This is a genomic window from Paraburkholderia elongata, assembly GCF_013177735.1.
Lineage (GTDB): Bacteria > Pseudomonadota > Gammaproteobacteria > Burkholderiales > Burkholderiaceae > Paraburkholderia > Paraburkholderia elongata.
In genome coordinates, this window is the sequence record NZ_WOEZ01000228.1 from 1 (window position 1) to 56,568 (window position 56,568).

52 protein-coding genes, 1 other RNA gene, 1 pseudogene and 1 riboswitch (1 of these 55 only partly in view) are annotated in these 56,568 nt (G+C 62.0%); of the genes and pseudogenes, 25 read left to right on the plus strand and 29 right to left on the minus strand.

The features are described from left to right. Both GNZ13_RS39940 and GNZ13_RS39945 read right to left on the minus strand, forming a co-directional pair. Window positions 1–514, minus strand: a pseudogene (locus GNZ13_RS39940) (translocation/assembly module TamB domain-containing protein); the annotation flags it as partial. Between the two features lie 28 nt (window positions 515–542). Continuing rightward, window positions 543–2,381 (minus strand): autotransporter assembly complex protein TamA, encoded by a 1,839-nt coding sequence (locus GNZ13_RS39945; RefSeq protein WP_172175582.1) that lies wholly within the window; start codon window positions 2,379–2,381, stop codon window positions 543–545. Window positions 2,382–2,785: 404 nt separating this feature from the next. Here GNZ13_RS39945 and GNZ13_RS39950 point away from each other — a divergent pair, with 404 nt between their 5' ends. The 4 genes from GNZ13_RS39950 to panD all read left to right on the plus strand — a co-directional run bounded on the left by GNZ13_RS39950 (window position 2,786) and on the right by panD (window position 5,336). Further along, window positions 2,786–2,971, plus strand: a complete 186-nt coding sequence (locus GNZ13_RS39950) for a DUF3460 family protein (RefSeq protein ID WP_054035105.1) — start codon at window positions 2,786–2,788, stop codon at window positions 2,969–2,971. Window positions 2,972–2,975: 4 nt separating this feature from the next. Continuing rightward, window positions 2,976–3,848, plus strand: a complete 873-nt coding sequence (locus tag GNZ13_RS39955; protein WP_172175584.1) for a segregation and condensation protein A — start codon at window positions 2,976–2,978, stop codon at window positions 3,846–3,848. A gap of 218 nt (window positions 3,849–4,066) precedes the next feature. After that, entirely contained in the window at window positions 4,067–4,900 is an 834-nt protein-coding gene (gene panC / locus GNZ13_RS39960; protein ID WP_172175586.1) for a pantoate--beta-alanine ligase, read from the plus strand. Window positions 4,901–4,949: 49 nt separating this feature from the next. Beyond that, complete coding sequence (gene panD, locus GNZ13_RS39965) at window positions 4,950–5,336, plus strand: aspartate 1-decarboxylase (RefSeq protein ID WP_012432059.1); 387 nt, start codon at window positions 4,950–4,952, stop codon at window positions 5,334–5,336. A gap of 81 nt (window positions 5,337–5,417) precedes the next feature. Here panD and GNZ13_RS39970 read toward each other — a convergent pair whose 3' ends face one another. Then, complete coding sequence (locus GNZ13_RS39970; protein ID WP_172175588.1) at window positions 5,418–6,056, minus strand: ParA family protein; 639 nt, start codon at window positions 6,054–6,056, stop codon at window positions 5,418–5,420. A 210-nt stretch (window positions 6,057–6,266) separates the two neighbouring features. Between GNZ13_RS39970 and GNZ13_RS39975 the strand changes: the two genes are divergently transcribed. Beyond that, entirely contained in the window at window positions 6,267–6,686 is a 420-nt protein-coding gene (locus GNZ13_RS39975) for a PaaI family thioesterase (protein ID WP_172175590.1), read from the plus strand. Between the two features lie 51 nt (window positions 6,687–6,737). On the opposite strand, the gene GNZ13_RS39980 is transcribed toward GNZ13_RS39975, so the two are convergent. From GNZ13_RS39980 to GNZ13_RS39990, 3 genes are all read right to left on the minus strand, one after another. Next, entirely contained in the window at window positions 6,738–8,342 is a 1,605-nt protein-coding gene (locus GNZ13_RS39980) for a Fic family protein (protein WP_172175592.1), read from the minus strand. Window positions 8,343–8,931: 589 nt separating this feature from the next. Further along, the gene (locus tag GNZ13_RS39985) at window positions 8,932–9,348 is read right to left on the minus strand and encodes a DoxX family protein (RefSeq protein WP_172175594.1); all 417 of its coding nucleotides are present in this window, start codon (window positions 9,346–9,348) and stop codon (window positions 8,932–8,934) included. Window positions 9,349–9,489: 141 nt separating this feature from the next. Continuing rightward, a complete protein-coding gene (locus tag GNZ13_RS39990; protein ID WP_216675217.1) occupies window positions 9,490–10,959 on the minus strand; it encodes a cobyric acid synthase in 1,470 nt (489 codons plus the stop codon). Between the two features lie 167 nt (window positions 10,960–11,126). Between GNZ13_RS39990 and cobU the strand changes: the two genes are divergently transcribed. Genes cobU through GNZ13_RS40010 form a run of 4 tightly spaced genes read left to right on the plus strand, consistent with a single transcriptional unit; the run spans window position 11,127 to window position 14,566 of the window. Further along, window positions 11,127–11,681, plus strand: a complete 555-nt coding sequence (gene cobU / locus GNZ13_RS39995) for a bifunctional adenosylcobinamide kinase/adenosylcobinamide-phosphate guanylyltransferase (RefSeq protein ID WP_172175596.1) — start codon at window positions 11,127–11,129, stop codon at window positions 11,679–11,681. Beyond that, a complete protein-coding gene (gene cbiB / locus GNZ13_RS40000) occupies window positions 11,681–12,616 on the plus strand; it encodes an adenosylcobinamide-phosphate synthase CbiB (protein WP_172175598.1) in 936 nt (311 codons plus the stop codon). The genes cobU and cbiB overlap by 1 nt, the downstream gene beginning before the upstream one ends. Window positions 12,617–12,620: 4 nt before the next feature. After that, the gene (cobD, locus tag GNZ13_RS40005; protein ID WP_172175600.1) at window positions 12,621–13,646 is read left to right on the plus strand and encodes a threonine-phosphate decarboxylase CobD; all 1,026 of its coding nucleotides are present in this window, start codon (window positions 12,621–12,623) and stop codon (window positions 13,644–13,646) included. Then, window positions 13,643–14,566 carry a cobalamin-binding protein gene (locus GNZ13_RS40010; RefSeq protein WP_172175602.1) on the plus strand — a complete coding sequence of 308 codons (924 nt, stop codon included), beginning with the start codon at window positions 13,643–13,645 and terminating at the stop codon, window positions 14,564–14,566. Before cobD ends, GNZ13_RS40010 begins: the two co-directional genes overlap by 4 nt. Window positions 14,567–14,602: 36 nt before the next feature. Here GNZ13_RS40010 and GNZ13_RS40015 read toward each other — a convergent pair whose 3' ends face one another. The 7 genes from GNZ13_RS40015 to GNZ13_RS40045 form a co-directional block, all read right to left on the minus strand. Continuing rightward, window positions 14,603–16,018 (minus strand): Fic family protein, encoded by a 1,416-nt coding sequence (locus GNZ13_RS40015; RefSeq protein ID WP_172175604.1) that lies wholly within the window; start codon window positions 16,016–16,018, stop codon window positions 14,603–14,605. Window positions 16,019–16,227: 209 nt separating this feature from the next. Beyond that, on the minus strand, window positions 16,228–16,818 hold the full coding sequence (gene cobC, locus GNZ13_RS40020) for an alpha-ribazole phosphatase (protein ID WP_172175606.1): 591 nt from the start codon (window positions 16,816–16,818) through the stop codon (window positions 16,228–16,230). Then, window positions 16,803–17,579 (minus strand): adenosylcobinamide-GDP ribazoletransferase, encoded by a 777-nt coding sequence (locus GNZ13_RS40025; RefSeq protein ID WP_172175608.1) that lies wholly within the window; start codon window positions 17,577–17,579, stop codon window positions 16,803–16,805. The genes cobC and GNZ13_RS40025 overlap by 16 nt, the downstream gene beginning before the upstream one ends. A gap of 63 nt (window positions 17,580–17,642) precedes the next feature. Continuing rightward, window positions 17,643–18,704: a nicotinate-nucleotide--dimethylbenzimidazole phosphoribosyltransferase gene (gene cobT / locus GNZ13_RS40030; protein WP_172175610.1), complete on the minus strand. Its 1,062-nt coding sequence runs from the start codon at window positions 18,702–18,704 to the stop codon at window positions 17,643–17,645. 37 nt (window positions 18,705–18,741) lie between these two features. After that, a complete protein-coding gene (locus GNZ13_RS40035) occupies window positions 18,742–19,581 on the minus strand; it encodes an ABC transporter ATP-binding protein (protein ID WP_172175612.1) in 840 nt (279 codons plus the stop codon). Beyond that, a complete protein-coding gene (locus GNZ13_RS40040) occupies window positions 19,578–20,639 on the minus strand; it encodes a FecCD family ABC transporter permease (RefSeq protein WP_236002396.1) in 1,062 nt (353 codons plus the stop codon). The genes GNZ13_RS40035 and GNZ13_RS40040 overlap by 4 nt, the downstream gene beginning before the upstream one ends. A 27-nt stretch (window positions 20,640–20,666) precedes the next feature. After that, window positions 20,667–22,595 (minus strand): TonB-dependent receptor domain-containing protein, encoded by a 1,929-nt coding sequence (locus GNZ13_RS40045; protein ID WP_172175614.1) that lies wholly within the window; start codon window positions 22,593–22,595, stop codon window positions 20,667–20,669. Between the two features lie 91 nt (window positions 22,596–22,686). Continuing rightward, window positions 22,687–22,943, minus strand: a riboswitch (cobalamin riboswitch). Window positions 22,944–23,150: 207 nt separating this feature from the next. Between GNZ13_RS40045 and GNZ13_RS40050 the strand changes: the two genes are divergently transcribed. The 5 genes from GNZ13_RS40050 to GNZ13_RS40070 all read left to right on the plus strand — a co-directional run bounded on the left by GNZ13_RS40050 (window position 23,151) and on the right by GNZ13_RS40070 (window position 25,601). Beyond that, complete coding sequence (locus tag GNZ13_RS40050; protein WP_172175616.1) at window positions 23,151–23,507, plus strand: ATPase; 357 nt, start codon at window positions 23,151–23,153, stop codon at window positions 23,505–23,507. Then, complete coding sequence (locus tag GNZ13_RS40055) at window positions 23,504–23,818, plus strand: cell division protein ZapA (RefSeq protein ID WP_064269037.1); 315 nt, start codon at window positions 23,504–23,506, stop codon at window positions 23,816–23,818. The genes GNZ13_RS40050 and GNZ13_RS40055 overlap by 4 nt, the downstream gene beginning before the upstream one ends. A 110-nt stretch (window positions 23,819–23,928) precedes the next feature. Then, a non-coding RNA gene (gene ssrS / locus GNZ13_RS40060) (6S RNA) lies at window positions 23,929–24,110 on the plus strand. Window positions 24,111–24,205: 95 nt separating this feature from the next. Then, window positions 24,206–24,664 (plus strand): EVE domain-containing protein, encoded by a 459-nt coding sequence (locus GNZ13_RS40065; RefSeq protein WP_172175618.1) that lies wholly within the window; start codon window positions 24,206–24,208, stop codon window positions 24,662–24,664. A 205-nt stretch (window positions 24,665–24,869) separates the two neighbouring features. Beyond that, entirely contained in the window at window positions 24,870–25,601 is a 732-nt protein-coding gene (locus GNZ13_RS40070) for an SIMPL domain-containing protein (protein WP_172175620.1), read from the plus strand. A gap of 100 nt (window positions 25,602–25,701) precedes the next feature. Here GNZ13_RS40070 and lgt read toward each other — a convergent pair whose 3' ends face one another. Together lgt and GNZ13_RS40080 are read right to left on the minus strand one after the other, a co-directional pair. Continuing rightward, on the minus strand, window positions 25,702–26,607 hold the full coding sequence (gene lgt, locus GNZ13_RS40075) for a prolipoprotein diacylglyceryl transferase (RefSeq protein ID WP_172175622.1): 906 nt from the start codon (window positions 26,605–26,607) through the stop codon (window positions 25,702–25,704). Between the two features lie 133 nt (window positions 26,608–26,740). Then, the gene (locus tag GNZ13_RS40080; RefSeq protein ID WP_172175624.1) at window positions 26,741–27,736 is read right to left on the minus strand and encodes a LysR family transcriptional regulator; all 996 of its coding nucleotides are present in this window, start codon (window positions 27,734–27,736) and stop codon (window positions 26,741–26,743) included. Between the two features lie 215 nt (window positions 27,737–27,951). Here GNZ13_RS40080 and ilvD point away from each other — a divergent pair, with 215 nt between their 5' ends. Together ilvD and GNZ13_RS40090 are read left to right on the plus strand one after the other, a co-directional pair. Beyond that, complete coding sequence (gene ilvD / locus GNZ13_RS40085) at window positions 27,952–29,625, plus strand: dihydroxy-acid dehydratase (RefSeq protein WP_172175626.1); 1,674 nt, start codon at window positions 27,952–27,954, stop codon at window positions 29,623–29,625. Between the two features lie 173 nt (window positions 29,626–29,798). Then, window positions 29,799–30,140 (plus strand): c-type cytochrome, encoded by a 342-nt coding sequence (locus tag GNZ13_RS40090; RefSeq protein WP_172175628.1) that lies wholly within the window; start codon window positions 29,799–29,801, stop codon window positions 30,138–30,140. An 84-nt stretch (window positions 30,141–30,224) separates the two neighbouring features. On the opposite strand, the gene GNZ13_RS40095 is transcribed toward GNZ13_RS40090, so the two are convergent. The 3 genes from GNZ13_RS40095 to GNZ13_RS40105 form a co-directional block, all read right to left on the minus strand. Beyond that, complete coding sequence (locus GNZ13_RS40095) at window positions 30,225–30,935, minus strand: DUF2486 family protein (protein WP_172175630.1); 711 nt, start codon at window positions 30,933–30,935, stop codon at window positions 30,225–30,227. A gap of 93 nt (window positions 30,936–31,028) precedes the next feature. Continuing rightward, window positions 31,029–31,445, minus strand: a complete 417-nt coding sequence (locus GNZ13_RS40100) for a DNA polymerase III subunit chi (protein ID WP_172175632.1) — start codon at window positions 31,443–31,445, stop codon at window positions 31,029–31,031. A 52-nt stretch (window positions 31,446–31,497) separates the two neighbouring features. Further along, a complete protein-coding gene (locus tag GNZ13_RS40105) occupies window positions 31,498–33,054 on the minus strand; it encodes a leucyl aminopeptidase (RefSeq protein ID WP_172175634.1) in 1,557 nt (518 codons plus the stop codon). 137 nt (window positions 33,055–33,191) lie between these two features. Between GNZ13_RS40105 and lptF the strand changes: the two genes are divergently transcribed. From lptF to GNZ13_RS40120, 3 genes are read left to right on the plus strand one after another with little or no spacing between them, the layout of a single operon-like run. Then, window positions 33,192–34,289 (plus strand): LPS export ABC transporter permease LptF, encoded by a 1,098-nt coding sequence (gene lptF, locus GNZ13_RS40110; RefSeq protein ID WP_172175636.1) that lies wholly within the window; start codon window positions 33,192–33,194, stop codon window positions 34,287–34,289. Window positions 34,290–34,292: 3 nt separating this feature from the next. Beyond that, a complete protein-coding gene (gene lptG / locus GNZ13_RS40115; protein WP_172175638.1) occupies window positions 34,293–35,441 on the plus strand; it encodes an LPS export ABC transporter permease LptG in 1,149 nt (382 codons plus the stop codon). 11 nt (window positions 35,442–35,452) lie between these two features. After that, on the plus strand, window positions 35,453–35,833 hold the full coding sequence (locus GNZ13_RS40120) for a sirohydrochlorin chelatase (RefSeq protein WP_172175640.1): 381 nt from the start codon (window positions 35,453–35,455) through the stop codon (window positions 35,831–35,833). A gap of 925 nt (window positions 35,834–36,758) precedes the next feature. Here the strand turns inward: GNZ13_RS40120 and cobA are convergent. The 6 genes from cobA to GNZ13_RS40150 form a co-directional block, all read right to left on the minus strand. Further along, complete coding sequence (cobA, locus tag GNZ13_RS40125) at window positions 36,759–37,511, minus strand: uroporphyrinogen-III C-methyltransferase (protein WP_172175731.1); 753 nt, start codon at window positions 37,509–37,511, stop codon at window positions 36,759–36,761. 73 nt (window positions 37,512–37,584) lie between these two features. Next, entirely contained in the window at window positions 37,585–38,901 is a 1,317-nt protein-coding gene (locus tag GNZ13_RS40130; RefSeq protein WP_172175642.1) for a sulfate adenylyltransferase subunit 1, read from the minus strand. 21 nt (window positions 38,902–38,922) lie between these two features. Continuing rightward, window positions 38,923–39,885 (minus strand): sulfate adenylyltransferase subunit CysD, encoded by a 963-nt coding sequence (gene cysD, locus GNZ13_RS40135; protein ID WP_063495035.1) that lies wholly within the window; start codon window positions 39,883–39,885, stop codon window positions 38,923–38,925. A gap of 115 nt (window positions 39,886–40,000) precedes the next feature. Beyond that, on the minus strand, window positions 40,001–40,744 hold the full coding sequence (locus tag GNZ13_RS40140) for a phosphoadenylyl-sulfate reductase (protein ID WP_172175644.1): 744 nt from the start codon (window positions 40,742–40,744) through the stop codon (window positions 40,001–40,003). Further along, a complete protein-coding gene (locus GNZ13_RS40145) occupies window positions 40,741–41,280 on the minus strand; it encodes a DUF934 domain-containing protein (protein WP_172175646.1) in 540 nt (179 codons plus the stop codon). The genes GNZ13_RS40140 and GNZ13_RS40145 overlap by 4 nt, the downstream gene beginning before the upstream one ends. A gap of 22 nt (window positions 41,281–41,302) precedes the next feature. After that, window positions 41,303–42,982, minus strand: a complete 1,680-nt coding sequence (locus GNZ13_RS40150; RefSeq protein WP_172175648.1) for a nitrite/sulfite reductase — start codon at window positions 42,980–42,982, stop codon at window positions 41,303–41,305. 219 nt (window positions 42,983–43,201) lie between these two features. Here GNZ13_RS40150 and GNZ13_RS40155 point away from each other — a divergent pair, with 219 nt between their 5' ends. The 6 genes from GNZ13_RS40155 (at window position 43,202) to GNZ13_RS40180 (ending at window position 50,976) form a co-directional block, all read left to right on the plus strand. Beyond that, a complete protein-coding gene (locus GNZ13_RS40155; protein WP_172175650.1) occupies window positions 43,202–44,143 on the plus strand; it encodes a CysB family HTH-type transcriptional regulator in 942 nt (313 codons plus the stop codon). 32 nt (window positions 44,144–44,175) lie between these two features. Continuing rightward, on the plus strand, window positions 44,176–45,336 hold the full coding sequence (locus GNZ13_RS40160; protein WP_172175652.1) for an ABC transporter substrate-binding protein: 1,161 nt from the start codon (window positions 44,176–44,178) through the stop codon (window positions 45,334–45,336). 160 nt (window positions 45,337–45,496) lie between these two features. Further along, complete coding sequence (locus GNZ13_RS40165) at window positions 45,497–46,048, plus strand: efflux RND transporter periplasmic adaptor subunit (protein ID WP_172175654.1); 552 nt, start codon at window positions 45,497–45,499, stop codon at window positions 46,046–46,048. A 233-nt stretch (window positions 46,049–46,281) separates the two neighbouring features. Beyond that, window positions 46,282–49,494 (plus strand): efflux RND transporter permease subunit, encoded by a 3,213-nt coding sequence (locus tag GNZ13_RS40170; RefSeq protein WP_172175656.1) that lies wholly within the window; start codon window positions 46,282–46,284, stop codon window positions 49,492–49,494. A gap of 89 nt (window positions 49,495–49,583) precedes the next feature. After that, window positions 49,584–49,844: a hypothetical protein gene (locus tag GNZ13_RS40175; protein ID WP_063495029.1), complete on the plus strand. Its 261-nt coding sequence runs from the start codon at window positions 49,584–49,586 to the stop codon at window positions 49,842–49,844. A gap of 43 nt (window positions 49,845–49,887) precedes the next feature. Then, complete coding sequence (locus GNZ13_RS40180) at window positions 49,888–50,976, plus strand: J domain-containing protein (protein ID WP_172175658.1); 1,089 nt, start codon at window positions 49,888–49,890, stop codon at window positions 50,974–50,976. Window positions 50,977–51,025: 49 nt separating this feature from the next. Here GNZ13_RS40180 and GNZ13_RS40185 read toward each other — a convergent pair whose 3' ends face one another. From GNZ13_RS40185 to GNZ13_RS40205, 5 genes are all read right to left on the minus strand, one after another. Then, window positions 51,026–52,177 (minus strand): Gfo/Idh/MocA family protein, encoded by a 1,152-nt coding sequence (locus GNZ13_RS40185; protein WP_172175660.1) that lies wholly within the window; start codon window positions 52,175–52,177, stop codon window positions 51,026–51,028. A gap of 84 nt (window positions 52,178–52,261) precedes the next feature. After that, complete coding sequence (locus tag GNZ13_RS40190; RefSeq protein WP_172175662.1) at window positions 52,262–53,311, minus strand: sugar phosphate isomerase/epimerase family protein; 1,050 nt, start codon at window positions 53,309–53,311, stop codon at window positions 52,262–52,264. A gap of 92 nt (window positions 53,312–53,403) precedes the next feature. Continuing rightward, a complete protein-coding gene (locus GNZ13_RS40195) occupies window positions 53,404–54,366 on the minus strand; it encodes a substrate-binding domain-containing protein (protein WP_172175664.1) in 963 nt (320 codons plus the stop codon). A gap of 109 nt (window positions 54,367–54,475) precedes the next feature. Then, a complete protein-coding gene (locus GNZ13_RS40200) occupies window positions 54,476–55,489 on the minus strand; it encodes an ABC transporter permease (protein ID WP_172175666.1) in 1,014 nt (337 codons plus the stop codon). Further along, window positions 55,470–56,568 carry the 3' portion of a sugar ABC transporter ATP-binding protein gene (locus GNZ13_RS40205; protein WP_172175668.1) on the minus strand. It continues 389 nt past the right edge of the window, so 1,099 of the gene's 1,488 nt are visible here — the last part of the coding sequence; its start codon lies beyond the right edge, outside the window; it ends in the stop codon at window positions 55,470–55,472. The genes GNZ13_RS40200 and GNZ13_RS40205 overlap by 20 nt, the downstream gene beginning before the upstream one ends.

Genomic DNA, 56,568 nt, shown 5'->3' on the forward strand with positions numbered 1-56,568 from the left:
GCATCGGCAAGCGCAGGTCTTGCGGCAGTTTCACCGGTCCGCTACTGCTCGACGACGAGCCGACACGGGCGTCGATCGTCCCGATATGCAGATAATCGATCGTGAAGCGCCACGGCTTGTGCGTGAGCCCCCAGCGGCCGGCCACGCGGTCGATCTGGATATCGGTGCCGCTGCCGTCGAGACTGCGCCAGCGCACCTGGCGGAGTTGGACGCCGTGGGCGATAGCGCCGCTCTCGAGCGTGCCGGTCAGCTTGCCACCCAGCAGTTTGACGGCCGCCTGCCACGCGTAGGCCGTTCCGCGCTCGGTCGTCAGCGCGCCATACAGCAGCCCGATTGCCACGGCGACCAGCAGCAGCGGCACGGCGACCGTCCACGCAAGCGTTTTCAGCAGCAGCCGGCCGCGACGACGTTTGGGCGGCGGCGCGTCGGGCGGGGGCTGCTGTCCGGGCGGCTCTCCAGGCGGAGGAGCGCCGGGCGGCTGCGCAGGTGGTTGGGCGGAAACGTCCGTGGTCATGCGTGGATCATGTCGAAGCAGGTTTCCATCAGAAGGCAATGCCGAGGGTCAGGTACGGCCGCACGCTCCGGTTGCGGATCCCGTAGGCGACATCGACATTGACCGGGCCGACCGGGCTGCGCCAGCGCGCCCCGACGCCGATGCCGGGATAAAAGACTTTCTCGCCCCAGGTATCGGTGGCGGTGCCGACGTCGAAGAACGCGGCTGCGCCCCAGTCGTGGGTGAACCAGTGCTGATACTCCGCCGCCGCCGTCACGAGATATTTGGTGGGCAACACCGAACCGTCGACGTTATTACCGATGCTCTGATAGCTGTAGCCACGGATCGAATTCGAGCCGCCCGCGCGGAACAGCAGCGAAGCCGGAATCCCGCTCGAACTGCCGCTCGTGAACACGCCGCCGAGTTCGGCACGGAACAGCACAAGATCTTCCTTGCCGATCGGCAGGTACTGCTGGCCACGGGCGTAGCCGCGTGCGAACGTCTGGTCGGTCAGCACGCCTTTGACCGCGAAGCCTGCTTCGACGTGAATCAGGTTGCCCGAACGCGGGAACAACGGATCGTCGGTATCGCGGCGGGTCCACGACCATGACGGCACCAGCGCGTGACTGGTAGTCGGCGCGGCCGCATTCTGGTCGAGCCGGTCCTGGTAATAAAGGATCGCGTAGTTGTAGTCGATGAATTGCGACGTACGGGCCCGCTGCACGCCGCCGCGGATGCTGAAGATGCGTGTGTCGGACACGTCGGTCGTGGTGTAGGCAGCCAGCACGCTATTGGTCCACGCACGCGGCCCGGGCGGCATCGCGAGCTGAATCTGTCCATATTGCTGGATCTGGTCCAGACGGCCCACGACTGTGAACGGCCAGGCTTTGCCGAAGGTGTCGAGATACGAATACGAACCCTGGATCAGCGGGCCGTTGTCGGTCGAATAACCCACCCCGCCGCGGATACTGTTGTACGGATATTCCGACACCTTTACGTGCACCGGCGTATCGACCGGCTTGGCCGGATCGCTATCCATGTCGATCGCGACGCTCGCGTAGTACGGCGTGTTCTGCAACTGCCGTTGCAATTCGGTGACGCGGTGCACGTCGTAAATATCGCCGACTGAAATCGGATTCACGTTGTCGACGATCTGTTCCGGATAGCGCCGCGTGCCGGAAACGTCGAGCTTGCCCATTGTGAAGGTCGGGCCGCTCTCATACGTAACCGACAATTTCGCTTCGTGCGTGCGCGGGTCGATCCGCGCCTCGGAGTGGTAGATCTTCGCGCCCAGGTAACGGCGCGACTGCAACGCCTTGAGCGATGCGTTTTTCGCGTCGTCCCAGTCGCCTTGCGAAAACGGATCGCCTTCAAGCAGTGAAAACGCGAAACGCGCGGCGTTTTCCTGCGCCGGGTCTTCGGTCAGCACCGGCCCGCGAAACGACAGCGAAATCGACGTGACGAGGGTTTGTGGGCCGGGATCGACGCTCACCGTCACGCGCTTCTGGTCGTCGACGGTTCGTACGTCGGTACGCACGACCGGCGTGAAATAGCCTTGCGTGGCGGCCAGATCGCGTACCTGCTGCGGGGTGGCGGTAATCAGAAATTCGAACTGGTCGTCGCTGATGTCCGGACGTTTGGCGAAACGCGCCACGTCGAGGTGCGCTTCGAGCAGCTTGCGCAATGAGCGCGGCGTGGCTTCGATGTCGACCTTGTAGCTGGCAGCCGCGCGCCGAGCTGCGTGCGCGTCGACCGCGGCAAGCATGAGCATGACGATGCCGAACGCCAGCCACGCGCGCAGCCAGCGCCGAATGGGCATCAGATGCCTGGATTCGCCACCGGTTTTGCCGCGCCGCACTCTCGGCTCTTCGATCGCACACCCCGCCAAACAGGACCTCCGACCGTGGTTGATGAATTCTGTCGCTCGGGCTCGCCGCGGCGGCCGAAGCTCGCTATTTGACCACATCGGCGAAGCCGCGCCATCTCTTAAAGGAGCGTTTGCAGCGTGAGGCGTGGCGGGCGCTTTGGCCGGTATGCCACACCCCATGCCGCATGCGTAATGATGTCCAACTGGACGCACAGTCCGGATTCGCACACCGCCTCGCCGGCCACGCGCCCGCCTTTGACGCATCGCACCAGCACGGGTTCCGGGCGTTTTTGCGGACCAGCCGCTCACGCCGGCCACCGTTTTTCGACCGCGCGCGGCGCATGCGGTAAAATTATCGAATAGCAGCGATGCCGCGCGGATTCGCGCCGGGCAGCCGCCATTCCCCAAACCACGGACGTCTAGCCATGTATCAATCGGACATCACCCAGTTCCTGAACCAGCTCAAGCAACAAAAACCGAATCTGGAAGCTGAGCAGCGCCGTGGCCGGTCGCTGCTGTGGGACAAACAGCCGATCGACCTCGAAGAACGCGCCGAGCAGAAAGCCTCGCGCGTAGAGCAGACGCCTTACTCGTACTATCAAAACTTCTAAGCGCGTGAGTCACGCCGACGAGGCAAACGGCGCCACGCCGGGGCCCGACGCCGCGCTTGCCGCGCCCGCCACTGATTCGACGCCGGACACCGTCGACGGCATCGCTTTCGCACGCCTGTACGGCGAGCCGCTCTTCAAGCTGCCGACGGATCTGTACATTCCGCCGGATGCGCTCGAGGTGTTCCTCGAAACGTTCGAAGGCCCGCTGGATCTGTTGCTGTACCTGATCCGCAAGCAGAACTTCAACGTGCTCGACATCCCGATGGCGGACGTCACGGTCCAATACCTCGGCTACGTCGATCAGCTGCGTCAGACCAATCTCGAACTCGCGTCCGAGTATCTGCTGATGGCCGCGATGCTGATCGAGATCAAGTCGCGCATGCTGTTGCCGGTGAAGAAAGCCGATAGCGGCGACGAAGCCGAAGATCCGCGTGCGGAACTGGTACGCCGCCTGCTCGAATACGAGCAGATGAAGCTCGCCGCACAGCGCATCGACCATCTGCCGCAGCTTGGCCGCGATTTCCTGCGCGCCGAGGTGTATATCGAGCAAAGCATCACCCCGCGCTTTCCGGATGTGGATAGCGAAGACCTGCGCGCCGCGTGGGCCGACGTGATCAAGCGCGCCAAACTGGTTCAGCATCACAAGATTTCGCGCGAGGAATTGTCGGTGCGCGAGCATATGAGCACGATCCTGCGGCGACTGCAGAACGCGCGCTTCATGGAATTCTCGGATCTGTTCGACACGAGCAAAGGCGTGCCGGTGGTCGTGGTGAATTTCATCGCCATGCTCGAGTTGTGCCGTGAGTCGCTCATCGAGATTACTCAGGCCGAGCCGTTCGCACCGATCTATGTGCGCCTCGCCTATCTACCGGCCTGAAGCCGCGAAACGAGGCTTGCGTGCGCCATTGCTACCGCAGACGCCTCGCTTCGGTGCGCCCGCGGAACAAATCCACTACTTCGGTGCGGCCCCGGAACAAATCCACTACAATCCGGCGCTCCGAACCTGTCATTACCAGTGAGGCCGCGGGCTACGCGAAAACCCGAGTTTTTGCGCCAACCGAGTCTCGCGCCGCGCGAGGAAATCCCTGTCCGATCATGAAAGTCATTAGCTCGATCCATGAATTGCGCGACCAGTTGCGCGGCCAGAATCGCACCGCCTTTGTGCCGACCATGGGCAATCTGCACGAGGGCCATCTGTCGCTGATGCGCCTCGCGCGCCAGCACGGCGATCCGGTGGTGGCGAGCATCTTCGTCAACCGCTTGCAGTTCGGGCCGAACGAAGATTTCGACAAATACCCGCGCACGCTCGAAGCCGACATCGACAAGCTGCAGAAAGAAGGCGTCTACGTTCTGTTCGCGCCGACGGAACGCGATCTGTACCCGGAGCCGCAGGAGTACCGCGTGCATCCGCCGCACGATCTGGGCGACATCCTCGAAGGCGAATTCCGGCCTGGGTTCTTCCAGGGCGTATGCACGGTGGTGATGAAGCTGATGTCGTGCGTGCAGCCGCGCGTCGCGGTGTTCGGCAAGAAGGATTACCAGCAACTGATGATCGTGCGCAGCATGTGTCACCAGTTCGCGCTGCCGACCGACATCATCGCCGCGGAAACCGTGCGTGACACCGACGGCCTTGCGCTCAGTTCGCGCAACCGCTTTTTGCAGGCCGCCGAGCGCGCCGAAGCGCCGACACTGGCCGCCGAGCTCAATCGCGTGCGCGATGCGGTGCTCGCCGGCGATCGCGACTTCGCAAAACTCGAACAGGCAGCGATGGCCGCACTGGCCGCACGCGGCTGGCAGCCTGATTACATCGCCGTGCGCAAGCGCTCGAATCTGCTGCCGCCGGGCCCGCAAGACGCGAACGCAGAGTTGGTCGTGCTGGCGGCCGCCAAGCTCGGCACCACCCGTCTCATCGACAACCTCGAAATCTGAAGCCGTCTTAGGCTGCGCAAACACGCATTAGAAGCAAAAGGGATTGATCATGCAACGCAACATGCTGAAGTCGAAAATCCATCGCGTCGCGGTCACGCACTGCGAACTGCATTACGAAGGTTCGTGCGCGATCGACGAGGATTTGCTGGAAGCGGCGAACATCGTCGAAAACGAGCGGATCGACATCTGGAACATCAACAACGGCGAGCGTTTCTCGACGTACGCGATCAAGGGCGAACGCGGCAGCGGCATGATTTCGCTGAACGGCTCGGCCGCGCGGCGCGCGCAGCTGGGTGATCTGGTGATCATCGCGGCGTTCGCGGTGGTCGACGAAGCGGAACTGAAGGCAGGTTGGAAGCCGGATCTGGTGTTCGTCGACGACAACAACAAGATCAAGGGCAGCCGCGATCACGTGCCGACTCAGAACTGGACCTGAGCTGGACCCGCGCTAGACCTGAACCGGCCTTTCGCCGCACGGTTCCATGCAGCGGGCGGTCACGCCGCCTGCTGATTCACGTCAAGCCTTCTTGCCGGCGCCGTTGGTCCATTGGATGATCGGCTGCCACTGCTCCAGATCCTTCTCCACGCGGCTTTTCGCGACGTCCCACAAGGTCAGGCCGTGCGCCGCCAGTTGCACGTAATTCTGCGTGTCGCGCAGGAAACCCAGCACCGGCAGCTTCAACCCCTCGACAAAGCGATGCAACTGCTCCGCCGAGCGCGTGCGCGCGTCGACGCGCATCCCCACCACACCGATCTCAATCGCGCCTTTCCTGACCGCCTTCTCCTTCGCCAGCCGCTCGAGAAAATCCTGGGTGGCGAGAATATCGAACATTGATGGCTGCAGCGGCACGATCACCTTGTCGGCCAGATCCAGCGCGATATTCAGGCGGTTGCCATGCAACCCGGCCGGCGTGTCGATGACCGCGTGTTCCAGCCCCCTGGGCGGTTTAGCGGGGTTTTCAAGGTCGACCTCCCAAGTCTCGATAGGCGGCAACGCAGGCGGCCGCAGCGACAGCCACGCGTGCGAGGACTGCTGTCTGTCCATGTCCGCCAGCGCGATCCATTCCCCTTGCGACGCGAAATAGCCGGCCAGATTGGTGGACAGCGTACTTTTACCCACGCCGCCCTTCGGATTCGCCACCACGATCACCGTCATGAATTCTCCCGGAAAGAAGGCTGGGCGCCGCCAGCCGGTTTACCGCGCAGTTTGCTCTGACTTGCGCCGATGTGTCCTGATCCGTACCGGTTTCAGGTTCACCCGCCGATCCAGCCGTTGATAATATCGACAAATGCGCAGGCGCCGAAGCCCCCAAACGGCTATTGACCGCCCTACACCCCTGATTTTTCCATCGAGGACCCCAATCTCATGAGCAAACTCCGTCCGGAATACACTATCGAGCGCCTGCATGAACGTCAGAAGGGCAAGCTTCCCGGCCTACTGGGCGTGCATGTTCTGGCGCTGGAGGAAGGCACCCTGACCGCGGAATTGACCGTGCGCGACGAATTGCTGGCACCGAATGGCTTTTTGCACGCCGCCACTGTGATCGGCCTCGCCGATACCGCCTGCGGCTATGCGTGCCTCGCGCACCTGCCTGAGACGGCGCGCAATTTCACGACCATCGAGCTGAAAAGCAATTTTCTCGGTACGGCGACGGAAGGCACGATCCGCGCGGTCGCCAAGGCCGTGCATCTGGGCCGTAGCACGCAGGTTTGGGACGCCACCGTCACCGATCCGAACGGCAAGACGATGGCGCTGTTTCGCTGCACGCAGATGGTGTTGTATTGACTGACTGACGCGAGGACCGGGAGAGCGTCAAAAGGTTCTGTCCGATTGCCGTCAGACCGGAGGCGCTGACCAATTGCCCGCTTCTGGGCGCTGGGTAATACGCTCGACGGGTGTCGCTGCCTGTTCTGATATCAGACTGCAAAGCAGGTCGGCGAACGGTTCGATATTGCCATAGCTGCTGGCTTGTTCGAGCGCGTCCAGGTAAGCCTTGCGGGACTGGACGGTCACAATTGTCCACGGGTAGCCGCCCGTGGTCAGCATGAAGTTCATGACGAATCGTGACAACCGTCCGTTACCGTCCGTGTACGGATGAATGAAAACGAAAATGAAGTGGCCCTGCACGGCTCTGACGCCGGGGTGGTCTTCGCTTTCCAACAGGTCCATCAAAGCTGGCATGCATTCTCGTACGGCCTCCGGAGATGGGGGTACGTGGAGGGCGTTGCGGATGAAAACCTGATTGTTGCGAAAGCCGGCTAGGTCTCCAGCCTTGAGAATACCGGCCTGCACACTCGGCGAAAAAAGCGTCACGTACCATTGAAAGAAATCGGCGCTGAAGGCTTCAGCCGGTTTCAGCCCTTCTTTCACCACGCGGCCGATGAGGGCCTTGACGTGACTGTGCGTTTCCGCGTAACCCTTTGCTGCCATGGCGTCTCGGGTTTGCCGGTCTTCTGGGTGCGTGAGCGGGCTCCACTGGCCATTGCGGACCTTTTCTATGAGCTCCGCACTGACCCGGTAACCTTCAATGGACAGCGAATGGTACGCGTCCGCGACGTACCGGGCGGCGATGTCCGTGAGGAGGCTGTTTGCATCCGATAATTCCCGCCTCGGAACGTTCTCTAACCGCTTGAGGACAGTCTCGCGCATCGTTGACCACATCGCCTTGATGCGTAGGACGTAGGGGGATTCGTTGTGTCGTCCGTTGATTTGGGCAAGAGGCCGCTCGAACGGATTGTTCTCCGTTGTCGTGTACATCGCGGCCTTCATGGTGGTTAGCAACTGGTTTGCATCGGCCGCGCGTCCTACGGCCCTGAGCGCGCCGGCCAGCCGGCCAGCAACCATGCTGTGCCCTCCCTCGAGCAGGCGTGCGATGAGCAGCGAAATGTCGACTTGCCGCATCGCAATCTCGGCGGCCATCTCATGCTGAGCGAAGAACGTCGGGCTGACGCGAATCAGCGCATCAGGCAACGGCATAAGCAGTAGACCACTGGCGTCCGGGGCTCGCGAGGCGACAAGTTGGGATTCTGAAATGCGGTAGAGAAAAAGGGAGCAGCCGTGCGGTAGCTCCTGCGTCTGGTTGTTGGCTTTTGGTGACTGCAATTGCAACTGTTTCGCAATGCTGGTGTGACCGCTGTGCTTCAGAACCGACAGTTCGGCGCTGAGTTGCCAGTCGTCATCGAAGCGAGAGTTGGCGTACGCCGTGACAAAGACCTCCATGTTGGCGTACCAGTGTGTCGAATCGCCGTCTGCATCCTCTGGATTGTTCGCGAGATACCATCCTTGGATGACCTGCTTCAGGAACCCGGCCTTAACCAGTCGTTCCCGATGAGTGCGAGTGAGCGAGGGCATGGCCGAAGGTTGAAATACCCGGAAGCCTTGGTCCTGCAACGCCTTGAGTACCTTCAGAGAGTCCGCCAGCTTTTCGTTGGGTGCCGCCATTTGTTTGGCCCAGGTAAGTTCACTACTTTTGCGTTGCACTATATCACTAAAATTACGCCTAGAGATGACACTAAAATTATGTCATTCGATATCACTAATATTTTGCTGCGCAATGCCACTAGGATTTTGCCAGAATAGCCAGAGCCCCGTTAATACGAGGGGTTCGGCCCGTCAGGTAGCTTCGGTGGGGATGATTGAACTGCCGCTTCTGCGGCCAGCAGACAGATAAAGGTGAGCGAGTACAACGGTGTAAAACGACCAAAGTGCCGGGGTTCGCAAATGGGGTTTGATGATATTTCAGTTAGCTTGTCCATCCTTCGCCGGCCACGAAGCGGCTTCGCCAGCGGAAAAATCTTCGGACAGAGCGATGCCCCGGAAGTCCATGACTCACGGGGCATCTCAGGGAATCAAACCGTGCCCATCAACCCGTTAAGTGAAGGGCTGGGCCTCGCGACACGTGCTTTTTTGTCGTCCGGCGGGGGCATGCCGGAGCGGTTTGGTGATTAGGTACTTGGGCCCTTTGCCGGCTTATGGCCCTGCCGGCGTGCCAGCTTCGGTAACCAACCGCCCGCACCGCCTCCCAAAGGCATCAGGCGGCCACTGCGCGCGGCGCCTTCGCACCGCTCAGCGCCAGCGCGCCGCCGCCGAGCAGCGACTGCACCGCCAAGGTCACCGCCCAGAAGGCCGGATATTCCCAGCCGCCGTTCGGCGACGCGAAGCCCCAGCCATTGTGCAGATGCGCCGACATGGCGCCGAGCATGAACGGCAGCAGCACCAGCGCGACCCAGCGGACCTGCACGCCGAGCAGCAGCGCGATACCACCGATCAGTTCGACGAACGCCGTCACATAACCGAGCCACCCCGGCAAGCCGAGCGAAACGAAAAACTGCGCCGTTCCCGGCAGCGTAAAAACAAAAATCTTCTGCAAGCTGTGTGCGAGATATAGAACGCCCAGGGCCAGACGAAGGATCAAGGCGGCCAGATCGGCGGAGCGGTTCGAGTTCATGACGAGTCCTTTACGAGAGAAACGGCCCGCGTCGGCCGTCGATGTCAAGACTGTATTCGAACCATATGAGACGAAAAACCGCTTATTAGGCTTTGATTATTTCCCAAAAGGATTTAATCCCTACCATCCGATTGATCTTCATCACCCGATCACAGCAAAAAGCTTGGACAGATCGAGGTGTTCGGCAAGCGTGTCGGCCAGACGATCCAGCGAAGCCTCACGCAACGCCGGGTAGTCGATTTTCTCGGCGTCGCTTAAGCCCGCCCACGCGAGCAGTGCGGCGCATGCGGCCGGCGTGTCGAACAGGCCGTGCACGTAAGTGGCGAGGATCTGGCCATCGGCCGAGATCGCGCCGTCGGGATGAGCGTCTTGCGCTCCGCCCAATTGCAGCGCGGGCGAGCTCAGCGCCGGACCTTGCGTCTCGCCCATGTGAATCTCGTACCCGGCGACCTCGGGCGAACCGGGCAATGCGAGTCGCCCTGTCACGTTCTTAAGCGTTTTTTCGCGCGTCAGCACCGTCGAGTAATCGAGCCAACCGAGGCCCGCGCTCGTTCCGGGCGCGCCTTCCACGCCGTGCGGATCGGCCACTTCGCGTCCGAGCATCTGCATGCCGCCGCAAATCCCGATGACGCGCCCGCCGTAGCGTAAATGCCGTTGCAGCACCGCGTCCCAGCCTTGCGCACGCAGAAAGGCCAGATCGCCCGGCACATTCTTGGAGCCCGGCAGGATGATCAGATCGGCGGGCGGAGGCGGCGTGCCGCTTCGCACGTAATGAAAATCGACCTGCGGATGCGCGCGCAGTGCGTCAAAATCGGTGTGATTGCTAATGTGCGGCAGCACCGGCACGACCACCCGCAACATCCGGCCCATATCGCTGCTTTGGCTGCTTTGCGCGGCCCGCAGTTCGGGCGGCAACATGTCTTCGGCGTCGAGCGTCAGACCGTGCAGGTAGGGCACCACGCCGAGCACTGGCTTGCCGGTCTTCGCTTCGAGCCAATCGAGCCCGGGCTTGAGCAAACTGACGTCGCCGCGAAAACGGTTGATGATGAAGCCGCGCACGCGCGCCTGCTCGCTTTCCGATAGACACGCGAGCGTACCGGTCAGATGCGCGAACACCCCACCGCGGTCGATGTCGGCCACCAGCACGACCGGACAGTCGACCGCTTCGGCGAAACCCATGTTGGCGATATCGCGGTCGCGCAGATTGATTTCGGCAGGACTGCCCGCGCCTTCGACAAAAATCGTGTCGTACGCCGCTCGCAGACGCGCATACGATTCCAACACTGCCTCGAAGGCGACCGGCTTGTAGTCGTGATACGCGCGCGCATCGAGATTCATGCGCGCCTTGCCGTGGATGATCACTTGCGCGCCGCGGTCGCTCGTCGGCTTGAGCAGCACGGGGTTCAGATCGGTGTGCGCGGCGATGCCCGCGGCCACCGCCTGCAAGGCCTGTGCGCGGCCGATCTCGCCGCCGTCGACCGTCACCGCGCTATTGAGCGCCATGTTCTGCGGCTTGAACGGCGCGACCCGCACGCCCGCGCGGCGCGCCAGCCGGCACAAACCCGCGACGAGCGTGCTCTTGCCCGCATCGGACGTGGTGCCCTGAATCATCAGCGTGCCGCGCGGCACAGGTACAGCGTCATGCGGGTTCGAAGTGGTAGTCACGGAATGTCGGGTTCGGCGGTGAATAGACGATGAACGCGGGCAATAAACACCGGCAATAAACGCGGCATTATCCCATCGTGCCGGCACCTGCTGCACGCCGGTACAATCACGCGATGATTCCCCGCGACCTCACCTTCGTTCTCGGCGGCGCCCGTTCGGGCAAGAGCGTGCACGCCGAACAACTGGCGGACAACAGCGCCCTCCCCGTCACATACGTCGCCACCGCGCGCGTGGCTGACGACGCCGAATTCAGCGCGCGCATCGCGCATCATCGCGAGCGGCGTCCGACGCATTGGGCCTTGTACGAAGCGGGCGTCGATCTCGCCGGCGCCGTGACGCAAATCGACGCGCCCGGCCACTGCATTCTGATCGACTGCCTGACACTGTGGCTCGCAAACTTGCTGTGCCCGCCCGACGGCGACAGCTTGCCGGTCAATCAATATCACGCACACTTTGCTGCGCTGGAAGCGGCGCTCATCAACGCCAAAGGCAAGATCATCGTGGTCAGCAATGAAATCGGCTTGGGTGTGGTGCCGCTCGGCGCGGCAACGCGCCTCTATGTCGACGAACTCGGGCGGCTCAATCAGCGCATCGCCGCGCTGAGCACTCAGGTCACGATGATGGTCGCGGGCTTGCCGCTCGCTTTGAAAACAGCGGGCAGCACGTGATGCTGTCGCTTCCTCTGATCGTTACGCTGGCAACGGCGGGCGTCGCCATCGACCGTTGGCTCGGTGAGCCGCGCACCGCGCATCCGCTGGTCGGCTTCGGCAAATGGGCGCTGCGTCTCGAAGCGCGCTACAACACCGGCCGGCGCTTGCGGCTCAAGGGGCTGCTCGCGTGGTCGCTGGCGGTCATGCCGCCGGTGCTGATCGCCTGGTGGCTCGTCTCCGTGCTGCCGTTTTTTGCAGCCTGCGCGGTACACGTCGTGTTGCTATGGTTCGCGCTCGGCGCACGCAGTCTTCACGATCACATTGCGCCGATCGCAGAGGCATTGGCGCGGCGCGATCTGGCGCAAGCGCGTCTGTTGACCTCGCGCATCGTGTCGCGCGAAACCACTCACGCCGACGAAGCGGCGCTGTCGCGCGCCGCCGTCGAATCGGCGCTCGAAAACGGCAACGACGCGATCTTCGGCGCACTGTTCTGGTTCGCGATCGCGGGCGGTCCGGGCGCACTGGGGTTCCGTCTGGCCAACACGCTCGATGCGATGTGGGGCTACCGCACGCCACGCTATTTGCGCTTCGGCTGGGCCGCCGCGCGCATCGACGATGTACTCAACTGGATTCCCGCGCGCCTCACAGCAGCGAGCTATGCCTTGCTCGGCGACACACGCACGGCGCTGCGTTGCTGGCACGAACAGGCGCCGCGTTGGGACAGTCCGAACGCCGGGCCGGTCATGGCGTCGGGCGCGGGCAGTCTGAACGTGCTGATCGGCGGTCCCGCGGTGTATCACGGTGCGCTTGAACACAGACCGACGTTAGGTTTCGGCCACCCCGCGAAGGCCACGCATGTTACGGCGGCGTTGATGCTGGTTGAACGGACGATCATTCTCTGGCTCGCGGTAATGATCGTGCTGGCGTTGCTGAGTGTGCCCTTTCATGGTTGATCGAATGACTGGTCACAAAGCTGATACCAGCGCCCCGCTCGACACCGTGGTCCACGGCGGCAATTTGCACGAAGCAGCAAAACGTTACGGCATTCCGTACGCGCGATGGCTCGACTTGTCGACGGGTATCAATCCGCACGGCTATCCGGTGCCGCCGGTTCCCGCCGATGCCTGGCGCCGCCTGCCGGACGAAGGCGACGGTTTTGCCGCCTGCGCCGCGCGTTACTATGGCGCGCCCGATGCTGCGCATGTGCTCCCCGTAGCAGGAAGCCAGGCGGCGATTCGCGCGCTGCCCTCGCTGCTGCCACGTGGCCAGGTTGGCATCGCTCCGCTCACGTACAGCGAATATGCGCCCGCATTCGAGCGGGCAGGACACGAAGTCGTGCCACTGGAAGTATCCTGGGACACCTTGCCCGACGCGCTCACACATGCGGTCGTCGCGAATCCTAACAATCCGACCGCGGAGCATCTGGGCGCCGGGAAGCTGCTGCACTGGCATGCGCAACTCGCCGCGCGCGGCGGCACGCTGCTGATCGACGAGGCGTTCGCCGATACGATGCCTTCGGCGTCGCTCGCGGCAACCACCCATCGCGATGGGTTGATCGTGTTACGTTCACCGGGGAAATTCTTTGGACTCGCCGGTGTCCGCGCGGGTTTCGTACTCGGTGCGCCGGCTTTGCTCGACGTATTGCGTCGTACGCTCGGGGCGTGGACGGTCAGCGGCCCGGCTCGGCACGCCGTCAAAACCGCGTTCGAAGACGAATTGTGGCAACAGCAGATGCGGACGCGGCTCGAAGCCGAAAGTGCCCGTCTGGTGAGTCTGTTGCATGCACACGGTTTCGCCACACACAGCACGCCGCTCTTCGCGTGGACCGACGACGTACGCGCCGCCGCTCTGCATGAAGCATTGGCACGACGTGGCGTGTGGACGCGCCTCTTCACGGCATCGGGCAGTGTGCGTTTCGGGCTGCCTGCGAGCGATGTGGAATGGACACGCTTCGAAGAGAATTTGCGCGAGGCTGTTCGATGATTCGACGCTCACGCTTCGCCGTCGCCATCGCCATCGCCGCGGCGCTTTTCGCGAGCACGCTGCACGCGCACGCCGCAATCACCGTCACCGACGACACCGGTGCAACGGTCACCTTGGCTGCGCCCGCACAGCGCGTCATCAGTCTCGCGCCGCATGTCACCGAGCTGCTGTATGCGGCGGGCGGTGGCGCGAAACTCGTCGGCGCCGTGTCCTACAGCGACTACCCGCCTGAGGCGAAGCAACTGCCGCGTGTCGGCGACAACAAGGCGCTCGACCTCGAACGGATCGTCGCGTTGAAGCCCGATCTGATCGTCGTATGGCGGCATGGCAATGCGCAGCGTCAACTTGATCGCCTTCGTGAGATGCATGTGCCGCTGTTCTTCAGCGAGCCGCATCATCTCGACGACGTTGCCGTGTCGCTGACGAAGTTCGGGCAATTGCTCGGCACCTCACCGACCGCCGATGCAAGCGCGGCGGCATACCGTCAGGACATCGCACGATTGCGCACGCAGTACGCTAGCCGGCCGCCTGTCAGCGTGTTCTATCAGGTGTGGGATCAACCATTGATGACGCTCAACGGCGAACATATGGTCAGCGACGTGATTGCGTTATGCGGCGGCCGCAATGTGTTTGCGAAACTCGAGCCGTTGGTGCCGACCGTCTCGACTGAAGCGGTGCTCGCAGCGAATCCGGAAGCGGTCTTCACCGCCGCGCCCGGTGCGACCAAACCGGACACGACCCTGCCGCAACTCGACACATGGCGTGCATGGCCGAGTCTGAAGGCGGTGGCGAACAACAATCTGTTCGCCATCGACGGCGATCTGATCAACCGGCCGGCGCCGCGTATTGCACAAGGGGCGAAGCAAATGTGCGAAGACCTCGACTTGGCGCGCTCGCGGAGGAAGAGCGGCACGCAGTGATGCGGCCGCGAAGGGCGTGAAGCAGGAAGTGCCGCGTTAGCGCGAAACGGCGTCTGCCCGCTTGAACGGCCAGCGCTCGAATTCGGAAAGCCGCAACCGGTAACGCGCGACATTGCCGAGATAGAGTTGATCGAGATCGGACTGGATTGCATCGACGAACGAAGATACATCCGCCGTGTCCACCCGATCCTGTGCGAGCGTTTCGATCTCGCCGCGCGTGCCAGCAAGGCCGCCGCGAATCACCTCCTGCACCACATCTATCAACGCATTGCGATACTTGAGGCGAAACGCGTCCGGCTCGCCGATCGATTGTCGAATCGCCAGATAACGCTGACACGAGCGCTCGTACGCCCAGATAAAAACATCGCGCAACAACTCGACGCGATTGGCCTCGTACACACCGAGCGTGCCGTCGACGTAGGCCTTTTCGGGAACGTCGATGAACGACAGCGGACACAGATTCTGCCGGATCAGCGGGATATTCGCGGTCAGACGCGAGACCCGTTTGTTGACGTCTTCGAACGGCTGCAGATACGGCAGGTGCACCATGCCGAAGAAAGCCTGCTCGAAGGGGTCGTCGATTTGGGCGGCCTTGTTCAACACCGCCTCGAAGCATTCCGCGATCTGCTGCGGCACGGCGAGCGGAAAAAATACGGTGCCGCTGATCTCCACTTCGCGCGCACGCAAACGGCCGCTGGCAAACGGGTCGGACATCAGGTTGTCGGAGAGAATCGCGTGAAGGTTCAGTACGGTGAATCGATTGAAGCCCACTTCGTCCGCACTCTCGACGATCATTTCGATCGCGGCCTTGTGGTTCAGGATCATCTGCGTTTCCTGGGCGTCCTTGCCTTCCGCAATGTGCCCTTGCTCGATCAGCCGTACGGTGTCGAGCCGCGTGTAGGTATTACCCTCGAGCCGCGACGATGCCCACGACAGATCGATCAGAAGCCGACTCATGATGTCGCGCGCGTACGTGCCGGCCGGCCGCACATCCGCCGACGTGCGGCCCCACTCATGCAGGCGTGCACGCTGCGCTTGCGATAAATACGCGTCCTGGTTCGGACGATAGCGTTCGAGAAACGCGCGGTTATAGCCGACCGGCCGGCGCTCATGCAGCGGCCTGTTCACTTCCGCGCGCACCTCGAGACCCGCACTCGACACGGGCACGTAGGCTTCACCGGTAGTGCTTGCGCCGGTAACAACCTGAGCCGGGAAAACAGCCGCGCTGGAAGCGGCAGCCTGCTTGTAGGCCACTGCCCGGCCGGCACCTTCCGAGATGATCCGGCCAGCTTCGAGCAACACGTCGAGACGACGTTGCAGCGTGCGGCGCTGCATAGGATGGCGGCGCGCGGCAAGTGCCGTGGCAAGCGCGCGAACGCTCCGCCCCTCAGCGCTTGCAGCGATGAGTTGCTCGATCAGATCCAATTCCTGCTTGATGCCGCTGCTGTTCATGCGCACCACCCTAGAGTACATGTGTCGCGATAAATCCTAATCGCGACACTTTCTCTTGGCATTGTGGCACAAATCGAGCTAATCGCGCCACTCTTCAGGCTAAAAGTGGCGCGATTTAGGTTATCGCGACAAATTTTCCGAAAAAATGTCACGAATAAGACCGAAACTGACGCAATTCGGGAGAGCGCGCAGGCACAAGCCCCATTCCCTCACACATTCCACCTCACCAACGACCACTGCTGCGCCTCCTCATCCCTGCGCAGCCAGACAATCCCGGTCATCTCCAACGACCAGCGCAGACAGCGTTCCAGCGGCACGTCCAGCACCAGCGAAGCGATCACCCGCATTACACCGGCATGCGTGACCACGTACGCCGGCGACAACTCACGCGTCTGCGCGAACGCGTCGAACCACGCCCGCACCCGCGCGACGAATTGCGCGACGCTCTCGCCGCCATGCGCACACGCATGTTCGAAGTTGGCCGCCCAGTCGTCGAGCAACTCACGATCGATCGCGTCCCAGCGACGCTGCTCCCAATCGCCGAAGTTCATTTCCTTCAGACGATCGTCATGGCTAAGCGCACAGCCGAAATCGTTCGCCATTGCGGCGGCGAGCGTCGAGCAACGCGTCAGCGGACTCGATATGAACACACGCGGCGCCGGCACCTGCAAAGTGGCGAGTTTCAGTGCAAGCGTGGTTGAAGATACTTCCGCATCTTCGACAAGCGCGACATCGCTGTGGCCGTAGCACACGCCAGCATCGAGCGCGACGGCGGGATGACGAATCAGGACGATATCCATGCAAGCCCCAGCAAATAGATGCTCAACTCGAGAATCTGTTGTGCGAAGCCGAGGCAGTCGCCAGTGTAGCCGCCAATGCGTCTGACGAAGTAACGGCCCATGGCAAACCGCAGCGCTGCAAGCACAACGAATGTCGCGCCAGCGAAGCGCCAATCCGGCAGACCGGGCCCGTTCGGCCAGAGCAACAACGGCAAACCGAACACCGCTGCGCAGAGCAACACGGGACCACTCAAACGTTGCGCGACCGGTTTGGCTTTGCCTTCTGCGCGCACATAGTCGAGCGTGGCCAGATAGCTGATTGCAAACACGCGGCTCGCCGCATGCGCTGCAATCATCAGACTTGCGGCGCGCATCGGCGGTAACGCGGCGAGCGTTTGCCACTTCAGTGCTAGCGCGATCACGAGCGCGATGGCGCCGAAAGCACCGATGCGCGAATCATGCATGATGCGCAACACGTCCTCGCGCGTATAGGCGCCACCGAACGCATCGACGCAATCGGCGAGTCCGTCCTCGTGAAATGCGCCGGTGACGAGAAGCGACGCAGCCATCGACAGCAGCACCGCCACGCCCGCTGGAAAAACATGCAAGGCCGCGAGATAAATCAGCGCGCTCATTCCGCCGATCAATAGACCGACGAGCGGAAAATAACGCGCCGCCGCATTCAGATAGTGCGGCTCATACCCGACCCAACGCGGCACCGGCACACGCGTGAAATAGCCCAGCGCCGTGAAGAAATAGCGCAGTTCCGCGAGCGGGTTCATGAGTGAACCGGACACGCGTTTCTGTATGACGGCGCTTCGTAAATCGGCGCTTTGTATATAGAATCAAGCATCGCGATTCGCAACACCGGCCGATTCGAAGCTCGCCATTTCGTTGACGAACGCCACTGCCGCACGCAGCAGCGGTACCGCGAGTACCGCGCCGGTGCCTTCGCCGAGACGCATATCGAGCGAGAGCAATGGCAGCGCGCCGAAATGATCGAGCATGCGCCGATGCCCCGCCTCGTTCGACGCATGCGCGAACACGCAATACTCGCGCACCTTCGGTGCAAACGCATCGGCCACCAGTAATGCCGAGGTCGCGATGAAACCGTCGACAAGGATCGTCATACGCGCTTGCGCAGCAGCGAGGTATGCGCCCGCCATCATGGCGATTTCGAAGCCGCCGAAGGTGGCGAGCACGTCGAGCGGATGGTTGGAAACAGCGTGATGCGCGAGTGCCGAGGCGAGTACGTTGCGCTTTTTCGCGAGCCCGGCATTGTCGAGACCCGTACCACGTCCGACGCATTCGTCGATCGGCACACCGCACAGGCGGCTCATCAGACACGCGGCCGACGACGTATTCGCAATGCCCATTTCCCCGAAGCCGATCACATTGGTGCCGAGCGCCGCGTGATGCCGCACGCGAGCCGCGCCCGCCTGCATCGCGGCAAGCGCCTGCTCGCGCGTCATCGCGGGTTCGTGCGCGAAGTTGCGCGTACCGGCCGCAACCGGAATGTCGATGAGACCGTCCGTGGACGGCAGCGGCGTCGCAATGCCTGAGTTGACCACTTCGAGTTCGACACCGGAGACGCGGCTCAAGGCATTGATCGCAGCGCCGCCCGCAAGAAAGTTAGCGACCATTTGCGCGGTCACGGCTTGCGGATAAGGACTCACGCCTTCCTGCGCAATGCCGTGGTCGCCGGCGAACACGATCATCGCCGGACGTTCGACCGTGGGATGCGTCGTGCGTTGGATCAGACCCATCTGGCGTGCGAGCGTCTCGAGCCGCCCAAGACTGCCGGGTGGCTTGGTCTTGGTATCGATGACGTGTTGCAGCTCGGCACGCAGCGTTTGATCGAGCGGTTCGACTTCGGTCAATCCTGGCAAACCTGGCAAAGAAGTCATAGACGTTTCTAAAAGAGAGAGTGTTTTGATAAAGCGCTTAGCCTGCCGGTGTGTCATCAGCCGCAGGCGATTCGTGACGTGAGCGCGGCGCTGGAATCAGCGCCTCATGCTCGCCGTCGCGAATCAGAATCAACGGATAGCCGAACGCGCGGCTCGTCAGCGTGGGCGTCAGCACGTCGTGCACCGGTCCGGCATACGCGCCGCCGTTACCGTCGAGCAGCAGCGCATGCGTCGCGAAGCGGCGCGCGAGGTTCAAATCGTGGCACGAAAACATCACTGTACGCCGAGGCTCGCGCGTCCAGGCGGTCAGCGCTTCCAGACAGTCGATCTGGTGGTGCAAATCCAGATGCGAGAGCGGTTCGTCGAGCAGCAACAACGGCGCCTCCTGGCACAACACCGCCGCCAGCGCCACGCGTTGACGTTCGCCGCCCGAAAGCGACAGCACGTCGCGCCCAGCGAATGGGGCGAGGCCCAAACGATCCAACGCGGCATGCGCGGCAGCACGATCGGCCTCGCCCTCCCACCCCCAGCCGGTCAGATGCGGAAAGCGGTTCAGCATCACGATGTCGAGCACGCTCGCGCTGAAAGCGTCCGCTGCGCTTTGCGGCATCAGCGCGCGACGCTGCGCAAGCGGCAACGGCTGCCAGTCGGCAAGACGCACGCCGTCGAGTTCGACATGGCCCGCCGACGGTGGCGCCAGACCGGCGAGCGTGGACAGCAATGTCGTCTTGCCCGCGCCGTTCGGTCCGGCGATACACCAGATCTCGCCTGCGTAGAACGTATGCGTGAACGCGTCGAGCAAGGTGCGCATGCCCGCACGCAAGGTCAGGCGTTGCGCGCTCAGCGCGGAATGCGAGGCGTTGTGTGCGTTCATCATCGGCGCCTGCGCAACAGCATCCACAGAAACACAGGCACGCCGATGATCGACGTGATCACGCCGACCGGCAATTGGGCCGGCGCGATCACGGTACGCGCGATCAGGTCCGCGCCCATCACCGCGACACCGCCGCCGAGCGCCGCAGCGGGCAGCAGCATGCGCTGATCGTTGCCGAACGCGAGCCGCAGCATATGTGGCACCACGAGGCCGACAAAACCGATGGTGCCCGCCGTAGTCACCGCAGCAGCAGCAGCCAGCGACGCCACCAGATACACGCGCAAACGCAGCGGCATCACAGCCACACCGAGTGCCTGCGCGGCAGCGTCGCCTCGCAGCAGCACATTCAGACGCGGCGCAGCGGGCACGATTGCCGCCAGCACGGCGACGAGCGCGGCGAGCGCTGTCCATGGCATCGCACCGCCGTTCAGATCGCCGGTCAGCCAGAACAACATGCCGCGCAGCCGACTGTCCGGCGCGAGGTTGAGCAACAAGGTAATGACGGCACCCCAACCGGCCGCGATCACCGCGCCGGTCAACAGCAAACGCGGCGACGTATCCTGCGGCTCGCCCCGCCACAACTCGCGGCGTGCGAGGCCGAGCACCAGCAGGATCGACACGAAGGCGCCGGCGAATGCGCTGGCATCGACGATCCACCACGCGCAACCTGCGATCATCGCGACCAGCGCGAACGTCGCCGCGCCGCCCGACACCCCTAATACGTAGGGTTCGGCCAACGGGTTGCGCAACAGCACCTGCAGCAGCGCACCGGCCAGTGCAAGCAACGCGCCGCACGCGAAGCCGGCCAGCGCGCGCGGCAAACGCAGCGTACGCACGATCTCACCGGCAAGATCGGCGGACTCGACATGCGACGCGTGCGACGGCAGCAGCGCCGCCAACACGCGGGCGGGTGCGAGCGACACGCTGCCGAGCGCGAGCGACGCCATCAGCACAGCCAGCGCGATGCCCGCGAGCGCGAGCCAGATCGCGACCGCGCGCTTCGCGCTCATCACGTGCATCGTGGTCGTGGTCGTGTGCATAGGGCTCAATCTGCGGTTCATCGACGCGTTCTCATGCGAGTACGTTCGTCACTGCTGCTGCCAACCAACCGTGACATACGCACCGCGCCGCGGCGAGTTATACGAGTAGGCCGTTTCATAGTCCTTGTTCAACAGGTTCTGGATCTGCGCGGCGACGTACCACGCCTTCGTGACGTTGTAGCGCGCGGACAGATTGACCACACCGTAGCCACCCAGCGCGCCGCTGCTATCTTCACGGGCGCCGCTGACGATCCACTCGCCGCCGACACGCCACCCGGCGATGCTGCGATTCACCGCCAGCGACGCGAAGTGCCGCGCACGCCGCACGAGATCGGTATCGCTATCGAGGTCGACGGGATTTTGCAGCGTCACCGACGCGCGTATATCCGTCTTGCCCACATGGCCGCTCCACGATCCTTCGAGCCCCTGCACCTTCGCACGGCCCACGTTCTCAGCCAGATAAATGCCGGGCGAGATCTGCGGGTAGTCGATCAGATTCGAATAACGCGTCTGGAACGCGCTCAGACGCATCACGCCAAGCGCATTCGATGCGTACTGCAACGCTGCTTCGATCGAATGGCTGCGCTCCGGCTGGATCGACGGATTGCCGCTGGTCGGATAGTACAGATCGTCGAAGCTCGGTGCGCGAAATGAATCCGAATAGCTTGCAGTGGCCTTCCAATGCTCGGTGATGTCGAAGCCATAGCCGAGATAGTAACTGTTCGCCCCGCCGAAATCGGAATACTGATCGCGCCGCAGATTGGCCTGAATCTGGTTGCGCCCGAAGCGCCCCGTATAACCGACAAAGCCCGAATCCACATGCCGGTCAGGTGCCGCGAACGTATCCGAGTCGAGGCTCTGATCCAGATGCTCATAGCCGACCTGCAGTTTCTGCTGCGCGGCGAGCGCGAAATCGTTCTGCCACGTGTACTGGCGATTGTCGGTGTCGAAGCGGCCGTTGTAGATGCCGTTGGTATTCGACACGCTGCGGTCGTCGCCTTCGGCAACGACGAAGTGCGTGGTCCACCAGTCGGTCAGCTTGCCGTTCGCGAACACCGACACCTGGCGCACTTTGGTGTAGAGGTTGTTCAGATCGGTCGGCACGCCGTATGCGTTGTCGTAACTGTTATTGCCGTTCGACTGGAGATACGTGACGCCCGCGTCCCACTTGTCGTTGAACTTGTGGCGCAGCGAAGCCGAGATGCTTTCGTTCAGATAGCCGTTCGCGTTCGGATTCGCGTTGGGCGCCTGTGCGGGATTGAGCGACGAGAAACCGTCGTCTTTTGAGCGAGCGAGCGAGATGCTGAACGTAGTGTTGCCGTCTTTATCCAGTGCGCCGTTCACACCGGCCTGTTGCGTCTGCGTGTGATAGCTGCCGTAGCCCACCGAAAAATTGAAGCGTGGCGGATGGTCGCCGCCGTCTTTCGTGAATACCTGCACCACGCCGCCAATTGCGCCGGAGCCGTATAACGCGGACACGTTGCCGTTCACTACTTCGACGTGATCGATCTGGTCGAGCGGAATCTGCGCGAGTTGTGGCGCACCCAGGCTCACCGAATCGACCCGCACGCCGTCGATCAGCAAAAGCGATTGCGTCGACGATGCGCCGCGCAGAAACAGGCTCGTCGTCGAACCCGGGCCACCGGTGCGCGAAATCTGCGCGCCGGGCGCGAGTTGCAGCAGACCGGGCAAATCGGTCGCGGTCGTATCGGCGATGTCCTGCTGGTCGAACAGCGTGGTCTGCGGGATCGCATCGGCGAGCGCTTGCGGTCCGCGCTCCGCAGTGACTACAACGGGCGACAACACTGTGGGCGACGACCCGGCAGCCCCCGCATCGGCAGAGGTAGAAGAAGATGAAGACGGCGAAGAAGAAGAAGAAGAAGAAGAAGAAGAAGAAGAAGAAGAAGCTTGTGCATGCACGACGAGCGGCAGGCTCGCAAAGGCGAGCAACGCCGCGCGAGCGATGGGGGACAGCATGGGATGACATTCCTGTGGATAGTGTGCTCGGCCCGCTTCCCCGCAGGCCGATGCGTAACGAGGCGTCCGCGCTGTTTTACGTTTGCGTGGGGACGACCCTCTCCCTCTGGCCGGTATCCGGGCTGGCGACACATCGATCCCGCCTTCCCACGCGTGACGCGCAGTGGCACACTCGTGTGTTCAGCTTCAAACACGCGATCAGGATCGACCTGCATGACGTATGCGGTCGCTTACCGTTGCGGGGGCAGCGCAGGTTCGCGCGTTCAGGCGAGACGCGCGCCCTGCTTCCCGTTTAACTGCGCGCACTGTGGAAAAGCGCGCGCGGGCACCAGAGTGCGGCCAGTTTAGGAGGGGCCTTCGGGTCCGTCAAGAATGGTTAATCCGTGCGCAATCTGTTCGGTTAAGTGCAGGTTATTGTCCGATGCGCGGGTTGTTTTTCATCATATGGTCGCTAAAAGCCTGCACAAAGCGATGTTGTTACGTCTCGAAACGAGACAATTGTCGGAACCTGCGACATTCCGCGCTAAAATGCGATGTCTTTAGAGGACGCAGCAGATGCTCACCGAACTCGAAACACTTTCACAGAATATCGGCAAGCTGATCGCGATCAGCCAACGCCACAATGAAGCGCGGCTCGCGCTCGAAGATCAGCTCGCTCAAACGCGTGCCGAAGCAGAGGCCACGCGCACTGAACTCGCGTTGATGCGCGAGGAGCGCGATGCACTGCAGGCGGAACGCGACGCGCTGTCGGCAAAGATCGACGACGCACAGGTACGCCTGAATGCGATCCTCGAAAAGCTGCCGCGGGCCCGCGCGCACAGCGAGCCGGACAATCAGCTCGATCTGCTCGAGACCGCACCGCATGAGGTCGAAGCGGAGAGCGACGTCACCCGCCATGGAGAAAATGCATGACCACCAAGCAGATCGAAGTATCGATTCTCGGCGTGCCCTATCGTCTCGCCTGCTCGCCGGAAACTGAAGGCGCGCTGCTTGAAGCAGTGGCACGCGTCGACGCCGAGATGTCGAAGATTCGCAATAACAGCAACGTGCGCGGCACGGATCGAATTGCCGTCATGGCTGCGCTGTCGCTGGCATCGGAACTGCTTAAGCTGCAAACAAGCGTGCGACACGGAGAAGCATTTCCCGCAGAAGAAATCCGGCGTACAATGCACCAAATGAACGAACAACTGGGTACTGTGATTCAGCAGTACAGCATGCAGTAAGTACCCGGCAGTCTCGAACAATCTCAAGTGGCCGGTCCTGAGATCGGCTGCGAATTCAAGCGGAATGCATGAGCCACGACTCATGCAAACGATTGAGTTCAATCGGTTTGACCTCCCTGCCTGGTTCGCCAAGGTCATATATTCCTTGAACCAATGCCATGTGCACGGTTGTGGAAATTTGTAGCACGGGTGTGCGCGTCACTCTGTCTGATGTACCCGAAGTGCTGCTAACTGCGACCAATTCTGAACCCCCGGTTCAGGATGCCGGCCTAGCGGCTAAGGCGGGGACCTTCTTCAAAACGGCATCGGACTTCGGTTCGGTGCCGTTTTTCTTTGGGCCTCGATTTTTCTTCTGTATTCTCAAACCTTTAACGTTCAATTCGATTCATGCGCTACTGGCTAATGAAGTCCGAACCGGACGAAGCAAGCATCGACCATCTCGCCCTGGCACCGCAACACACGTTGCCGTGGACTGGCGTGCGCAACTATCAGGCGCGCAACTTCATGCGCGACATGATGCAGGTCGGCGACGGTGTGCTGTTCTATCACTCGAGTTGCCCTGAGCCGGGCATCGCCGGGCTCGCGGAGGTATCGTCCACCGCCTATCCGGATCCGACTCAATTCGACAAGAAGAGCGCCTACTACGACCCGAAGTCGTCGCAGGAAACGCCGCGATGGTTACTCGTCGACGTGGTGTTCAAGAAGAAGATTCCGTTGATTCCGCTTGCGGCGCTGCGCGAGCATGAGGAATTGAAGGACATGCGCGTGCTCGCCCGAGGCAACCGCCTGTCGATCACGCCGGTGACCGAAGCCGAATGGCGCTTCATCACCAAACGTCTTGTTTGACGTTGCTGACGTTGCATAGGCACAAGTGACCCGTTGTCGCGTAAGTCATGCGCAAATCTGTGTGTGGATGAAGGCAAACGTTGAGCAAACGTCAAATTAGGGAACCAAGCTCAGGTTACAAGCGCCTAACGGACTCGCAAACGTTGTGCCACTGCACGGCGTTCGCTCAAATCGTGCACAACCTGTTCAAGCAAGGAGTCCAAGAATGACGAAAAACACCGCACGTGCACTCGCTCTCGCTCTCGTATGCGCCGCCCCTGCCGCGTTCGCGCTGACGCCGGCCATGGCCCGCGCGCAAGGCGTGACGCAGTATCAGCCCGCCGGCGTGCTGTCGCTGAATGCACAGGCAAGCTCGGAAGTGCCGCAAGACGTCGTCAATATCACGCTGTTCTACGAGCAGGAAGCGAGCGATCCGTCCGCGCTCACCTCCACGCTGAATCAGCGCGCCGACGCGGCGCTGCAAAAAGCCAAGGGCGTGAACGGTGTAACGGCTCGCACCGGTTCCTTCTCGATCTACCCGTCCACCGACCGTGACGGACGCATTTCCGCATGGCGCGGCCGTACCGAAGTTGTGCTCGAATCGCACGACTTCGCCGCGGCGTCGAAACTCGCTGGCCAGATGGCATCGATCATGCAGGTCGGTAACGTGCAGTTCTCGCTGTCGCCTGAAGCGCAGCGTGCCGCGGAGCAGAAGCTCACCGGTGAAGCCATCAAGTCGTTCCGTGAGCAAGCCGCTTCGTCGGCGCAGGCGTTCGGCTACAACGGCTATTCGATTCGTGAAGTCAACGTCGGGCACAACGGCGTCATGCCGCGTCCGATGATGATGATGAGCGCGCGTGCAATGAGCGCCGATGCGAAGGCATCCGCGCCGGTGCCGCTCGAAGGCGGCACGTCGACCGTGACGGTCAACGTGTCGGGCTCGGTGCAGATGAAGTAACAGTAACGCGGATTACGCTAGAAGTACCGCTGTAAAGGAAAAAGCCACGGCATGCCGTGGCTTTTTTTCATTGGCTGATCACTACGATAAAACGTAGCGCTCAGTTCGCGCCGACCGCGTGCCCCGATTGACGCCGCGCACGGCGATAGGACCACACCAGCATGGCAATGCCCGCGAGGATCATCGGCAGCGAGAGCCATTGGCCCATTGAGAGGCCCATTGCCAGAAGCCCAAGGAAGTCGTCCGGCTCACGCGCGAATTCCACCGTGAAGCGCGCGAGGCCGTAGCCGATCAGGAACACCGCGGAAATCGCGCCCATCGGCTTCGGTTTGCGCGAGAAGAAGAACAGCACGAAGAACAGCGCCACTCCTTCGAGCGCAATCTCATACAACTCCGACGGATGGCGCGGCAGCATGTGATATTGCGCGAACACTTCGTTCAGATGCCATTGCGCGGCCAGTTGCGGATGCGCGGTGAGCCACGCGGCGTCGTCCGGCGCGGCGCCTGGAAACAGCATCGCCCACGGCGCCGACGGATCGGTCACACGGCCCCACAACTCGCCGTTGATGAAGTTGCCGAGACGCCCTGCCGCGAGCCCGGTCGGCACCATCGGCGCGACGAAATCGGTGACCTGCAGCCACGAGCGTTTGCGTTGATACGCGAACAGCACCATCGCCAGCGTCACGCCGAGGAAGCCGCCGTGAAACGACATGCCGCCTTCCCACACCTTGAAGATGTCGAGCGGATGGGCGAAGTAAAAGCTCGCCTTGTAGAACAGCACATAGCCGAGCCGTCCGCCGAGAATCGTTCCGAGCACGCCATAAAACAGCATGTCGTCGATATCTTTAGCGGTCCAGCCTTGTGCGGCGACGTACGGCAAACGCAGCCGCAGCCGGCCGACGACGATCGCCGCGATGAACGCAACGAGGTACATCAGTCCATACCAGCGCACAGCGAGCGGCCCCAGATGAATGGCAACGGGGTCGAAATTCGGGTGAATGAGCATCGTGTTGTTATGGGCAGTTCAGGTTCAGAAGCGGGTTTCTAGTCGATTTTCAAGTAGCAGCCGGCGGTTTGCACACCATGCGGCGCATGCGTTGGACGGTTCGGTTGGCAATGCGTTCGCGGCAGCGTCGAGCTTAAACATGAGGCGCCGCGAACTGCGCCTCGACAGTGGCCGCATGCGCTCGCACGATCTCGATGAAGCCGGCCAACACCGGACTCACCTCCGCCGTGCGCCAAACTAGCCCTGTCTCGATCGCCGGCACCGATTCGCAGAGCGGCCGGTACACGACGCCGGTGCGGCGCAGGTTACGCAACGATTGCGGCACCAGTGCGACGCCCATTCCGGCCGACACGAGGCTCACGATCGTCTGCATCTGGATCGCCTCCTGGCCGACCCGGGGTGCAAGGCCCGCCACGCCGTAGCAATCCATAATGATGTCATAAAAGCCTGGCGCCAAACGTCTTGGGAAGATCACGAGCGGCTCGTCGGCGACGTCGCGCAGGCTGATCGGCGTGTCCAGCCACTCGGCGTGCGGGTCGGCGTGCGGGCCGGCGTTAGACCCCGCGGCGCCGCCCACGCGCGCCGCCGTTTCCGTCGACATCGCGATCACCAGCGGCTCGCGGGCGATCGGCAACCACGAGAGCTGGGTGGCATGGCGCGGCGGTAGCGGCGCGATCACGAGGCCTGCATCGATGCGCCCGGCCGCCAGTTCGTCGACCTGCACGTCGCTGGTGGCTTCGGTCAGCTCGAGACGCACCCGTGGATGGCGTGCGCCGAAATCGCGTAACAGCAACGGCAGCAGGCCGTAATCGGCCGTCGAGACGAAGGCCAGCGACAGCACCCCCGCCTCGCCTCGCGCGAGGCTCTGCGCCAGCGGTCGCAGGCCCTCGGCGCTCGCCAGCAGGCGCTGAACCTCGGGCAACAGATCCGCACCCACCGGCGTGAGTTCGACCGAGCGCTTGGTGCGCGCGAACAACTCGACGCCGAGTGTCTCCTCCAGCGCCCGAATCGCTTGCGACAACGGCGGCTGCGTCATGGAAAGGCGCACGGCCGCTCGCCCGAAGTGTTTTTCTTCGGCGACGGTCACGAAATAACGCAACTGGCGCAGATCAGGAATGGCAGGCAGCATAATTAATACATTTTACGACCTAATCGAGCCCAAATAATATATTGGACACGCGCTTCGCAAAACTGCATCCTTGCGCGACGCGGCGGAACTAAACTGAACTGACGCGCCGGCCGAACCCGCCGGCAACGCATGAGCAGCGCAGGCGCAGCCCATGCACCAGCATCTGAGCCCCGAACACGCAGCAGAGATCAAAACAAAACCGATTGGAGTTCCCCATGGCATACAACCGTCGTTCGAAGAACATCACGCAAGGCGTGGCGCGCTCACCGAACCGCTCGATGTACTACGCACTCGGCTATCAGAAGGATGACTTCGACAAGCCGATGATCGGCATCGCCAACGGCCACTCGACCATCACGCCGTGTAACGCCGGCCTGCAGCGTCTGGCCGACGCAGCGGTCGCCGCGGTCAAGGGCGCCGACGCGAATCCGCAGATCTTCGGCACGCCGACGATTTCGGACGGCATGTCGATGGGCACCGAAGGCATGAAGTACTCGCTGGTGTCGCGCGAAGTCATCTCCGACTGTATCGAGACGTGCGTGCAGGGTCAGTGGATGGACGGCGTGGTCGTGATCGGCGGTTGCGACAAGAACATGCCGGGCGGCATGATCGGCATGTTGCGCACCAACGTGCCGAGCATCTACGTGTACGGCGGCACGATCCGTCCGGGCAACTGGAAGGGCACCGATCTGACCATCGTGTCGTCGTTCGAAGCCGTGGGCGAATTCACGGCCGGCCGGATGTCGCAGGAAGATTTCGAAGGGATCGAAAAGAACGCATGCCCGTCCACGGGTTCGTGCGGCGGCATGTACACCGCCAACACGATGAGCTCGTCGTTCGAAGCGCTGGGCATGTCGCTGCTGTACTCGTCGACGATGGCGAATCCCGACCAGGAAAAGGTCGACTCGGCAGCCGAATCGGCACGCGTGCTGGTCGAGGCGGTCAAGAAAGATCTGAAGCCGCGTGACATCGTCACGAAGAAGTCGATCGAAAACGCCGTGGCCGTCCTGATGGCGACCGGCGGCTCGACCAACGCGGTGCTGCACTTCCTCGCCATCGCGCATGCGGCCGAAGTGGAATGGAGCATCGAAGACTTCGAGCGCATGCGCAAGAAAGTGCCGGTGATCTGCAACCTGAAGCCGTCGGGCCAGTTCGTCGCGACCGATCTGCATAAGGCGGGCGGCATTCCGCAAGTCATGAAGATCCTGCTGGACGCGGGCCTGCTGCACGGCGATTGCATCACGATTACCGGCAAGACGATTGCCGAAGAACTGAAGGACGTGCCGAGCAAGCCGCGCGCCGACCAGCAGGTGATCTTCCCGATCGAGCAGGCGCTGTACAAGGAAGGCCATCTCGCCATCCTGAAGGGCAACCTGGCGGTTGACGGCGCGGTCGCCAAGATCACCGGCCTGAAGAACCCGGTCATCACCGGCCCGGCCCGCGTGTTCGACGACGAGCAAAGCGCGCTGGAAGCCATTCTGGCCGACAAGATCGTCGCCGGCGACGTGGTCGTGCTGCGTTACCTCGGTCCGAAGGGCGGCCCCGGCATGCCGGAAATGCTCGCGCCGACCTCGGCGATCATCGGTAAGGGTCTCGGCGAAAGCGTCGGCCTCATCACCGACGGCCGCTTCTCGGGCGGTACGTGGGGCATGGTGGTCGGTCACGTCGCGCCGGAAGCATTCGTGGGCGGCACGATCGCGTTCGTCCAGGAAGGCGACTCGATCACGATCGACGCGCACAAGCTGCTCCTGCAACTGAACATCGACGACGCCGAGCTGGAACGCCGCCGCGCCGCATGGCAACAGCCGAAGCCGCGTTACACGCGTGGCGTGCTGGCGAAGTACTCGGCGCTGGCGCTGCCGGCCAACAAGGGTGCAGTGACGGGCTAAGCGCGCATTGAGCAAACACTGATTCGCCTCAGCTCTCCGGGACGAATCAGAAGCACCGCTCGACGCAACATAAGTTACGAAAAGGCGCAAAGGGGCGCACGGGAAACCGTGCGCCCCTTTCCTTTTATAATGCGTGCACCACGAGTCGGGCACCTGCACCGACGGAGACCATAATGAAATCAATGTCGTATGCGGCGCTTGCAGTGGCCGGTGTGCTGAGCGCTACGTTAGGCGCCGGCAGTTCGGCGGCGCACGCGGAGGCCGCCGCCGGCCTCGCGCTTGCCCAGCAGCAGAACTGCATGAGCTGCCATTCGGTGACACGTCCATTCATGGGACCGGCGCTGCATGATGTCGCCTCGAAATATGCCGGCCGCGAAGATGCCGCCACCTATCTGAAGCACAAGATTCTGGATGGCAGCACGGGTGTATGGGGTCGGGTGCCGATGCCCGCCAATACGCAACTCACGCCCGATCAGGCGGCTACGCTGGCGAGCTGGGTGATGACCCTTAAATGATTGACGCTTGAATGAAGACCCAAATGAACATGGCTTGGTGAAAGCGGTGAGCGCGCCCGGATAAAGGTGCGCCCCCGGCCATGTTCAAGCGCCATCCGAGCGCCGCGCAATCTCCTGATCGACCGCTTCCCTTACCCAGCCGGTCAATTCGGTCTCCAGAACCAGCGCCACTTCGCGCGAGATCTGGTTGACGAGCCACGACGTGTGGTCCTGCAACGCATCGCGGCAGCGTGCTTCGATGATGCCGCGCCCCTCACCCGTCAGAAAACCCACGAACCGTCCACGCAGACGTTCGGCGATAACATCCGCATCGAGATTCGGCTGCGGCTGTGCGAGTGCTTCGTGAGCGATATCCGGCGGCACGATCGCGCCCGCCTCGATCGGCGCGCGCGGTTCAGCCCGATCGAAGACGCCCGCTGACGGCGCAACGGCAGGCTCATGTCCGTGCCGGTGATCGGCCGCGTGATGTGCCCTCGAACGTTTTTTCGGATGAGCGGGTTCTGCCGGATGCGCTTGCTCTGACACATGCACGGGTTCCGGCGCAAGCTTCGGCTCCTCCTGCGCGTGCAACGTTTCTGGTGCAGGTGCGGGTTCTGGCGCGTGCCTGGATTCCGGCGCAGGCACCGGCTCAGGCTCATGCCTGGGTTCCGGCGTGAGGACCGGTTCCTGCGCAGTCTCTGGATCAGACGCCGCCTGCGTAGCCGGCGCCGCCGCGCCGCCCGGCGCATGGGCAGGCTTGCCCTGCACGAGAACCTCGTGCAGAACCGGGATCGAACTATCGTTAGGATCGGACACGCGCACTCTCCGTGTTTGGGTCCAAGCTAAAGCAGTCCGCGCATGCGTCGCATCCGTACGACAAAACACCACGCGACGCGGGCGGAATGAGGCCTAGCTGCCTTGCTTGTAGTTGTTCAAAGCATAGCCGCGATCGCGATAGAAGCGATAGCGTTCGCGGCCCGCCGCGAGTTCGTCGTGTGCGTTACCGACTACTTCCAGCAATCTTTCGAAGCGCGCGAATTGCGCCGGCACCGTGGCGCCGAGATTGAGCAGCACCTGATGGTGCGGCACATCATCGAGATTCGAAGCCAGCACGATCGGCGTTTCTCCGGCGTTCGGCGAGCCGGCCATGCAGTGCGGCACGAAGTCGAGTGGCGAGAACGTCCACAACTGTTCATCGAAAGCCCGCAGGCGCTCGGGCTCGGCCAGCACGATGGTCGGCTGGCCCGCCAGATACGCCTTGCGGACCAGGCGGCACGCATACAGCAGCGAATCGCCGACGTTCGAGTGAAAATCGATTCTCGTCATCGGCGGCTCCGCTTTGCGTCTGCAGCGACGCCCGCAAACTTACTGCAACGCGTCATTGTGCAGCGCGACCGTCCGCGGCCCGACCGTCAGCGGCCCTACCGTCCGCGGCCCGGTCGATCAGGAACTGCGCGAGCAACGGCACCGGACGCCCGGTAGCCCCCTTCGCCGCGCCGCTCTTCCACGCCGTGCCGGCGATGTCCAGATGCGCCCACGGGTACGCTTCGGCGAAGCGCGAGAGGAAGCACGCCGCCGTCACGCTGCCCGCCGGACGGCCGCCGATGTTGGCGAGGTCCGCAAAGTTCGACTTGAGTTGCTCCTGATACTCCTCGTCGAGCGGCATGCGCCAGGCCGGGTCGGAAGCTTCACGCGATGCGTCGAGCAGCTCGCCCGCCAGCGCGTCGTCTTTCGAGAACAGACCGCTGTTGTGATGCCCCAACGCGATGATGCAGGCGCCTGTGAGCGTGGCGATGTCGATCACCGCTGCCGGCTTGAAGCGCTCGGCATAGGTCAGCGCGTCGCACAGGATGAGCCGGCCTTCGGCGTCCGTGTTCAGCACTTCGATCGTCAGGCCCTTCATGCTGGTGACGATGTCGCCCGGCTTGGTGGCGGTGGCCGACGGCATGTTCTCGACAGCCGGGATAATGCCGACCACGTTGATTTTCAGGCCCATTTCGGCGACGGCGCGCAACGTGCCCAGCACCGAACCGGCGCCGCACATGTCGTACTTCATCTCGTCCATGCCTTCGCCAGGCTTGAGCGAAATGCCGCCGGTGTCGAACGTGACGCCCTTGCCGACCAGCACGACCGGCGCGGCTTTCGCGGCGCCGCCGTGGTACTGCAGCACGATGAACTGAGCCGGTTCGACCGAGCCGGCCGTGACCGACAGGAACGAGCCCATCTTAAGCGCCTCGCACTGCTTCTCGCCGAGCACTTCAACCTTCAGCTTCCAGTCTTTGGCGAGCTTCTTCGCGGTGTTCGCAAGGTAGGTCGGCGTGCAGACGCTGCTCGGCAGGTTGCCGAGGTCGCGCGTCAGATCCATGCCGTTGGCGAGCGCGGCGCCCTGCTTGGCCGCGAGCTTGGTGGCCTTCTCGTCGCCGGTATTGACGCTGAACACGATGCGCTTCAAGGCGCGCGCCGCGTTGTCCGGCTTGCTCTTCATCTGCGTGAACTTGTAGGTCAGCTCGCGCAGCGCGAGGATCGCGGCGCGCACGCCCCAATCGGCCGAGCGCTCGAGGATCGGCAGTTGGGCGAGCGTGAAGGTGACCTGGACGATCTTGGTGGGGAGCAGTGCGCGCCAGGCGGCCCGCACGGCTTCGCCGTAGGCTTTCTGGCTGAAAGCATCCTGCTTGCCGAGTCCGACCAGCAGCACGCGCGAAGCGCCGATGCCTGAGACTTCGTGCAGGAACAGCGTGGTGCCGGCCTTGCCGTCCATGTCGCCGGCCTTGATGATGCGGGTCAGGAGGCCCTTGGTGGCCGCGTCGATCTCCAGCGCAGCGCCCGAGAGCGTTTGCGACTCGAACACGCCGATTACGATGCAATCGGATTTCCCGGTCAGGAAACCGTTTGACGAGCCTTTGGTCCAATCACAGGCTTTTATGCTAAAGTCCATCGCGCTTGTCCTCGGATAAAATCTGGGCTTAGGATGAAAGCCGCAATTATCCGCTATTTTTCCCGCGGCGGCTGCACCGGAGGCGTGACGGGAACCAACCCGTTCGTCACCGAGAGCGCCCCCTCTCATCATCAATAATGATCTTCGAACGCTCCCTCCAGCGCGAACTCGCGTATACGGCTGGTGCCGTGTTCATGGTTCTCCTCACGCTCGTGCTGACGACGATGATGATCCGCATCGTTGGCCTCGCCGCCTCGGGCGAGATCGATCCGCGCGACGTGCTGGTCCTGATCGGCCTGACCGTGATCGGCTACCTGGCCATCATGCTCGTCGCGACTCTGTTCGTGTCGATTCTGTTCGTCCTGACCCGCTGGTACAAAGACTCCGAGATGGTCGTCTGGCTCGCCTCGGGGGTCAGTCTGACCCGCTTCATCAAGCCGATCGGTATCTTCGCCACGCCGATCATCATTCTCATCATGTTCTTCGTGTTCGTCGGCTGGCCGTGGTCGAACCAGCAGAGCAAGCTGCTGCGCGCGCGCTTCCAGCAGCGCGACGAAGTCTCGCTCCTCGCGCCGGGCCAGTTCCGCGAATCGGCTGCCAGCCACCGGGTGTTTTTCATCGAGAAGATGTCGCCCGACCAGGCACGCGTCGAGAACGTGTTCGTGACCAGCACGGAAAACGGCAAGGTCAACGTGGTCGTGTCGAAAACCGGCCACACCGAAACACACAAGAACGGTGACCGCTTCGTCGTGCTGGAAAACGGCCGCCGCTATGACGGCGAACCGGGCCACCCCGATTTCCGCATCATGGAATTTGAACGCTATGGCGTGAAGATCCAGAGCCAGCCGGTCATCAATACGCCGACTACAACCAGCCTGTCCACCCCCACGCTCCTGCGCAACCCGACCAAGGACAACCTCGCCGAATTCGCGTGGCGCGCGGGCCTGCCGTTGATTGCGATCAACCTGATGCTGCTGGCGATTCCGCTTGCGCATCAGAACCCGCGGCGCAGCCGCACGATCAATCTGGTGATGGCTGTCCTGATCTATCTGACCTATTCGAATCTGTTGAACGTGGTCCAGTCGTGGATCGAGCAAGGCAGGATGTCGTTCGGGGTTGGCCTGCTGGGCCTGCACGTTATCGTCGCGGCTATCGTCGTGTTCATCTTCTGGCTGCGCGTGCGCAACCGGCCGCTATTCACGCGGGCAATGTTCAGCCGTTCGCAGGGGGCCTGACCAATGCGCATCTATGAAAAGTACTTCGCGCGTCAGGTCTACCTCACGTTCATCTTTATTCTGTTCGCGTTCTCGGGCCTGTTCTTCTTCTTCGACCTGATCAACGAACTGAATTCCGTCGGCCACGGCAACTACAAGCTCCAGTACGCGGTGCTGCGCGTCGCGCTGCAAACACCGTCGCGCTTCTACGAAATCATTCCGGTTGCTGCGTTGATCAGCGCGATCTACGTGTTCGCGCAAATGGCGGCGAACTCCGAGTACACGATTTTCCGCGTGTCCGGCCTCGCCACCAATCAGGCGCTGCGCTCGCTCATGAAGATCGGCATTCCGCTGGTGTTCCTGACTTACCTGATTGGCGAAGTGGTCGGCCCGTACACGGATCAGTTGTCGGAGCGCGTGCGGCTCGAGGCACTGGGGTCGTCGGTATCGAGCAACTTCGAGTCGGGCGTCTGGGTGAAGGACACGCTCACCGCGCGCGCGGACGGCGAACAGGTGACGCGCTTCGTGAATGTCGGCGAATTGAAGCCGGACGCGACGATCAGCAACGTGCGGATTTACGAATTCGACTCGAAGTTCCGCCTCTCGAACGTGCGGATTGCGAAGAGCGGCACGTATCAGCCGCCGGGTCATTGGCAGCTGACGGACGTGACCGACACGCAACTGATCGACGTGCCCCCTCCTTCGGGCACGCCGGCCGATGCGTTGAATCCGGTGTATCGCGCGAAGCAGGTGGCGTTGCCGGAGTATTCGTTGCGCTCGGAATTGACGCCGCAGATTCTGTCAGTGTTGTTAGTGTCGCCGGATCGGATGTCGATGTTCAATCTATTCCGCTACATCCAGCATTTGACCGAGAATCATCAGGACACGCAGCGCTATGAAATTGCGCTGTGGCGCAAGCTGCTGTATCCGTTTGCGGTGTTCGTGATGCTGGTGCTGTCGTTGCCGTTTGCGTATCTGCATACGCGGGCTGGCGTGGTGGGTGTGAAGGTTTTCGGCGGGATTATGCTGGGGATGAGTTTCCAACTGTTCAACACGCTGTTCTCGCATATTGGCACGTTGAATACGTGGCCTGCGCCTTTGACTGCAGCTACGCCTGGGCTCGTTTATCTGGTGCTTGGTCTGGTCGGGTTGAAGTGGGTTGATCGCCATTAGGAGCCTTCGTCATGGCTGCGCATGGGATGGTGTTGTTTGGGCATGGCGCGAGGGATGTGCGCTGGCGCGAGCCGTTTGAGAGGCTCGCCGAGAAGTTGCGGGTTGCCCGTGCTTCTGATGCTGACGCTGGGCCGGTTTTGCTGGCTTTTCTTGAGTTGATGGAGCCGGATTTGCCAACCGCTGTGGGTGCTCTTGTCTCCGACGGGTGTTCTGTTGTGACTGTTGTGCCGGTGTTTTTTGGGCAGGGTGGGCATGTTCGGAAGGATCTGCCAGCGGTGATCGAGCGGTGTCGTGGGTTGTATCCTTCTGTCGAGATTAAGTGCGCTACGGCAGTTGGCGAGGATGAATCTGTGTTGGACGCTGTTGCTGAGTATTGCCTTCGGCAGGTTTGATTTCTTTTTTGCCCTCGCGGCGCTTGTTCGTCTGTATGCCTACGGCGTTGGCCTTTCCTTGATTTCTTATTGGTTTATTAGCGTTCGCCCCTGTGCGGGGCAGGCACTTACTTTCTTTGCCGCCGCAAAGAAAGATAAGCAAAGAAAGCGGCTCACACCGCTAACTCATAAGCGGGTCCCTCGCACAGTTGCGGTAGTGGTGCATCTGGAATCTGTGCCCTCGCGCATTCAGCGTGAGTGACAAGGCCGTCATACTTCCGGCGGCGCTGCGCGCGCCGACGCGGTACTTCATTAAACCGCCCGCCGTTCTAATACTCAGCAGCACTTCGTAAAGCAGCACCGCATAGAGTCGCTTGCTGTATTCGATGCCTGCGGCATTTCTCGAAGCTGCCTGCTGTATTTGATGCCCGCGGCACTTCAAAAGGCAGCCTGCAGTTTTCAGCGCCCAACCGCACTTCGTATGCCGCTAGCTATGTTGGGCGTCGGCGGCGATTCCGAAGCGCTGGGTCCGTCGGCATTTCGCCGAGGTGAAGCCGATGACCCCACCACGCCCAAACGAAGCCATTGGTTTGCATGATGAACCCTTCCGGCGAGCACGCAGTGCGAGGCGGGAAGCATGAGCGCCTTGTCACTCACGCTGAAGGTGCGAGGGCACGGATTCCAGATGTTCCACTACCGCTACTGTGCGGGGGACCCGCTTAGCAGGGGGTTCGAGCCGCTTTCTTTGCTTATCTTTCTTTGCGGCGGCAAAGAAAGTAAGTGCCTGCCCCGCACAGGGGCGAACGCTAATAGACCAATAAGAAAACAAGGAAAGGCCAACGCCATAAGCGCACAGACACAGAGCGCCGCGCAGGCAAACAAACCAAGCAAAGCCCAACGCCGCAGGCAAACAACCAAACCCACTGCCAAAGGCAAAAACCAAACCTTAAGCCGCGACTAAAAGCCCATCCGCGGAGCGGACCACCTGCTGCCGGGCAGCAAAAGCCTCCCCGATCATCAGAAGACTAGGCTGCGAAGCATCAAGCCACTGCTGGGCTTCACCACAAGCGAGCTCCGAAAGCGTGAGCGTGAGCATCCGCTCACGAGGCGTACTACAGGCTTCGACAATCGCCACGGGCGTAGCACCATCGCGCCCGGCATCAATCAACTGTTGAGCGATCTCAGGCCCACTATCCCGCCCCATATAGAACACGAGCGAATCAGCATTCACCTGCTCACGAATCGCCTCGGTATCAGCTGCCCGGCTATGCGTAGCCAACGCAACACTACGAGACACACCGCGAAGCGTCAACGAACGCTTCAACGAGGCCGCACTAGCCAGCGCAGCCGTAATCCCGGGCACCACCTCATACTCGATCCCCGCCGCCTCAAGCGCCCGCATCTCCTCATCGGCACGCCCGAATAACATCGGATCGCCACCCTTCAGGCGCACCACCACATCGTGCTCAAGCGCCGCATCCACAATCTGCTTGTTGATGAACTGCTGAGCCGTAGAGAGCTGACCGCAACGCTTGCCAACAGCAATCCGCCGCGCATGCGAAGGCGCGTAGTCGAGCATAGCGGGCTCGACCAGCGCGTCATGCAACACCACATCCGCCATGCCGAGCAGCCGCGCTCCGCGCACCGTAATGAGATCCGCGGCCCCTGGCCCTGCACCGATCAGATACACCTTACCCATTTGCCTCAGTCCCATTCGTCCGGTTCGTGCAAAACCCAAAGCGCGATGGCGCGTCAATCATCCAGTCGGTGACTTAAGCCGAAAACGACCGAATCATCCCAGCCGCAACCGTGTGGTGCGTCGCTTCATCGATCAGCACGAATGCACCCGTGCCCTGATGCGAGTCGTACACGTCGCACACCAGCGGCTTTTGCAACGTCAGCGACACGCGGCCAATGTCGTTCATCGTCAGGTCCTTGCGATCGGTCGCCTGCGACAGCGTATGCACGTCGAGCACTTCCTTGATCGACCCGATCCGCGCGAACACCGTGTTGGTGGTCTGCTTCAACAGATACTTGCGTTGCGTCGACAGCGGCGTGTCGTCGAACCAGCACAGATCGGCTTCCAGCTTCTTCGCCGGTTCCGGCGCTGCCTCACGCAGCACGAAGGTATCGCCACGCGACACGTCGACGTCTTCCGCCAGACGGATCGTCACGGTTTGACCGGCAAACGCGCGGTCCACCGCCGCCGTACCGCCCGTCACCGGCGCGATGATCTCGGCAACCGTCGCTTCGCGGTTCGCCGGCAGCACGACGATGGTGTCGCCGACCTTCACCTCACCGGCTTCGACACGGCCCATGTAGCCGCGGAAGTCGTCAGCCTGGCTGCCGTCCTGACGCGCCACCCATTGCACCGGAAAACGCAGCGCCTGGCCCGTCGGAACTTCGACCGGCAACGCTTCGAGCAAATCGAGCAGCGGCTCGCCTGCGTACCACGGCATGCTTTCGCTGGCCGTCACGATGTTGTCGCCTTTCAGCGCCGATACCGGCACGAAGCGCACGTCGTCCAGACCCAGTTGACGCGCGAGTTCGACATACGCGTCACGGATTTCGTTGAAGCGCGTTTCGCTGTAGTCGACGAGGTCCATCTTGTTGATCGCGACAATCGCGTGCTGCAGACCGAGCAGCTTCACGATCGCGCTATGACGCTTGGTTTGCGGCAGCAATTGCGCGACACCGTCGACGAACGTCACACGCGTTGCGTCGACCAGAATGATCGCTGCATGCGCCGTCGATGCGCCCGTCACCATGTTGCGCGTGTACTGTTCGTGGCCCGGGGTGTCGGCGATGATGAACTTGCGCTTTGCCGTTGCGAAGTAACGGTATGCGACGTCGATCGTGATGCCCTGCTCACGTTCGGCTTCGAGGCCATCGGTCAGCAGCGACAGATCGATTTCGTCGCCGACGGTACGCTTATTCTTCGCGCGCGACAGTGCCGAGAGTTGATCGGAAAGCACAGCCTTGCTGTCGTACAGCAGGCGGCCGATCAACGTGCTCTTGCCGTCGTCGACGCTGCCCGCAGTGATGAATCGCAGCACGCCGAGGTCTTCTGGTTGGTGAATACCGCTCATGATTGTCTTGCCCTCGTGTGCTTAGAAATAACCTTGCTTCTTACGCTGTTCCATCGCGGCTTCGGAGACCTGATCGTCCATCCGCGTCGCGCCACGTTCCGTGATTTCGGTCACGGCCGTTTCGGCGATGATCTTCTCGAGATCATCAGCATCGCTTTCCACCGGGCACGTGCAGCTGATATCGCCCACGGTGCGGAAACGCACCAGCGCGGTTTCGCTGGTCTCGCCTTCACGCATCGGCGTGAGCGGCGTGACCGGCACGAGCAGGCCGTTGCGGCGCACGATCTCGCGTTGATGCGCGTAATAGATCGACGGCAGTTCGAGTTGTTCGCGGGCGATGTACTGCCACACGTCGAGTTCGGTCCAGTTCGAGATCGGGAACACGCGCAGATGTTCGCCGTTGTGCAGACGCGCGTTATACAGGCTCCACAGTTCCGGGCGCTGCGCCTTCGGGTCCCATTGGCCGAATTCGTCGCGGAACGAGAAGATCCGTTCTTTTGCACGGGCCTTTTCTTCGTCGCGGCGCGCGCCGCCGATCAGCGCCGTGTACTCATGTTCGGCGATCGTCTCGAGCAGCGTGACGGCCTGCGCGGCATTGCGCGAATCCAGTTCGCGGCGCAGACGCACCGTGCCGCGCTTGATCGAATCTTCGACGTGACCCACCACCAGTTCAGCGCCGATCTCTTTCGCGCGGCGATCCCGGAAGTCGATCACTTCGTCGTAGTTGTGGCCGGTGTCGATATGCACGAGCGGGAACGGTAGTACGGTCTTGCGATTCGCGCCAATGCCGAAGGCCTTCAGCGCGAGGTGCAGCACCACTACCGAATCCTTGCCGCCTGAAAACAGCAGCGCGGGCTTGCTGCATTCGGCGACCAGTTCGCGCAGGATGTGAATCGACTCGGCTTCGAGCCAATCGAGGTGATCCATCCGGTTCGCCGTGTTGGCAAGCGGTGCATTGACAGTGGAATCGAGCGTGGTGCTCATGTTTGGGTCCTTCGTTGATTCGCTTGGGCGGGCGGTTGCTCGCGGAGGCGAAAGTATTCAAATCGGTATGTGCGGCGTTCAAGCTAAAAACCAAGACCTGAACCGCCTGAATGCTTTATGCCGAAGCGTTCTCGCTGCTGACGGGGATCGGCGTAATCGTCGTGATGTGCAGTCCGCATTCCTTCGTATCGCGCGACTCCCACCACCAGCGCCCTGCCCGGCTGTCTTCACCGGGACGGATCGCGCGGGTACAAGGTTCGCAGCCGATGCTCGGGTAACCGCGCGCATGCAGCGGATTGACCGGCACGTCCAACGCTTTCAGATAGTCCCACACCTCAGCTTCGGTCCAGTCCGTCAGCGGATTGAACTTGGCGATGTTGCGCGCCGCATCGTGTTCTTCCTCGTGCAGTTCGGCACGCGTCACCGACTGCTCGCGGCGTTGGCCCGTCACCCACGCGCTCACGTCCGACAGCGCGCGGTTTAACGGTTCGACCTTGCGGATTTCGCAGCAACGCTTGCGCAGATCGACGCTTTCATAGAACGCGTTGAGACCATGCGAGCCGACATATTCGTCAACCGCGGCAGCTTGCGGATGAAACTGCTCGATGTCGTAACCGTAGCGCTCTTTCACACGATCGAGCATGCCGAGCGTTTCCGCATGCAGACGGCCCGTGTTCAGCGAGAAGATGCCGATCTTCACGCCACGCGACAGAATCGCGTGGGTGAGCAGCATGTCTTCCGCGGCGAGGCTGCTGGCGAGCTTCACATTCGCGTGACGCGCGGCGATCGAATCGAGCAGCGCATTCAGGCGCTCGACCTTCGCGGCGAGTTCCGGAGTGAGAGATTGAGCGCCGCTCATGCCGAAGCCTTTGCCAGTTCGCCCGCTTCACGGCGGCGGAACAGCGGCGACGAGTTCACCGCGCCCTGATAGTTGAAGCTGAATTCGTCGAACGCCTTGAGCGCGTCGTCGAAGTCTTTATCCGAACGCAATGCGTAAGCGTCGAAGCCGCAGCGGAACATGAACGTCAGTTGATCGCGCAGCACGTCGCCGATCGCGCGCAGTTCGCCCTTGTAGCCATAGCGCTCGCGCAACAGGCGACCGATGCTATAGCCACGGCCGTCGCGGAATACCGGGAAGTCCACCCCGATCAGCGCGATCGTGTCGAAGTCGACGACGATATCCGCCGGTTCGCTATCCGGCGCGAGCCACACGCCGATTTCAGCGGTGCTGCGCGAAGCGATCAGCGCATCGCGCTCAGCCTGCCACAGCGCGAGCGGCACCAGCACTTTGCCGGCCGGCAAGGTATCGACTGCGGGCAGCGTGCCGTCTTCAGCGGCGCGCACCACCGTCCAGTCATCGTTGACGATCGCGCGGTTCTTGATGATAGAAGCCATCTGTTCAGTATCCTTTTCGCGGTTACGCGTGAGCCGGTTGGCGCGAGGCGTACACACGTTCCTTGAACGGGGTGATGCCGATGCGGTTGTACGTTTCGACGAAGCGCTCGCCTTCGTGGCGGTTTTCCACGAACGTATCGATCACCTTGCTGATCACGTCCGGCATTTCTTCCGCCGAGAACGACGGGCCGATCACGCGGCCGAGATGAGCGCCCGTGGCGCCCGTACCCTGCTCGCCGCCGAGCGTCACCTGATACCACTCCGAGCCGTCCTTATCGACGCCCAGAATGCCGATATTGCCGACGTGGTGGTGACCGCAAGCGTTGATACAGCCCGAGATGTTCAGCGACACGTCGCCGAGGTCGTACACGTAGTCGAGATCGTTGAAACGTTCCTGAATCGCCAGCGCGATCGGAATCGACTTCGCATTCGCGAGCGAGCAGAAATCGCCGCCCGGGCACGCGATGATGTCGGTCAGCAAACCGATGTTCGGCGTCGCGAAACCTTGCGCCTTGGCCTTTTCCCACAGCGCGAACAGGTCGCGCTTCTTCACGTTCGCGAGAATCAGGTTCTGCTCGTGCGACACGCGGATTTCGCCGAGCGAGTACTCGTCGGCCCAATCGGCGACCGCTTCCATCTGCGCGTCGGTGGCGTCGCCCGGGGCGATCGTGGTCGGCTTCAGCGACAGCGTGACTGACGAATAGCCCGTCACCTTGTGCGGACGCACGTTACGTTCAACCCAGCGCGCAAACGCACGGTTTTCCAGCAGATGCGTTTCGAACGATGCATCCGTGTCGGCCAGCTTTTCATACACCGGCGGCTGGAAGTATTGCGATACACGATCCACTTCCGCTTGCGTGAGCGTCGACGGACCGTCCTTCAGGTGTTGCCATTCTTCTTCGACCTGCGCCGAGAATTTCTCCGGGCTCAACGCCTTCACGAGAATCTTGATCCGCGCCTTGTACATGTTGTCGCGACGGCCATAGCGGTTGTACACGCGCAGCACGGCTTCGCAGTAGGTCAACAGGTGTTGCCACGGCAGATCTTTACGGATGATCGCGCCGATGATCGGCGTACGGCCCATGCCGCCGCCGGCCAGAATGTCGGCCACCAGTTCGCCCTGCTCGTTCTTCTTCAGATACACGCCCATGTCGTGAATCTGCACGGCAGCGCGGTCTTCCTTCGAACCCGACACGGCGATCTTGAACTTACGCGGCAGCCAGGCGAATTCGGGGTGGAACGTCGACCATTGGCGCAGGATTTCTGCCCAGGGACGCGGATCGACCACTTCGTCTGGCGCTACGCCCGCGAACTGGTCGGCCGTGATGTTACGGATACAGTTGCCCGAGGTCTGGATGCCGTGCATCTGGACGGCCGCGAGCTTGCGCAGGATTTCCGGCGTTTCTTCGAGCTTGATCCAGTTGTACTGGATGTTCGAGCGCGTCGAAAAGTGGCCGTAGCCGCGGTCGTGCTCGCGCGCGATCTGGGCCAGCACGCGCATCTGGTCGCTGCGCAGGTTGCCGTACGGAATCGCGATGCGGTGCATATACGCGTGACGCTGCAGGTACAGGCCGTTCTGCAGGCGCAGCGGACGGAACTCCTCTTCGCTCAATTCGCCCGACAAACGGCGGCGAACCTGATCGGCGTATTGCGCGACCCGCTCATCGACGATGGTCTGGTCGTACTGATCGTATTGGTACATTCGGGGACCCCAATTTTTTGCGTTACACGTGGCGTTCCGGTTACGCCGCGCTCCGGATACCTCTATTTGTCAGTCCAGCCGAGCCAGGGTTTAGACCTATCTCTCATTTGCTTATGACAAATACAGATATCCATATTGAAAAAGATGGACAGATCGTAATAAACTCGCCTTATATTTCAAACGACTAAAAAATTCTTTTGATATGCGGAGAGGTTATATATGAACCTGCATCAATTCCGCTTCGTCCGCGAGGCTGTGCGGCAGAATTTCAACCTGACCGAAGCGGCCAAAGCCCTGTATACAAGCCAGCCGGGCGTCTCCAAGGCGATCATCGAGCTGGAAGACGAGCTTGGCGTCGAAATCTTCACCCGGCACGGCAAGCGCGTGCGCTCCCTGACCGAGCCGGGGCGCATCATTCTTCAGTCGGTTGAGAAGATTTTGCAGGAGGTCGAGAGCCTCAAGCGGGTCGGTAAAGATTACGCGGCGCAAGATCAGGGCAATCTGGTGATCGCCGCCACCCACACCCAGGCACGCTACTCACTTCCGGCCGCCATCGCCGAATTCAAGAAGCGCTTCCCGAAAGTTCACCTTTCAATTTTGCAAGGCAGCCCGACGCAGGTCGCCGAGATGGTGATTCACGACCAGGCCGATCTGGCCATCGCGACCGAAGCGATCGCTAATTACAAGGAACTGGTCTCGCTACCGTGCTTCCAGTGGCACCACGTCGCCGTGATGCAGCCGGATCATCCACTGCTCGAGCGCAAACTTTTGTCGCTGGATGATCTGACCCAATATCCGCTGATTACGTACGACAACGCGTTCGCCGGCCGCACCAAGATCAACGAGGCGTTCCGCCTGCGCGGACTGCATCCGGACATCGTGCTGGAGGCGATCGACGCCGACGTGATCAAGACCTACGTGGAACTGGGACTGGGCGTCGGCATCATGGCGGATATCGCGTTCAACGCCGAGCGCGATCGCCATCTGCGCGCGATGCCGGTCGGCCACCTGTTCGGCAGCAACGTGACGCGGGTCGCGCTGAAACAGGGCGCGTATCTGCGCAGCTATGTGTATACGCTCGTCGAACTGCTGTCACCGAGCATGAACCGCAAGCTGATCGAACAGGCGCTCAAAGGCGAACACGAAACCTACGAACTTTGAACGGACCATGCTTCCCGCCACGGAGACCCTTGATGACGTCGCATAAGAACAAACTTCGCGGCCTCGCCGCTCTCGGCGCGCTCTTGCTCGCCACCGCAGCACAGGCCGACATCAAGGTCGGCATCGATCTGTCGAGCACCGGCCCCGCCGCGGTGATCGGCATTACGAGCAAGAACGCGATGCTGATGTGGCCGGCCACGATCGCCGGCCAGAAAGCCGACTACATCTTCCTCGACGATGCCTCCGACCCGGGCAACGCGGTTCGCAACATCCGCAAGCTGATCAATGAAGACCACGTCGACGTGATCGTCGGCCCGAATATCACGCCGGCCGCGATGGCGGCGCTCGACCCGGTCGCGGAAAGCCAGACGCCGATGATCACGCTGATCGGCTCGGCGAGCGTGGTCGAACCGCAGGAAGGCAAGAAGGTGTGGGCCTACAAGATGGCGCAGACCGATAGCGCGATGGCCGACGTGATGACGCGCTACATGTCGAACCACAACGTGAAGTCGGTGGGCTTCATCGGTTTCGCGGACGGTTACGGCGAGAGCTGGCTCAACGAGTTCAGCAAGTTCGCCGCTTTGCGGCATATTCAGTTGGTGGCGACGGAGCGCTATAACCGCACCGACGCGAGCGTCACCGGCCAGATTCTCAAGCTGATGGCCGCCAAGCCCGACGCGATCCTGATCGCCGGAGCCGGCACGCCGACCGTGCTGCCGCAACGCACGCTGATCGAACGCGGATTCAAAGGCCCGATCTATCAGACGCACGGCATCGCCACGCCCGAGTTCATCAAGCTGGGCGGCAAGGACGTGGAAGGCACGCTGTTCCCGACGCAGCCGGTCGTGGTGGCGCGCACGCTGCCGGCCGATCATCCGGCGAAGAAGGCGGCGCTCGCGTTCACCAACGAATACGAAGCGAAGTACGGCCCGGGCAGTGTGACCCAATTTGCGGGCGATGCGGCCGGCGTGTATCCGCGTTTGCAGGATGCAGTAGCGCGTGCGTTAAAGACGGCGCAGCCGGGCACGCCGGCTTTCCGCGTTGCGTTGCGCGACGAACTGGAGCACGCACATGAACTGGTCGTGCCGAACGGTGTGGTCAATACGAGCCAGAAGGACCACGTCGGTCTGGATCAGCGCGCGAGCGTGATGGGAATCATCAAGAACGGAAAATTCGTTTACTTGAGCCAGTAACGGCTCGCGCGCCGCATGCAAGCTGCGTGTACCATGCTGACGGCCAGCTTGCGGTGAACGCGGGCTCAGGCTAATTTTGCCGATTCCGTGCGAGCGCGCGGCGCCTTGCGACCACAAGGCCGCCGCCTCTCGCCAGCCCGTGAAGTCCGTCAGACCGCGCATGAAAACAACCAGAAAACGCATCATCTTCGCCGCCGTTGTAGCCGTTGTGATCCTCGCCATCGCGATCGGCCACGCCATCAAGAAGCGTAGCGGCGCCGTTGCCGCCGGCGTCGAGGCACCCTCTTCCGTCGTCGAATTCGCGCCTGACGATCTCACCACCGTCAGCCGCCGCACCCTCTCCGAAACGCTGCCGCTGACCGGTTCGCTGCGTGCCGTCACGCAAGCCGCGGTCAAATCGAAAGTGGTCGGCTCGGCGCTCAACGTGATGGTGCGCGAAGGCGATCCGGTCAAGACCGGTCAGATCCTCGCGAAGATCGACGCCCGCGACTACGTCGCCCGCGCCGAACAGACGCGCGGCCAGATGGCAGCCATGGCCGGCCAGCTCGACATTGCCAAACAGATCGCTCGACAACAACCGCGTGCTGGTCGAAAAGTGTTCGGCACCGGCACGATCTCGGTCGGCAGCCGGCAGGACGTGCTGGTGGTCCCTGCCACCGCCATTCGTACGGACGGCACGCGCCACAGAGCAAGCTGGTCGAGCAACCGGTAGAGACCGGCGCGACCGGCGATGCCGACGGCGACACCTGGACCGAGATCGTCGGCGACCCGTTGGCGCTCGGTCAGCAGATCGTGAAGAACAATCTCGGCTCATTGCGGATCGGCAGCACCGTGCATGTGGTACAGCCCGCCCAATCGGCACCTTCCGCCCAACCAGGGCTGGCCGCCCCGCAAGCGGCCAGCATGCCGGGCGCAAGCAGCGCACGCTGACCGGAGCCCTCGCCTATGTGGTTCACCCGCATCAGCATCGGCAACCCGGTGCTCGCCACGATGATGATGATGGCGCTTCTCGTCATCGGTCTGTTCTCTTATCAGCGGCTCAAGGTCGATCAGTTCCCGGACATCGCGTTCCCCGTCGTGGTCGTGCAGACCGCGTATCCGGGCGCGTCGCCGGAATCGGTCGAGTCGGACGTCACGCGCAAGATCGAGGAAGCGGTCAACACGATCAGCGGCATCGACGAAATCACCTCGCGTTCGTACGACGCGCAGTCGGTCGTGATCGTGCAATTCGATCTTTCGGTGGACGCGGTGCAAGCCGCCCAGGACGTGCGCGACAAGATCGCGCTGATCCGCCCCGATCTGCGCGACGGCGTGAAGGACCCGCGCGTGCTGCGCTATGACCCGTCGGATATGCCGACCATCACGGTGGCCATCTCGAACGCGCCGGGCGCGTCGCTGTCCACGCGCGATCTCACCACCGTCGCCGATCAGATCGTGCGCAAGCGGCTCGAAACCGTGCGCGGCGTCGGCTCGGTGTCGCTGGTGGGCGGCGTGAAGCGGCAGGTGCAGATCGACGTGAATCCGGAGAAGCTGCAGGCGCTTTCGATCGGCGTCGATCAGGTGATCCGTGCAGTGCAGAACGAGAATCAGGAGATTCCGGCCGGCCCGCTCACATCGAGCAATGTCGAACAGAGCGTGCAGGTCAAAGGCCGTTTCGAGAAACCGGACGACTTCAAACGCATCATCGTCGCGCGGCGCGGCGCGCAGTCGGCGATTCCGACAGCATCATCCGCGACGCAGCCCGTCACGCTCGATCAGGTCGCCGATGTGGTGGATGGCCAGCAGGAACCGGACAGCATGGCCCTGCTGAACGGGCAGCGCGCGTTGTTCCTGTCGATCATCAAGGCGCAAGGCGAGAACACCGTGGACGTTGCGCACGGCGTGCGTGACGCCGTCGCCCTTCTGCAGCCGCAACTGCCACCGGGCGTCAAACTCGATATCACCGACGATTCGTCTATCAACATTGAAGACAGCGTCAACGAAGTGAAGCGCACCCTGCTCGAAGGCGCGCTGCTGACGGTGCTGATCGTGTTCCTGTTCCTCGGCTCGTGGCGCAGCACGGTGATCACCGGCCTCACACTGCCGATCGCGCTGATCGGCACCTTTGCGGTGATGTACGCGTGCGGCTTCACGATCAACGTGATCACGCTGATGGCGCTGTCCTTATGCGTCGGCTTGCTGATCGACGATGCGATCGTGGTGCGCGAGAACATCGTGCGACACGTGCAGCTCGGCGCGGACCATCGCACCGCCGCGCTCGACGGCACCAAGGAAATCGCGCTCGCCGTGCTGGCGACCACGTTTTCGATCGTCGCCGTGTTCTTGCCGGTGGGCTTCATGGGCGGCATCATCGGCCGCTTCTTCCATCAGTTCGGCATCACGGTGGCCGCTGCCGTGCTGATCTCGATGTTCGTGTCGTTCACGCTCGATCCGATGCTGTCCTCCATCTGGCCGGACCCCGATCTGCACGATGCGGACACCGGCCGCAAAGGCTATCGCTATGGACGCGTGATCGAGCGTTCCCTGCATCTTTTCGACAAGCAGATCGACCAGCTCACCGCGTTCTATCAGCGCCTACTCGGCTGGTCGCTGAAGCATCGCGCGATCACGTTGGTCGTGGCGGCGGCCACGTTCTTCGGCAGCCTGTTTCTGGTGCCGTTCGTCGGCACCGAGTTCGTGCCGAATGCAGACTTCTCCGAAACGCAGATCGGTTTGAACACGCCGGTGGGCACCTCGCTCGAAGCGACCTCGGAGAAGGTGAAACAGGTGCAGGCGATTCTCGCCACCTACCCTGAAGTGCGCTTCAGTTACGCCACGGTCAATTCGGGCAACACGCAAGGCAAAAACACCGCGCTGATCACCGTGCGTCTGAAAGACCGGCGCGACCGTACGCGCGGCATGGTCGAATTGAACCAGGTGTTTCGCGCGCGGCTTGCCTCGGTGGCGGGCGTGTCGATTACCGAAATCGGCGTCCCCGACGGCGCCGGCAGCACGAAGGCGATCCAGTTGAGCTTGCAGGGCGACAACATCGACGAACTGCGCCGGCTTTCGGATGCGGCTCAAGCACGGATGGCGAAGATCCCGGGCCTCGTCGACCTCGATTCGAGTCTCAAGGCGGATAAACCGATCGTCGCGATCAATGTGAAGCGCGAACTGGCGTCCGACCTCGGTGTGGGCGTGGCAAATATCGGCACCGCATTGCGGCCGTTGCTCTCCGGCGATGCCATCAGCACATGGCGCGCGCCCGACGACCAGGACTACGACGTCAGCGTGCGCCTGCCGCGCTCGCAGCGCGAGGACGTCGACGATCTGGCCAAGCTGATGATCGCCACCAATCGCACCGACGCAAACGGCGCACCGGTACTGGTGCCGCTGCGGCAGATCGCGGACATCGTCAAGACGACCGGCCCCGATGTGTTGAACCGGCGTCACCTGCAGCGCGAGGTGATGCTGTCGGCGAACGTGAATGGCCGCTCGCCCGGCGAAGTGGCCGCGGACGTCGCGAAGGCGCTCGACGCGATGCATCTGCCGGCGGGCTACCACTATCGATTCGAAGGCTCGACCAAGAGCATGAACGAGTCGTTCGTGTATGCGGTGGAGGCGTTGGCGCTCGCGGTGATCTTCATCTACATGATTCTCGCGTCGCAGTTCGCGAGCTTCGCGCAGCCGCTCGCGATCATGGCGTCGCTGCCGCTTACGCTGATCGGCGTGCTAATTGCGTTGCTGCTGTTCGGCAGTACGTTGAACATGTTTTCGATCATCGGCTTCGTGATGCTGATGGGCCTGGTGACGAAGAACGCGATTCTGCTGATCGACTTCGCGAACCAGGCGCGGCGCGGCACCTTGCTCGATGCTTCCGGCAAAGGTCGCGTGATGCAGCGGCGTGAAGCGCTGCTCGAAGCGGCGCGTGTGCGTCTACGGCCGATTCTGATGACCACGCTGGCGATGATCTTCGGCATGCTGCCGCTGGCGGCGGCGCTCGGCGAAGGCGGAGAGCAACGCGGGCCGCTCGGGCAGACGGTGATCGGCGGGGTGATCACATCGTCGATTCTGACGCTGGTGGTCGTGCCGGTGGTGTATACCGTGCTGGAAGATTGGGCGGATTGGCTGCGGCGCAAGTTCGGACGCAAGGCGTACGTCGTAAAGGATCAGGCATAAGGGATAAGGCCCCGCAATGACGCAACTTCGCGCGCCCCGCGCGAAGTTGCTACAGTAGAAGCCTTTCCCCGACCCAGCAGTCTCACATCATGCGCACCACCCGAGCCATCCACGCTGTCGAGCGGCTGAAAACCCGCAGCGGCAATCCCCAGTTCGCGGCCATCAGCCTGTCTGGCGGCCTGTTCTATCTGGTCGACAAATCGAGCGGCACGGACAAGAAAGTCTCCGATCCGCTAACGCTCGACGACTTCGTCAAGTTCGTCGACGGTTTCGGACCTCCGAAACCGCGCAAGGCGAGCAAGCTCGATATCGCTTTTGAAGAGCAGATCAGGAAGAGCAAGGGCAGCTAGGCAGCGCCGCACCCCGTTTTTGACTATCTAAGATATCCGCTCCATGACCAGGACTAGCGCCAGGTCCGTCAGCATCGCGCCGGACCACAATCAACCCACCCTGTCGAAGGGCCAGAAAGCGTTCAACACGCTGATCAAACAGATCGAAAAGCGGCGCGCCAGTTTGAGCGTGTGGGAGGAGTTCGCGCCGGCTTTCCAGCAAAAGTACGTGAATGAACTGCTGCCGCTGGCGCAGAAGATGCAACATCTGCGTGCGCGAATGGCGCACCTTCTCGACGAGCAGAGCAACCAGAAACGTATCACCCAGACCGAACGGCGCACCCTTTCAGCGGTGATTGTCGATCTGGCGGCGAGGTGTCTCGGGGAAGAAGATAGCGACGAGTTGAAAGCGCTATACAACCGGCACAGCGGGTCCGACTACGACGACGAAAGAGCGTCCGAGTTAGACGAAATGAAATCGATGCTAGAGACGGTATTAGGCGTCGAGCTGGACGACATCGACATGAACTCGCCCGATGAAGTTCTGGATCGCCTGCAGGCGCATATCGAACAGGACGACGCTGCGCAAGCGGCGGAACATCAGGCGCGCCATGCGCAAAGCGCCCCGAAAAAGAAGACGGCGAAGCAAATGGCGGCCGAATTGCGCCGCGAGGAAGAAGAAGCGCAACTGAGCCGCTCGATTCGCGAGGTGTATCGTAAGCTGGCCAGCGCGTTGCATCCCGATCGCGAAACCGATCCGGAGGAACGCAAACGGAAAACTGCGCTGATGCAGCGAGTCAACGAGGCCTACAGCAAGAACAACCTGCTGCGTTTGCTCGAATTGCAGCTGGAACTGGAACACATCGATCAGAATGCGATCGATAACCTGAGCGAAGACCGGCTCAAGCATTACAACAAGATACTGAAGGAGCAGGTCGGCGAACTCGACGACGAAATCATGTTTGTCGAAATGGAATTCAAGGAACGCTACGGGCTCGACCCGATGGCTTCCATCACGCCGAAAAGGGCAATGCACGAGTTGACGGAGGATGTTTTTATGCTGCGGGAACAGATCCGTTCGCTCGAGTACGATCTGGTGGAATTCCAGGACCTCGGCACGCTCAAGGCCTGGTTGAAAATCAGGCGGCGTTGAAATTGAATGGCTCCCTTCGCTGCCGGGCGTGCACGTCACGTGTCCACGGTCAACCAGGTTCTATTGCGCGCCACTGACCGTCCGCCGCACTGCTTGCCAACACCGCATCGATGAAGCGCAGGCCCGCCACACCGTCATCCACCGTTGTGAGCAGCAGGCTTTCGGCGGGCAACGGTTGACCCGCATTCAACGCATCGATCTGTAACGCCGCATCCTTGTACAACTGCGCGAACGCTTCCAGATAACCCTCAGGATGCCCCTGTGGCACGCGCGTCGCATGCGCCGCGAGCGCGCTTTTCACGCGTCCACGCGTCAGGCGCTCTGCCGAGCCGCCCAGCGGCGTGAACCACAATTCGTTGGGATTCTCCTGATCGAAGCTCAAGCCAGCCTTCGTCCCGTACACCCGCAGACGCAGCGCATTTTCCGCGCCGCTCGCCACTTGGCTCGCCCACAGCATGCCACGCGCACCGTTCGGATAGCGCAGCATCGCCTGTACGTGGTCGTCGATACGGCGTCCCGGCACGAAGGTATGCAACTCCGCCGATAGCGACGACGGCGTCATCCCCGTCACGAAGGCGGCAAGGTGATACGCATGCGTGCCGATGTCGCCCAGACAGCCGGCAGGACCCGCTAACGACGGATCCGTACGCCAGCCTGCCTGCTTGTTCGTGCCGCTCGTTTCTATCGGTTCAGCCAGCCAGTCCTGCGCGTATTCGACTTGCACCACGCGTATGTCGCCGAACGCACCTTTTTCGATGAGCTCGCGAGCATGGCGCACCAGCGGATAACCGGAATACGTATGCGTCAGCGCGAACAGCCTGTTCTTCTCGCGAGCGAGCTTCGCTAGCGCCTCGCCTTCCGCCAACGAAATCGCCAGCGGCTTGTCGCAGATCACATGGATGCCCGCTTCGAGAAAAGCCGTCGCCACCGGCGCATGCAGATGATTCGGCGTGACGATCGCGACTGCGTCGATACCGTCGTGGCGAACGGCTTCGGCGCGCGCCATCTCGCGCCAATCCGCATAACTGCGCGCGATACCGGCCTCAGCCGCGCTCGCTTGCGCGCGCTGCGGATTGGACGACAACGCACCCGCCACCAGTTCGAACCGATCGTCGAGCCGCGCCGCGATCCGATGCACGGCACCGATAAACGCGCCTTGCCCGCCGCCGACCATGCCGAGCCTGAGTCTTCTTTGTGGCATAGCCCTCACTCCTTTGCGATCAGCTTCAGCCGCTGCACGGCTAAGCCGCAGCCAACGCGCTCTCAACTCACCTAAAGATCGCAGTCAAATGCCAAGCACGCGTTTTAGCTGCGCCGCATCCACGCCGCTGCCTGCGAAATCATCGAACGCATGCTCGGCCACGCGAATGATGTGGCGGCGAATGAACTCTGCGCCTTCACGCGCCCCGTCCTGTGGATGCTTCAACGCGCACTCCCATTCCAGCACCGCCCAGCCCGGAAAATCGTATTGCGCCATCTTCGAGAAGATCACGCCGAAATCGATCTGCCCGTCGCCGAGCGATCGGAAGCGTCCCGCGCGTTCAACCCAGCCGCTATAGCCGCCATACACGCCTTGCTTACCGTTCGGACGAAACTCCGCGTCCTTCACATGGAACGCCTTGATGCGCTCGTGATAGATGTCGATGAACGCAAGATAGTCCAGTTGCTGCAAGACGAAATGACTCGGGTCGTAGAGGATGTTCGCGCGCGGGTGCTGTTTCACCGTGTCCAGAAAGCGCTCGAAGGTCACGCCGTCGTGCAGGTCCTCGCCAGGGTGCAACTCGTAGCACACGTCCACGCCCGCTTCGTCAAACGCATCGAGAATCGGCGTCCAGCGGCGCGCGAGTTCGTCGAAGGCGGCTTCTACCAAACCTGCGGGACGCTGCGGCCATGGATAGAGATAAGGCCACGCCAGCGCGCCGGAAAACGACACGTGGGTGTTCAAGCCCAAACGTTGCGACGCCTTTGCCGTCAGCTTCATCTGATCAACCGCCCACTGCGTGCGCGCAGCAGGATTGCCGCGCACATGCTGCGCCGCAAATCCGTCGAACAACGTGTCATAGGCCGGGTGCACGGCGACGAGTTGCCCTTGCAGATGCGTCGACAGTTCGGTGATCGTCACGCCCGCATCTTCCGCGATCTCACGCAGCTCGTCGCAATAGGCCTGACTCGCCGCCGCCTGATCGAGATCGATCAGGCGCGTATCGCACGGCACCTGGATCCCCTTGAAGCCGAGACTCGCGGCCCAGCCAGCCAGATGCGCGAGGTTGTCGAACGGCACCTCGTCGCCCATGAACTGGGCGAGAAAAATCGCCGGCCCTTTGATGGTTTTCATCGTACGGTTCCTCGAACTATGGCGCGCCTGCCATGCCTCTGCGTCATACCTTTGCGACAAACACATGGCAAGCGCACTCCGGATGCCCGGGATCAGAACGGCGAGTCAGGAAAATAGAACTGCTGCGCGTTTTCCTTCGTGATCAGCACCGACGGAATGATCGTGGTCGGCGGCAGTTTGTCGCCCTTCAGACGCGCTTCGGCGGTGAGCTTGATCGCGTCGTAGATGAATTTCGGCGAGTACGAGACGTCCGCCTTGATCATCGGCGCGCCGTCCATCACGTTCTTCACCATGCCCTTCGATCCCGCTCCGCCGAAGACGATCTTGATGTCGGTACGCTTGGCCTGCTCGATCGCCTTGAGGACCCCCACGGCCATGTCGTCGTCGGCAGCCCAGACCGCGTCGATGTGCTTGAAGCGCGTGAGGTAGTCCTGCATCACCTTGAACGCGTCGTCGCGATTCCAGTTCGCGTACTTGGCGTCGAGAATCTTGATGTTCGGATACGCCTTCAGCACACCCGTAAATGCGGTCCAGCGTTCGTTGTCGAGCGTCGTCGGAATGCCGCGCAGCGCGACGATGTCGCCCTTGCCATCGAGCGCTTTCGCCAGATACTCGGCGGGAATCTTGCCGAACGCGGTGTTGTCACCCGCAACGTAGGCGTCCTGTGCGCTGGTGTCAGTCAGACCGCGATCCACCACCGTCACGAACACACCCTTCTTCTTCACCTGGGCAACAGGCTGCGTAAGCGAGGCCGATTCGAACGGGAAAATCACCAGCGCATTGATCTTGTTCACCGTCACCAGATCCTGCAACTGGTTCGCCTGTTCAGGCGCGCCGGCCGCGGTCTTCACGATCACTTTCAGATCGGGATGCGCTTTCTCCAGATCGGCTTTCGCCTTGTTCGCCCACCAGACGATGCCGCCCGTAAAGCCGTGGTCGGCTGTCGGAATCGCGACGCCCAGCGTGACTTTTTCATCGGCACGCGCGACGCCTGCCGTGCCCAGTATCCCCAACGCCAGCATGCCGGCGCCGACCGCTCGAATGACCTGCTTCATGGTTGTGTCTCCTGTGTCGATCCATGCCACATAGTTGCGTTTATGAGGCGTTCATGCGCCCCGATTCTCGAACTTGCCGTTGTATTCCTTGAAGCTCAACGCTTACTACCTACCGCCGTCCACGCTGCACGAATGCGACGAAGATAATCACGACACCCTGCACCGCCGCGTTCAGATACACGCTGATGATGCTGGTCAAATTCAGAATGTTGGCGATCACCGAAAGCAGGATCGCGCCGATCACCGTGCCGACCACGCGCCCTTCGCCGCCCTTCAGCGCCGTGCCGCCCACCACCACCGATGCAATCGCTTCTAGTTCCCAGAGCAAGCCGGTGGTCGGCGTGGCCGAACCGAGCCGCGGCACGTACAGCACCGTCGCCACGCCGACGCAGATGCCGAGCAGGACGTACGTCACGATCTTCACGGTATCGACGCGAATCGCCGCGTAGCGCGCAACCTGTTCGTTCGAGCCGATCGCCTGCACGTGGCGGCCGAACGCGGTGCGATTGAGGATCAAGGCGCCGCCCGCTGCGACGACCAGGAACACCCAGATCGGTACCGGCACGCCAAACAGACTCGCGTAATAAACGGGCCCGTATAAGTCGGACAACGAGTTATCCAAAGTCAGCGCGCCGCCATCCGCGAGCCACGTCAGCACCGCGCGAAAAATGCCCAACGTACCCAACGTAACGATGAACGGCTCGATGCGTCCTTTGGTAATCAACAACCCGTGCGCGCAGCCGAACAAACCGCCGAGCACGAACGCGAGCACAATGCCGAGCGTCACAATCAGCAAAGGCGCGAACGTGTGGCCGCCGACACCGGCTGCAAGTCCGTTCATCAGCCAGATCATGGTGCCCGCGATCAGCGCCGCCATCGACCCGACCGATAGATCGATGCCGCCCGAGATAATCACGAAGGTCATGCCGACCGCGATGATGCCGATGAACGACGTGCGCGTGAGCACGTTCATCAGGTTGTCGAGCGTCGCGAAATCGCGGTTGAGCAGCGTCCCGACAATGCACAGCGCGATCAGCCCAACAAGCGGCCCGAGCGCATACAGACGATGCGCGAAGCGCAACGCGCGGCCGGATTGGACGGCTTCAGTGGGTGCCGGTCGCATGGGCGATCAATTCCTCTTCGGTCAGATGCTCGAGCGTGAGCGTGGTTTGCAGGCGTCCCGCGCGCATCACGGCGACGCGGTGGCACAAACCGATCAGCTCGATCAGTTCAGATGAAATGACGATCACCGCGCGGCCTTGCACCGCAAGACGATGAATCAGGAAATAGATGTCGCGTTTCGCGCCGACATCGACGCCGCGAGTCGGCTCGTCGAGCACGATCACGTTCGGATCGGGCTGCAGGAATTTAGCGAGCGCGAGCTTCTGCTGATTGCCGCCGGAGAGCATGCGCGCGCGGCTCGACAGATCGCCCGTGCGAATGCCGAAGTCGCTCACCGCTTTGGTCAACGCCGCGCGCCCCGCCTTCATATCGAGCAACGGGTGCGCGTAGCGTTCGAGCGTCATCAGCGTGACGTTGTCCTGCAGGCTTAGATTCACATGCAGGCCCTTGCCTTTGCGGTCTTCGCTCAGATACGTGAGGCCGTGGCGCATGGCGTCGCGTGGGCTCTTCAGATCGGCGCGGCGGCCGGCGATCTCGATGTGGCCCGCCATGCGTTTGCGCAGGCCGATGATCGCTTCGAACGCTTCGGTGCGTCCTGCGCCGACGAGGCCTGCGAAACCCAACACTTCGCCGGCGCGCACGTCGAAGCTCAGGCCTTCCACCCAGTCCGGCACGACGAGGCCTTCTACTTTCAATGCGATCGGCGCGTCGGCAGGCACGGTGATCTTGTCGGGGAACATGTCGGACACGTCGCGCCCGACCATCAGATTCGCCATCTGCTGCCGCGCGAGCCCCGCGGTTTCACTACGCGCGACAAAGCGGCCGTCGCGCATCACGATCACTTCGTCGGTGATGCGCTCGACTTCATCCAGCTTGTGCGAGATGTAGACGATAGTCACGCCGTCGGCTTTCAGCTTCGCCATCAGCGTGAAGAGGCGCTCGGTTTCCGAAGGCGTGAGCGTGGCAGTCGGTTCATCCATGATGAGCAAACGCGCGCGGCGCGACAGCGCCTTGGCGATCTCCACCATCTGCTTTTCCGCGACGATCAATTCGCGCACCTTCGTATCCGGTGCTTTCTCG

What these genes read in the sequence shown, in the direction of transcription:
- GNZ13_RS39950 (WP_054035105.1), top strand. Translation starts at nt 2,786, where the DNA reads ATGTATCAATCGGACATCACCCAGTTCCTGAACCAGCTCAAGCAACAA.
- panC (WP_172175586.1), top strand. Translation starts at nt 4,067, where the DNA reads ATGAAAGTCATTAGCTCGATCCATGAATTGCGCGACCAGTTGCGCGGC.
- panD (WP_012432059.1), top strand. Translation starts at nt 4,950, where the DNA reads ATGCAACGCAACATGCTGAAGTCGAAAATCCATCGCGTCGCGGTCACG.
- GNZ13_RS39970 (WP_172175588.1), bottom strand. Translation starts at nt 6,056, where the DNA reads ATGACGGTGATCGTGGTGGCGAATCCGAAGGGCGGCGTGGGTAAAAGT.
- GNZ13_RS39975 (WP_172175590.1), top strand. Translation starts at nt 6,267, where the DNA reads ATGAGCAAACTCCGTCCGGAATACACTATCGAGCGCCTGCATGAACGT.
- GNZ13_RS39980 (WP_172175592.1), bottom strand. Translation starts at nt 8,342, where the DNA reads ATGGCGGCACCCAACGAAAAGCTGGCGGACTCTCTGAAGGTACTCAAG.
- GNZ13_RS39985 (WP_172175594.1), bottom strand. Translation starts at nt 9,348, where the DNA reads ATGAACTCGAACCGCTCCGCCGATCTGGCCGCCTTGATCCTTCGTCTG.
- GNZ13_RS39990 (WP_216675217.1), bottom strand. Translation starts at nt 10,959, where the DNA reads ATGATTCAGGGCACCACGTCCGATGCGGGCAAGAGCACGCTCGTCGCG.
- cobU (WP_172175596.1), top strand. Translation starts at nt 11,127, where the DNA reads ATGATTCCCCGCGACCTCACCTTCGTTCTCGGCGGCGCCCGTTCGGGC.
- cbiB (WP_172175598.1), top strand. Translation starts at nt 11,681, where the DNA reads ATGCTGTCGCTTCCTCTGATCGTTACGCTGGCAACGGCGGGCGTCGCC.
- cobD (WP_172175600.1), top strand. Translation starts at nt 12,621, where the DNA reads ATGACTGGTCACAAAGCTGATACCAGCGCCCCGCTCGACACCGTGGTC.
- GNZ13_RS40010 (WP_172175602.1), top strand. Translation starts at nt 13,643, where the DNA reads ATGATTCGACGCTCACGCTTCGCCGTCGCCATCGCCATCGCCGCGGCG.
- GNZ13_RS40015 (WP_172175604.1), bottom strand. Translation starts at nt 16,018, where the DNA reads ATGAACAGCAGCGGCATCAAGCAGGAATTGGATCTGATCGAGCAACTC.
- cobC (WP_172175606.1), bottom strand. Translation starts at nt 16,818, where the DNA reads ATGGATATCGTCCTGATTCGTCATCCCGCCGTCGCGCTCGATGCTGGC.
- GNZ13_RS40025 (WP_172175608.1), bottom strand. Translation starts at nt 17,579, where the DNA reads ATGAACCCGCTCGCGGAACTGCGCTATTTCTTCACGGCGCTGGGCTAT.
- cobT (WP_172175610.1), bottom strand. Translation starts at nt 18,704, where the DNA reads ATGACTTCTTTGCCAGGTTTGCCAGGATTGACCGAAGTCGAACCGCTC.
- GNZ13_RS40035 (WP_172175612.1), bottom strand. Translation starts at nt 19,581, where the DNA reads ATGATGAACGCACACAACGCCTCGCATTCCGCGCTGAGCGCGCAACGC.
- GNZ13_RS40040 (WP_236002396.1), bottom strand. Translation starts at nt 20,639, where the DNA reads ATGAACCGCAGATTGAGCCCTATGCACACGACCACGACCACGATGCAC.
- GNZ13_RS40045 (WP_172175614.1), bottom strand. Translation starts at nt 22,595, where the DNA reads ATGCTGTCCCCCATCGCTCGCGCGGCGTTGCTCGCCTTTGCGAGCCTG.
- GNZ13_RS40050 (WP_172175616.1), top strand. Translation starts at nt 23,151, where the DNA reads ATGCTCACCGAACTCGAAACACTTTCACAGAATATCGGCAAGCTGATC.
- GNZ13_RS40055 (WP_064269037.1), top strand. Translation starts at nt 23,504, where the DNA reads ATGACCACCAAGCAGATCGAAGTATCGATTCTCGGCGTGCCCTATCGT.
- GNZ13_RS40065 (WP_172175618.1), top strand. Translation starts at nt 24,206, where the DNA reads ATGCGCTACTGGCTAATGAAGTCCGAACCGGACGAAGCAAGCATCGAC.
- GNZ13_RS40070 (WP_172175620.1), top strand. Translation starts at nt 24,870, where the DNA reads ATGACGAAAAACACCGCACGTGCACTCGCTCTCGCTCTCGTATGCGCC.
- lgt (WP_172175622.1), bottom strand. Translation starts at nt 26,607, where the DNA reads ATGCTCATTCACCCGAATTTCGACCCCGTTGCCATTCATCTGGGGCCG.
- GNZ13_RS40080 (WP_172175624.1), bottom strand. Translation starts at nt 27,736, where the DNA reads ATGCTGCCTGCCATTCCTGATCTGCGCCAGTTGCGTTATTTCGTGACC.
- ilvD (WP_172175626.1), top strand. Translation starts at nt 27,952, where the DNA reads ATGGCATACAACCGTCGTTCGAAGAACATCACGCAAGGCGTGGCGCGC.
- GNZ13_RS40090 (WP_172175628.1), top strand. Translation starts at nt 29,799, where the DNA reads ATGAAATCAATGTCGTATGCGGCGCTTGCAGTGGCCGGTGTGCTGAGC.
- GNZ13_RS40100 (WP_172175632.1), bottom strand. Translation starts at nt 31,445, where the DNA reads ATGACGAGAATCGATTTTCACTCGAACGTCGGCGATTCGCTGCTGTAT.
- GNZ13_RS40105 (WP_172175634.1), bottom strand. Translation starts at nt 33,054, where the DNA reads ATGGACTTTAGCATAAAAGCCTGTGATTGGACCAAAGGCTCGTCAAAC.
- lptF (WP_172175636.1), top strand. Translation starts at nt 33,192, where the DNA reads ATGATCTTCGAACGCTCCCTCCAGCGCGAACTCGCGTATACGGCTGGT.
- lptG (WP_172175638.1), top strand. Translation starts at nt 34,293, where the DNA reads ATGCGCATCTATGAAAAGTACTTCGCGCGTCAGGTCTACCTCACGTTC.
- GNZ13_RS40120 (WP_172175640.1), top strand. Translation starts at nt 35,453, where the DNA reads ATGGCTGCGCATGGGATGGTGTTGTTTGGGCATGGCGCGAGGGATGTG.
- cobA (WP_172175731.1), bottom strand. Translation starts at nt 37,511, where the DNA reads ATGGGTAAGGTGTATCTGATCGGTGCAGGGCCAGGGGCCGCGGATCTC.
- GNZ13_RS40130 (WP_172175642.1), bottom strand. Translation starts at nt 38,901, where the DNA reads ATGAGCGGTATTCACCAACCAGAAGACCTCGGCGTGCTGCGATTCATC.
- cysD (WP_063495035.1), bottom strand. Translation starts at nt 39,885, where the DNA reads ATGAGCACCACGCTCGATTCCACTGTCAATGCACCGCTTGCCAACACG.
- GNZ13_RS40140 (WP_172175644.1), bottom strand. Translation starts at nt 40,744, where the DNA reads ATGAGCGGCGCTCAATCTCTCACTCCGGAACTCGCCGCGAAGGTCGAG.
- GNZ13_RS40145 (WP_172175646.1), bottom strand. Translation starts at nt 41,280, where the DNA reads ATGGCTTCTATCATCAAGAACCGCGCGATCGTCAACGATGACTGGACG.
- GNZ13_RS40150 (WP_172175648.1), bottom strand. Translation starts at nt 42,982, where the DNA reads ATGTACCAATACGATCAGTACGACCAGACCATCGTCGATGAGCGGGTC.
- GNZ13_RS40155 (WP_172175650.1), top strand. Translation starts at nt 43,202, where the DNA reads ATGAACCTGCATCAATTCCGCTTCGTCCGCGAGGCTGTGCGGCAGAAT.
- GNZ13_RS40160 (WP_172175652.1), top strand. Translation starts at nt 44,176, where the DNA reads ATGACGTCGCATAAGAACAAACTTCGCGGCCTCGCCGCTCTCGGCGCG.
- GNZ13_RS40165 (WP_172175654.1), top strand. Translation starts at nt 45,497, where the DNA reads ATGAAAACAACCAGAAAACGCATCATCTTCGCCGCCGTTGTAGCCGTT.
- GNZ13_RS40170 (WP_172175656.1), top strand. Translation starts at nt 46,282, where the DNA reads ATGTGGTTCACCCGCATCAGCATCGGCAACCCGGTGCTCGCCACGATG.
- GNZ13_RS40175 (WP_063495029.1), top strand. Translation starts at nt 49,584, where the DNA reads ATGCGCACCACCCGAGCCATCCACGCTGTCGAGCGGCTGAAAACCCGC.
- GNZ13_RS40180 (WP_172175658.1), top strand. Translation starts at nt 49,888, where the DNA reads ATGACCAGGACTAGCGCCAGGTCCGTCAGCATCGCGCCGGACCACAAT.
- GNZ13_RS40185 (WP_172175660.1), bottom strand. Translation starts at nt 52,177, where the DNA reads ATGCCACAAAGAAGACTCAGGCTCGGCATGGTCGGCGGCGGGCAAGGC.
- GNZ13_RS40190 (WP_172175662.1), bottom strand. Translation starts at nt 53,311, where the DNA reads ATGAAAACCATCAAAGGGCCGGCGATTTTTCTCGCCCAGTTCATGGGC.
- GNZ13_RS40195 (WP_172175664.1), bottom strand. Translation starts at nt 54,366, where the DNA reads ATGAAGCAGGTCATTCGAGCGGTCGGCGCCGGCATGCTGGCGTTGGGG.
- GNZ13_RS40200 (WP_172175666.1), bottom strand. Translation starts at nt 55,489, where the DNA reads ATGCGACCGGCACCCACTGAAGCCGTCCAATCCGGCCGCGCGTTGCGC.